Source organism: Kitasatospora sp. MBT66 (assembly GCF_000710405.2).
Classification (GTDB): domain Bacteria; phylum Actinomycetota; class Actinomycetes; order Streptomycetales; family Streptomycetaceae; genus Kitasatospora; species Kitasatospora purpeofusca.
In genome coordinates this window covers 108014-164970 of sequence record NZ_JAIY01000011.1, presented here as the reverse complement: position 1 = coordinate 164970, position 56957 = coordinate 108014, and the positions used below count along the sequence as shown (strand labels likewise).

The following is a 56957-nucleotide window of genomic DNA, read 5'->3' as shown; positions in this document are numbered from 1 at the left end:
GGTCATCGCCCGCCGCGGAGTACCGCACGGCTCCGGATCGGGCACCGTCCGCTGGGTGGTCGAGCGGACCAACGCCTGGATCCACGGCTTCCGACGCCTCCGCATCCGCTGGGACATCCGCGACGACATCCACGAGGCATTCCTCAAGCTCGCCTGCTGCCTGATCACCTACAGGCGCGTCCGCGCTTTGTGTTAGCTCCTCTAAGGGCGTCGAGTCCGCCCAGTCCCGCGGGCGAGCCGTGGATACGCCCCACGTCGTTGCGCTCGTCCGCGCCGGGGCCCGCTTCGAACGCGGGCAGCTCGTTGAACGGCCGCAGACGACCGCAGCGCGAACAGGGTGGCGGACCCGCCCCGAAGTCCGAGAACATTAGGTCATGTTGGACGGCACGGCAGGACAGGACCTCCCGGTCGGCTTCGGGTTCCGGCCGTACCGCGGCGACGAGGACCATGGCGCCATGGCCGCCGTGCGGCTGGGGTGTGTCGAACGGGACCGGGTCGATGTCCGTTCGGTCGTGGAAGGGCTGCCGACAGCGGCCGAGATCGCCGAAGCTTCTGCCGAGTCGGAGGAGCCGTCCAAGAACCAGATCCTGGTGGTGCTCGACGGGAGCGTCGTCGGCTACTCGACTATCCGGTGGTGGCAGGAGCGGGACGACACGTGGCTGTATCTGCATCGCGGCTACCTCTTGCCCGAGCATCGCGGCCAGGGCATCGGCTCAGCCATGCTGGGCTGGGCCGAAGAGCGGATCCGCCGGCTCGTCGAACAGCACGGAACGGCGCGGACGGCAGTGATCGGCGCCAACGCCACGGCCTCCGAGGAGGACGCCACGGCACTTCTGCGCGCAGCCGGCTACCGGCGTGTCTTCAGCCTGGTCGAACTGGAGCTGGGCGATCTGCAGCAGGTGCCCGGGCCGGGCAGCGACCTGCCGGCCGGGATACGGACAGGGCCGATCGGGACGAGCCACTACCGTGCAGCCTGGTGGACGGTCGTCGATTCGTACGCGGCCTCCGGTTTCACTCGGAGATGGCCTTTCCAGGACTTCGTCGACACCGCCGACCCGGCATGCTGGAGGGCTGCCTGGAACGGGCAGGACATGGTCGGTGTCGCCCTCTGCTCCATCCGCCGTCACGACCGCACCGTGGGCGAGGTGGAGGAGCTGAGTGTCCGGACGGACCGGCGACGCCTCGGAATCGGCCGGGCCCTGCTGCTGGACGGGCTGCGGAGCCTTCGCGAGCAGGGTGCAACGACCGCCCGGCTGTTCACGGGTACGGCAAATCCGCACCGGTCCTACGACCTCTACGAGAGTGTGGGGTTCCGGCGGCAGAACGAGTACGTCCGTTACCGCAAACCGCTCGCTCGATCGACCGGGCCTTCGGCGTTCTCACCGTTCGGCGTCCACAGGTCCGGGTCGTGACGCCGCCGGGCCGCGGACAGATGCGGCCCCTCACGCCAGGACCGGGGCACGCGCAGGGCAGCTCGCCGCAGCAGCCGGGCCTGAGCCGTCACCAGGGGGTCCGTGGCCGGGCAGCCGGGCAGGCCGTACAGCCGACGCGCCCACGGCGGCAGCATGCCTACCGCGCAGCCGACCAGGCCTTCCCAGGCCGGACGCAGCGGACCGGCGAGCTGAGCCCAGCCGTGCAAGGGCGGCAGCACGGCGAACCTCAGCGCCTCCCGGGCCGCCGGGGTCACCCGCAGCAGCGGGCGCACCGCCACCATGTAGGCGTCCAGCTCCCTCACGGTGGTCGGAACCGGGAATTCCCTCGGAACGCCGGTCGGCATCGATCTCCTGCTGAATCAGCGCCCGAAGTGCGGCTCCTGCCACCGGGTCGTCCGGCTGCTCATCGACGGCTCGAAATGCCGAACGTCCTTCCTCGCTGCGACCTAACCGTTCTCGTACGATGCCCGACACCGCCTGCCCTACCCCGGTACCCACTGCGGTTGCCGTCCCGCCCGCCATCTGGGCAATGATCTGGACCACCGTGTCGATCATCCCGCTGTCCCCCCTTGTTCGGCAGCCAGCAGTCCGCCGGCAACGGAGCCCATTGTCGCGTTGCGGGTGACGCAGGGGGCGGCAACCGACCAAACTTCCGAAGGTACTCGGGCAAGGCGTACGAGGCGCTGAGGGACCCAGCACCCTGACGGGTGATGCCAGAGCCGAATACCTTGATGCCCGGAACGGCACGGGCCGCCAGGCGGGCCTACAGTCCCAGGCCCCGCAATGGGCCCGCGTGTGGTGGGCGAGGGAGTGCCAGACGGCGGCGCCGGTGCGGTGTTCCTCGAGGTCGGCCAGGCGCGCCGCGCCGGCCTTCACGGTCATCGGCATCCCGCGGCGCGCACTTGTCGCCCACCGCGCAGGCACCGGTTTTGAAGGTGACGTGGGTGCGCACGACGGCCAGGACGTGGCGGACCCGCAGCCGCGCCGCGGTCCTGTCCTCGGGCAGCGGCGGGGAGGCGATGCCCTCCAGCTCGGGGAAGGTCGCGGCAATCCGCACCGCGTGCTCGGTCAGGAACCACGTCCGCTGCTCCCGGCCTGCGGCAGAACGACGCTGTCCACCAGGCCCTCCTTGGCCAGCCGCCGCAGCCGCTTGCGCATCCGCTACGAACCGGCCCCCGGTGTGCAGGCCGCGCAGCTGCTCGGCGGTGGCCATCCGGAACTGGAACAGCGTGGCGATCACGGCGTGGTCGATCTTGGGCGGCACAGCCATCACGGACTCCTCGAAGGTCGGTGCTCGCCGCCCTGGTGGCAGCGAGCACCGCATGGAAGCCCGCGCCTCCCACCGGATTTCTCACCAGCGACGGTCGCTGCGATCACGATCCGACAGCGGGTGGTACTGACCGGCCCGACAACCGGGGTTACGAACCCGTCCGCAGACCGGCGGACGACCCTACCGCCCGCTGCACTCCGGAAGGAGGCAAAGACGCAGGTCGGACGAGGTAGTGAGGTCCTGGAAAGGTTGAACTCATCACCCCGACAACCCTCTTCTCCTTCTTTTGGTCTTGGTGGTTGGCGGTTGTCGTTGGTCGGTAGGTTCGGCGCCTGCGGCGGGCCTCTCGTCTTCGAAGTCCGGCTGGGGCCGGCCGCGTGAGGTGGGGGCGGGAGTGACGGCGGCCGGCAGTGCGGAGTGTGTGGCGTGAAGGCCGCCAGGAGCACCGGGTGCCCCCTGCGCCGGGGCCGGGGCACGGGAGACGGCCCGTGAGGGCCCGTCACAGCCCCGTGCGGTCCAGCGGCAGCTGGTCGGCTGGCAGGTTCGGCCCCGGCGCTGTTGCCGTTCCAGGGAGGTTCGAGGTGTTCTCGTCGTCCCGGTGACCGCTTCATCGTCCGGGGTCTGAACCGCTGGACGTGTGCGGAGCGTTGTCAGGTACGGGGCCACTGAACGGGGCTCCGGACCATCGGCGGGGCGGGGGAGCGGTACCGCGCCGCCAAGAACCGCAGGCCCGGGAGCGTTCGGAAACGCTCCGGGGCGAGGAGGAACGCCATGACCATCCGCAGGACGTCCAAGCGGCTCGTCGCGCTCGCAACTGCCGCGACCGCCCTGGCCGGCGTCATCGGCCTCGGCACCGCCACCAGCGCGTCGGCCGACGTCGGCCAGGAGTGGGACTGCGCGCGCAACCCGCGCGGCTGGGACCACATGGACTGGCGCAACTGCCTGCTCCCCGGCGACTCGCTGGTCTCGGGCAACGGCGACGAGCGGCTCGTCTACCAGAACGACGGCAACCTCGTGCAGTACGACGAGGGCGGCCACGCGGTCTGGAACACCGCGACCGCCAACACCGCGCCAGGCCGGGTCATCATGCAGTCCGACGGCAACCTCGTCGTCTACGACCGCTCCATGCGCGCCCGGTGGGCCTCCGGGACCGCCCTCGGCTGCAACCCGCCCGCCAACTGGCTGCGCCTGCAGAACGACGGGAACCTGGTCATCTACCGCCCCCACAACGACGGTCCGTGGACCGCGGTCTGGTCCCGACTGAACGGCCGCGTCGGCACCTGCTGACCCGACCCGGACCGGACCTGCCGCACACCCGGCGCAGGCGGCTGAAGCCGCTGGCTCCCGCCGCCTGACGTCCGCTGTCCGCCTCCTACTCCTGACGGTGCGGCCTGGGGCGGCTGCTCTCTGTGTCCCGACCCTGACGTGACGCGGGGTGCAACACGGAGAGTCGTGTTGCACCCCTGGCCCGGCGCAGACCGGTGCCGCCGGGCCCGGCGGGCCGAGGTCCACTCCCTCGCCCCGGCCCGGGTGCCCGGCCGCCGCGAGGACGTGCGGGAGTGCGGCGTGACGCTGACCGTCCCGTTCCCGGCTCGCATCGGCCGGGACGCCGGCCGGACCCACCACGGCGGCCCGCGCCGCTGAGCGCCCCGGTCACCCCCGCGCGCGGGCCGTCGGACTCCCGGTCGGGGCTCGCGTCGGTCGGGGCGGGAGGCTCGCGGGGTCCGCGGGGGCGGGGAAGGCCTGCGGAGGCCAGGGCCCGTGGGCGAGGTCGCGGCGCAGGGCGTCGAGTCTGCCCAGGCAGGTGTCGAGGGTGGCGATGGCGGCGCTGCTCTGTTCGCGGACGCGGCGTTCGATGGCGGCGAGCCGGTCCTCGATGTGCTGCCAGCGCTCCTCGGCCGTGGCCGTGGTGCGGGGGTCAGGTGCGTCGTCGGTCGCTGTCATGGCGCAGGCGTTCGGTGCGGTGGGTGAGGTCGTCGAGGCGGGCGGCGAGGTCCGGATGGGCGGCGACGTGGGGTCGCATCGCCGCGAGGGGTGCTATCAGGGCGGCTGGGTCGGGCGCGCCGAGGGCGGTGGTGAGCGCGGTCAGCGCGGGCCGGGCCCGGGGTGTGAGGCCGGGCACGGCGGTGATCCGGGCGGCGAGCACGCGCAGGTCGGCGGCGTGGTCGCGGGCCCAGGCGCCGACCGCGCGCTCGGCGGCCCGCCGGTCGCGGACGGCCTTGACGCGGTCGGCACCGGTGCCGGCCTGCCTCGCGCCGGCTGCGGGCTTGAGACGCAGGTAGCGGTTCTCGGCGGCCTGGCGGCTGGCGACGCCCATGGGCCGGGCCAGGTCCGCCCAGGCGGCGCCGGCCTCCCGGGCCGTATCGACCAGGCCGGCTTCCCAGCCGGCGAGCCGGCCGCGTAGTTCGCGCAGCAGCACCAGGGCGGCCAGGGCCCGCTCGGGGCCTTCCTGCTCGCCGGGGGCGGCCGGAGGCTGGGACGCGGGGTTCTGGGCGGTGCGGACGGCGTTGTCGATGGCGGCCAGCGCCGCCGGGCCGCCAGGAACGAGGCGGGCTCGACCGGCGGGGAGGCGTCGGCGGCGGCTCTGCGGGACGTGTCGCTCATGACGTCACTCTACAGGCGACACCCCATCTTGTCATCGAACGGATGACGCGCTACAAAGGAGTCAGGTGAAGCGCACCGGCTCCCACGGCCCAACCACCTGGAGGTGTTTCGCGATGCTGCTGCGCACTGACCCGTTCCGCGAACTGGACCGGCTGACCCAGCAGTTCCTCAACACGACCGGCACCTGGTCGCGACCGACGCCGATGCCGCTGGACGCCTACCGGGCCGACGACGAGTACGTGATCTGCTTCGACCTACCGGGGGCGGACCCGGAGGCGATCGACATCGATGTCGAGCGGAACATGGTGACCGTCAAGGCCGAGCGCCGCCCGCGCCAGGAGGGCGAGGGCGGCGTGTGGGAGTTGTCCGAGCGCCCCCTCGGCATCCTCTCCCGCCAGGTCATGCTCTCCGACACGCTCGACCCCGCCGGGATCACCGCCGACTACGACGCCGGCGTACTGACCCTGAGGATCCCGGTCGCCGAGAAGGCCAGGCCCCGCAAGATCGAGATCAGCCGCAGCGGCGACCGCAAGCAGATCCAGGCCTGACCCCTTTCCCCGATACCGTTCCGCGCCGCCCCCGATCTCTCCCCCTCGATCAGAAGGGGGCGGCCGGAACACCCCCGCACCACAGGGCCCCGGACCGGCCCACTCATAGCACCGCCATGAGCAGCGAGAGCAACGAACCCTGCACCGTGAGGGTGAACGGCGAGATCGACCTGGACACCGCACCCTCGCTCGGTCGTGACCTGGCCACCGCACTCGATTCGCACCGCGAGGTGGTCCTCGATCTGTCGGAGGTGACGTTCATGGACTGCGCAGGCCTGGGCGCCCTGGTCCGCGCCCGCAACCAGGCCGACCGGTGCGGTGCCCGCCTCGTCCTGCGCGGGGCCGGCCGCCACGTGCTTCGACTGCTCGAGCTCACCGGTCTGCACCGGCGCCTGACCGTCGAACCCTGACCGGCGGCGGGCGGCAGACCCGGCAGGCCTGACGGAGGAAGGACCGCAATGACGCTTCGACGGGAGGTGTTCCTGGACAGGGTCCGGGAGCGCGGTGACCTCGCACGCCGCAGGAGGCCGAGCGCGTTGCCCGGGTCGTCCTGGCCCTGCTCGGCGCCCACTTGGTCGGCGAGGTGCGCGCGGACTTGGCCGCCCGCCTGCCCGAGACCATGGCCCTGATCCTGCTCAACCCCCTGCAGGCCGCCGAGCCCCTCACCGCCGAGCGCTTCGTGCGCGCGACCGCGGCCTGGGTCGAGGGCGCCACCGAGGCCACGGCCCTGTGGGACATCGGCGCCGTCCTGTCGCTGCCCTGACCACAGCGGCCGGCGCCTGCGCGTCGGCGGCGCAGGCGCTGTACCAGCCCGTCGCCGACGCCCCGCCCGGGCACAGTGCGGGCGATTGCCGCCGAGCCGGGTCGTAGCCCGTCCACGGTCAGCCGGGAGATCCGGCGCAACCACCACCCCGGCAGCGGACAGTACCGGCCGTATGCCGCCCAGGCCCGCGCGGCCGCCCGGCGGCCGCGTCCCAAGCCCGGCAATCCGGCCCCGACCCTGCCGATTGACGGGACGCCCGTTCACGCACGCCGCCCGGAGGGATCGAGGGCGCCCGGGGACAGCCCGGCGATGCTCCAACTCCGGTCCTGGTCAGTGGGATTCGGGTGCGCGCTTCGCCGGCGTCGATCGCAGCAGCCAGCGGCAGCCGAACATCGCCCCGCTGGTTCGCGCCAGTGCCGAGACGTCCTCGCTCGGTCCGTCTCCGGCGCGGGTCAATGCGACCAGTAGGTGTCCTCGGTGTCCGGTCGCAGGGGCGAGAGCGGGCGGGCGTGCTCCGGCGCGTAGGCGACGTGGGTGTCGCTGACGGACATGGTGAGGGTGAGCGTCCCGTCCGTTTCCGGGGAGAGCGCGACCCACACGCCGATGTCCTCCGACGTCTCGGCGCTGAGGATGTCCGGGCCCTGGTCCGGGCCGTTCGGGGTCCAGGCCGACGGTTCCTGCCAGTAGCTGTGCTGCCGCCACGCGGCCTGGACGCGGTCCTTGAGCTCCTGCCGGTGGGAGGCGCTGATCCTGGTCCGGGCGGTGAACCGCCGGTCGAAGGTGGCCAGTCTGCTGGCCGTGCCGTCCGAGCGCGGCCCGTGCCGCTCGACGGTACAACCCCTGTCGCTCAGTACCAGGCCCAGGCTCCCCAGCGTGTCCTGGGCGGTCCGCCCGCTGAGTTCTTCGAACTGCTCCGGCGAGTGGCGCACGACCTCCGGCACGGGTTTGGAGGAGTGGTCCTCGGACTCCAGGGACCACCACTCCACCATCAGCAGCACCAGCATCACCCCGACCGCGACAGCGACACTCGCCACCGCGACCAGAGCCGCCTTCACCCACTCCCTGCCGGACAACCTGCACCCCCCTGCTGCGCCTTGTGTCGCCACCGTACGCGCGCGACCCGGTGCGGCTCCTGAGCATCCGTACTCAGTTCGGTGCCGCAGGTTCGTGGTTCTTGTCCGGGACGGGCTGTCCGGCCCAGGGGTTCGGTCCCTGCTTGAGGACGTCGAGCTCGCGCGTCCGGGCGGCGGGCCATAGGTCGATCCGGTAGAGAAAGTGATCGCCGGGGCCGCCGTCGGTGTCGCCGGCCGGTGGGTCGCAGGGGAGGTAGGAGACCCGGACCCGCCACAGCCCCGGGGGGACGGTGATGCCTGGCCCGTCCTACGGGTGCGCCTCCCGGCGCCCGGGCGGCGTGTCCCGCTGTCACCGGCCGACCTGCCACTGTCGCACGGTCCCGTCCGAGGACCCCGAGAGCAGGAAGCGGTCGTCCGGGGTGAGCGCGATCGCCCGTACCTCGTCGGTGTGTCCCTCAAGGGTCTGTACGCAGCGGCCTGTTGACGTGGACCAGATCCGGATCCGGCCGTCGTTCTCGCCGGTGATCGCGAATTGTCCGTCGGAGGTCAGCCGGGCCACCAGGACGTCTGCGGACAGGTCTTCGGAGTGTCGGGGCGAACGCCCGCGAGCGTCCTCGAAGGCGCGAACCAGCGCACCGGTCGTGGCGTCCAGCAGCCACAGCGTGCGGCCCCCGTGATCGCCTGCGGCGAGCACCAGCCGGCCGTCGTCGCTCAGGCAGACAGAGGAGACCCACCCGTCGGGGTGTGGGATGGACAGGGCCGTGCCGCCCGCCACGTCCCACACCCGGATTTCACCGTCGGAGCCGGCGGAGACGGCCCGTTGCCCGTCCGCGGAGAGCCAGACGGCGGTGGGGTAGGCACCGTGGCCCTGCAGGGTTCGGACCGGGGGGATCCGCACGCCCGGCCCCCGGAGGGTCGGGACGAATGCGGGGCCGGCCAGGTCCCACATCCGCAGCGCGTTGTCGTCGCAGATGCCGAGTGCGAATCGCCCGTCGGCGCTGAACGTGATCGCTCCCCGGCGGTCGCTCGCACCGGTATGGAGCACTGGCTCGCCGCGCCGGCCCGCCGGCGGGCGGGTGTCGAGCCTGCCTTCCCAGCCGAGCGGCGAGGTGTTCCAGGCATTGAACCAGCCCCCGCCGCACGCCACCACCCGTCGCCCGCAGGTCCACAGCCCCGCGCCGCCCGCACCATCGGTGCCGAGTTCCCGCAGCAGGGTGCCGGTGGTCAGGTCCCACAGCCGGACCGGGTCGTCACCGCCGGCGCACAGGCCGTACCGCCCGTCCGCTGAGAGCGCGACCGTCCCTACGTCGAAGGAGCCGGGCAGCGACCGGACCGGCGTCACGGCGCCGAGGCCGCTCCCCTCGGTCTCCCCTCGCAGTCCGCGCCAGATCTTCCTCATCCGCAGCCCCCGTCGCGATGTCCTTCGTCCCAGTCTGCCCTCCGAATGCCCCCGGGACCATGACGCCGGCCCGGACGGGCCGGAGGGCCCCGAGTGCGTACAGGCTTGCGCGGCAGAGGAGTTGGGTCCGCTGGTGCTGCCGGTCCCGACCTGGCGCGAGTTGGTGGCCGCGCTGGCTTCTGCTCCGGACGGATCCGTGGTGGGAGTAGCGGGTGCTGCACGCGAGGCTCTGCCCGGCGAGGGGGCCGACTGGTGTGACGTGTTGTGCTCTGTGGGCGTGTTTTGGCCCTCATGGCATGTTGTCTGGACCCTTGCTTGGGCGTGTTGGGGGTGTTCGGCCCGCTGCGCGGGTGGCCAGCGTCCGCGACGGCTCCCGGATCCTGCCGCGCCTGATCGACGCGGGCCCCGCTGCCGAGTCCGGCCGCGGATGGCGCTGGTCCACCACCTCACCGGCGGCCACTGGGGTGTCACCCCGGAGCCCTATGGCAAGACCGTCCACGCCGACCTGCGCGCGTTCGACAGCAGCCGGCTGACTTCCGCCGCGCGCGTTCCAGGCCGCCTTCGCGCGCCTGCGCCCGGCCGAGCCCCTCGGCTCCTGCCTTCCTCGTTCCTGCCACGCCGGGGGAGTTGAGCTGTTCAAGCCTGCGTACTGTTCGGCTAGCACCGGTGGTAGTTGTAGGTATGGAGGAAGTCCGCCAGGGGTTCAGTGCGTTCGGCATTGCTGGAGTACGGGCGCACATACGCCCACTCGTCGAGCAGAGTGGGATTCAGGCGCTCAACCTTGCCGTTCGTCTGCGAGCGATACGGGAGCGTGTGCCTGTGGACGATCCCGGTGGCGTTGAGCGTCTGAGCGACCGGTGGGGCCGACGTCGTGGCCGCTGCCGGCGACCACGACCACGACCACGGTGCCGGTGAGGCGGGGGCGGTCATCGCTTCTGTCGGCCCTCCCAGTCCAGGCGCAGGACGGCGAGGTCGTCGGTGTGCCGTCCGGCGTTGAGGGTGTGGGTCTCCTTGATGAGGAGGTCGACGTGGGTGGCCGGGTCACAGGGCGGCAGACGGCCGATCAGTGTGAGCAGGCCGTCGACGCCGAGCCGTGTGCCGGTGCTGCCGTTGTGGCCCTCGGTGAGGCCGTCGGTGTAGATGGTCAGGGATCCGCTGGGCGGTAGCGGGACGGTGGTGCGGGGCCAGTTGCGCAGTCCGGGGAGGATGCCGAGGGCTATGCCGTGGGCGGCGGTGACCTCGCGAGTGCCCTCGGGGGTGGTCAGGAGCGGTTCGTGGTGCCCGGCGAGGTGGAGGGTGGCCGTCGCGGCGTTCTGGTCGAGGGTGAGGAGGGTGCAGGTGGCGAACATGGAGAGGTTGCCGCGTTCGGCGACCAGGATGCGTTCCATCAGGTGGAGGAGGTCCTCGCCGCGGTGGCCGCCGAGGATCAGCGAGCGCCACGCGATGCGCAGCAGGACGCCGAGGGCGGCGGCGTCGGGGCCGTGTCCGCTGACGTCGCCGACGACGGCGTGGAGGAGGCCGTCGTCGTCCACGACGTCGAGGAAGTCGCCGCCGAGCAGGGCTCGCGCGCCGCCGGGCAGGTAGCGGCTGGTGACGGTGACGGTGGAGGTGTCGAGGATCGGCGGGGGCAGCAGGCCGCGTTGCAGGCGCGCGTTCTCCTCGGCGCGCAGCTGGGTGGCCTGGGCCTCGATGCCGGCGCGTTCGGTGCGACTGCGGTAGACGGCGTAGCGCACGCTGCGGCGCAACAGGTCGGCTTCGACCTTGCCCTTGACGAGGTAGTCCTGGGCGCCGGCGGCCATGGCGTCGGCGCCGGCCCGTGCTTCGGACAGGCCGGTGAGGACGATCACGGCGGTGTGGGGGGCGACGGTGCGCACGGCGGTGACTGCGGCTGGTCCTGCGGCGTCGGGCAGGTGCAGGTCGAGCAGGATGCAGTCGACGGGTGCGGTGACGAGGGCGGTGCGGGCCTGCGCGAGGGTGGGGCGGACGGTCAGCTCGACGTGCAGGCCGGTGTCGTGGAGGAGTTCCTCCACGAGGAGGGCGTCGGCGGCGTCGTCCTCGATCAGGAGGATGCGGTAGAGCGACTCGTCGGCGGTGGCCGCGGGTACGGCGGCTGCGGTGACGGTCACGCCGTGGCCTCCCCGGTGTGCTCGGCGGGCGCGAGGACTTCCGGTGGGTGGGGAGCGAGGGTGAAGTGGATGCGCGCGCCGCCGTGGTGGTCGGGGTCGACATGGATGGTGCCGCCGTGGAACTCGACGATCTTCTTGCACATGGCCAGGCCGATGCCGCTGCCGGAATAGGCGTCCTTGGTGTGCAGGCGCTGGAAGATCACGAAGACCGTCTCGGCGTATTCCGGTGCGATGCCGATGCCGTTGTCGGTCACCGAGAACCGCCACGGCCCGTCGTCGTCGCCGTCGTTGTCGCGTTCGGCGGTGATGTGGATGCGGGGGGCCTGGTCGGGGCGGCGGAACTTGACGGCGTTGCCGATCAGGTTCTGCCAGAGCATGCCCATCTGGGTGGGGTCGGCGGCAAGGGTCGGCAGCGGGTCGTGGGTGATGTGCGCGTCCGCCTCCTCGATGGGGACGCTCAGCGCGGCCAGGGTCTGTTCGAGGACCTGCTCCAGGTCGACGTCCTGGTGGGTGTGGTGGAGGCGTCCTACGCGGGAGAAGTCCAGGAGGTCGTTGATGAGGGTCTGCATGCGGTTCGCGCCGTCGACCGCGAAGGCGATGTACTGGTCCGCCTTGGCGTCCAGTTGTCCGCCGTAGCGGCGTTGGAGGAGCTGGGTGAAACTGGAGACCTTGCGCAGCGGCTCCTGCAGGTCGTGGGAGGCCACGTAGGCGAACTGTTCCAGCTCGGTGTTGGACCGCTGGAGGTCCGCGGCCTGGGCGTCCAGGCGGGTGCGGGCCTCCTCGGTGAACGCCAGCTCACGCACCAGGCGCCGGCGCATGAGGTCGATCTCGGCGCCGAGCAGCCGCAGGTCGGCGGGGCCGGTAGGGGTGATGGGGTGGTCGAAGTCGCCGCCGGCGACGGTGCGGGCGTCGGCGCCGAGGCGTTCCAGGGGAGTGGTGATACCGCGGCGCAGCCCTTCGAAGACCAGGACGGTCAGGACGGCGACAAGTGCGGCGATCGCGGTGAACAGCCCGTTCCTGAGTCGCATGACGCCGGCCAGGTCCTCGCGTGCCCGCGCACGCTCCGCGGTCAGTCTGCCCTGCTGGTCGCGCAGGGCGGCACGCAGTTCGTCGAAGGCGGCTTTGCTCTCGGCCGCGCGTTCGGCGGCCAGCTGCACGGGCGCGCCGGGAGGCTGGGCGGCGATCGGCCGGGCGATCCGGTCCTGCCATCGCGATATCGCCGCCCGGACCGTCGAGAGGTCCGCGAGCGCGGCCTCGTCCCCCTCCAGCAGCTGCGAGAGCCGGTCGGTGTGGGTGGTCTGGTCGGTGAGGCCCTGCCTGTAGGGCTCCAGGAACTCCGGGTTGCCGGTGAGCCCGTAGCCGCGAATACCGGTCTCCTGGTTGAGGACGGCCGACTCCAGGCGGAACGAGGTGGTGACGGCGGGCGACTTCTTGTCCACGAGGCCGTCGCTGATCTCGGCGGTGCGGTCCAGCACCCACGCCCCGCTCACGCCGAGTACGCCCAGGACCGCCAGCGAGACACAGGCCCCGACACGCAGCCACAACCTGGTCGTCCACCCGGTGTGCCCGCCTGCACGGTGAGTCCCCTCATCGCCGGTCATCGTCTGAAACCCTCCACTGAGACAGCCGCCGCCCAAGAGGCGCAGCGCACACTGTAGAGGGTCGTTGACAATGTTTGTTGTCGCGGGGTCCTGCGGCGGCCTAAAGTGCGGGTGTGCCTGGCAAGAACTTCGTCCTGCGGACCACCCAGCACCAGACGGCGGCAGTCGCGGACGCGGCGGTGGGCCGGCTGGCGCGGAGGCTTGCACTGGAACTGCTGGAGGACCCCTCGCTGGCCGCTACCGGCGGGCCGGCGGGCGCACTGAGCCTGCTGCACGTCCTGGACCACCTCCAGCACGCCACCGAGCGCCTCAAGTACGAGGCTGCCCTGACGGCTGCGCGGGCCGGCGCGGGTTACCCGCAGCTGGGAGCCGCGTGCGGCATGACCCGTCAGGGCGCCCGGCGCCGCTGGCCGGGGCTCTTCGACCGATCCGACAAGAAACCTGCGGAGCAACCTGTGATGACCACCAGCCCTGGCCGGGCCGTCGACGTCCTGCTTGTCGAGGACGACGTGGCCGATGCCATGCTCATCGAGGAGGCCCTCAGCGAGCGGGGTACCCGCAACCTCGTTCAGGTCACGGACGGAGTCGCCGCGCTGGAGCACCTGCGCGACCCCGCGAGCGCGCGCCCGGACCTGATCGTCCTCGACCTCAACATGCCCCGCATGAACGGCCGTGACCTGCTGAAGGTCCTGAAGAGCGACGAGGACCTGCGCACCATCCCGGTGGTCGTCCTCACCACCTCCTCGGCGCCCGACGACGTCACCGGCGCGTACAGCAGCCACGCCAACGCCTACGTCACCAAGCCCGTCAACCTGGCGGACTTCGAACAGGCCGTCCAGAGCATCGACGCCTTCTACGTCGACACCGCCACCCGGCCGCCCCGACGCTGACCTCGCGGACGCACCCCTTCGGAGTCAGCCAGTTTGTCGGCAATTCGGCGAAGACGGCTGCCGGAGATGCAGTCACTGTTGAGCGCATCACGGACCGGTGTGTGCGGATCGGTGTCCGCGACGGCTCCCGCAGAGGGCGTCGAGGTGGGACAGAGCTTCCTGGGTACGGCCGTGCTCGGTGTACGGGGTGCGACTGCTTGTCCAGCCCCGTCGAACTTCGAGGGGACTGGTCACGAGGCGGCCTGGGACTGTTCACCGTGGTTCGCGAGGTGACCGGGCCCGGGCGAACGGCAGCGTGTACGGCGGCGGACACGCTGCCTGGAACGCTGATGAAAGTGTTGGGTTCTGGCCCCGCCGTGTGAGCGGTGGGGCCGGACTCGTGTGTGTGGCGAGGGGGGAATGGGCCGGGGAGGCGGTCGGGCCGGACGTGTGGGAGAGCTGCCGGGAGCTGATCCCGGCGGACAGTGTGTTCGCGTTCCTGGCCGAGCACCGGGGCCGGTTGTTCCCCGCAGCGATGTTCGCGGACATGTATCCGTCGACGAACGGCCGGCCGAGCAAGCCGCCGCAAATCCTGGCCGCGGCGATCACGCTGCAGGCCCTGCACGTGCTGTCCGACTTCGAGACCGTCCAGGAACTGCGCTGCGACCGGCGATGGAAGGCCGCTCCGGCGGTACCTACCCGGGGCGATCACGAAATTCTTTTCGGACCACAGGTGGATGGTCGACGCCGTCCGGCTCCAGTCCGACTGGGACCGGTCGTTCAGGTCGCAATCGTGCACGAGGCGATGCCGGTCCCGGCCTGGGCGAACGGCAGGGGAGAGCAGCCGGAGAGCTACTTCCGCCGGCCGATGTCGAACGCCGTGCGGGCCGTGATCGTGGGCGGTATCTCGGGGTGGACCGCCGGCTGCACCCCTCCGAGCTTGCCGGACTGCGCGAGCGGCGCGCCGGGATCGCGGCTGCCGACGGGCAGGTCGCGGCCGCGCGCAGGGGGACGTTCAGACTACGGCTGGGACGGCAGCCAGCCCCGCTGGACCGCCCTTACGCCGAACTCGAACAGCGCGCGGAGCGCGGTCAGGGTGCCCTGGCCGGCCAGCACCACCGCGCCGGCCGCGGTGTCATCGCTGTTCACGGGGATGACCGCGCAGTGCCGGTCGAAGATGATCATTCTGGTGGCCAGCTCGGGCGTGGTCCGGACCTCACCCCCGAGCGCCACCAGCCAGGCCACGTACTCCACCGTCGGCTGGTTGTCGCGCACGCTGCCCAGGCAGACCGTGCGCATCCGGATGCCGCGGGCCAGCAAGTCCTGGTCGTGCGGCTTCGCGGCGGCGATGCTCTCCGCCCGGTGGCCACCGCCGTGGGCGAAGGCCATCACCTCGTGGTCCAGACCGTGGGAGAGGGCCGCCAGCCGGTCCCGGATCTGGTCCAGCCTGAGCAACTGCTCGATCCCCGGACGGCTTGTGGCCGGGCCCAGCTCCGCGAACTCCGTGATGAGCTGGGCCGCCGCCACCCGCGAGGACTCGATCCGCGCCTGATGGGCCGCCAGCTCGGCCTTCTGGCGGCCCATCAGTAACTCCATGCCGATCTCCGCTGGAACGGAACGGAGTTCACCGTCCCGCTCGTACGAGGTCCGGATCAGTCCGAGCTCGCTGATCAGGTTCAGGTTCTGCCGGACCACCGGCTCCGCCACCCCCAGCCGCTCCGCCAGGGCCCTCACCCGGTGCGCGAGCATCGCCCGGTAGACGCTCTCGGCCCTGCGGTCGAGCCCGAGTATGGCGAGCAAGGCAATCCCCCCGTGAAGGTCCTGCGGACAACGCTCTCGGGACCATTACACGAACGACCGCGACCGGCCAGGGCCACGTCGGCGGACTGGACCGGCCACGGCCGGAATCGTCCAAGTTGGCCCCCTGTGCGCGAGTTGAACCGTTTGGGAGGGTCGCTGCATGTATCTCGTCCACATTCCACTCACCGCCCTCGGGCCGGGTGCCGAGCTTCCGGCCGAGCTCGCTGCACTGCTGCTCGCCGGGACGGCGCCGCCGAGGGAGCCGGAACACATTTCGGTGCACCGGCACGGCCACGCCGGCCCGGTAAGCCGGGCTGTACCTGGTCGCCCCCACCCTGGAGCACGCCGAGGCCGAGGCGGCTGCCTTCGTCCGGCGCGCCCTCGACGAACTGCCCGCACTGCCCGCACTGCGCGGCTGGACGGCCGGGCCGGCCGCGGCCCCGCTGGTCGCAGCGTTCTACGAGCGGCTGATGGCGTCCCCGACCGACCCTGGCCGATTCGGTCCAGGACCCCTTCCGTCCACCTGACAGGCCTTCCAGGCGGACTGGGCGGCGACGAAGCTTGTGCTTGCCGCCGGGGAACACCGACCCGGAGGACAGCACCGGTGAACGCGCCACCGCGGGGCGCGCAGCCGGTGAACCACCGCCATCCCTACACTCCCGAAGGACACCCCACATGCTGCGTATCCGTCTCGTCCGGGCCGCCGCGGTCGCCTCGCACGCCCTCGCCGCCGTGGCGGCCGTAGGCCCCCAGGTGGTCGACACCGACCGGCGCGCTTCCACCGGCACCACCGTCGCAGCCGCCGCTCCGGCGCCGCAGCTCGACAACATTATCTGGGAGTAGCCGCCCGGCGACTCCGCCGCGCCGCCCCGCGCCGCGCACCCTCAACTCCGCGCACCTCGTATCGCGTATCGCCCACCGTCAACGCCGCACCAACGGCCCGCGTCGACCCCTCCCGGGTCCGGGGCCCCTCTCTCCGGCCGCCCGGCGTTTCCGCACGCCTTGGAGCAGGCCTCCACCCCACGACCCAGCCATGGAGCACACGAATGTCCGTCGCGACCCGTCCCGCCGTCCGCGCCGCCTCCGTCCTGCTCGCCGCCGGCCTGTCCGCCCTCGCCCTGGGCGCCGCCCCGGTGCACGCCCAGCCGGCCACGAACGCGCCGTCGGACGCCCCGTCAGGCACCGCGTCGGGCGTCCCCATACCCGGCGCCGGCGACAAGGGCAGCCCGGGGCAGGGGTCACCCGACCCGGGCAAGGCGCAGGACGCACCCGCCGCCGGCCCGTTGGCCCGGGCGGTCGCCCCGCAGGTCAGCCGCTCCGAGGCGACCGCCCGGGCCAACTCGTGGGTGTCGCTGGGCCTCGACTACAGCTGGTCCACGTACCACAACGGCTATCGCCAGGACTGCTCCGGTTTTGTCTCGATGGCCTGGAAGCTGGGCACGCCCGGCCTGGACACCACCAGCTTCATCCCCGCGGGCGTCGCGTCGAAGATCTCCAAGGAGGAACTCAGGCCCGGCGACGCGCTCCTCAACGAAGCCGCCGGCGCCCTGGGCCATGTCGTCCTGTTCGACCGCTGGGCCGACACCGCCCACAGCGCTTACGTGGGCTACGAGTTCAGCGGGAGCGGCGTCCATCACCGGACGATTCCCTATCCCTATTTTCCCGGCTCCATCCCCGCAGGCACCAGCTACAAGCCGGTCCGCAACAACAGCATCGTCGACGACGTGACGGTCCCGGCCCCGACCCCCACCCCCTCGGGTACGTCGCCGGCTGCGGCGACCGTGTACAACCCGGAGACCGGGACGACGGAGGCCTTCGCCGTCGGGGCCGACGGGATCATGGCTCACACCTACAGCACCGGCGGCGGTGCGTGGGCGGCCTGGAGCACGCTGGACCCGTCGTTCCGGTTCACGGGTAGTGCGAGTGCGGTGTACAACCCGGTGAACAAGGTCTTGGAGGTGTTCGCGACCGGGACGGACGGTGTCATCTCCCACAATTACCTGTTCAACGGGGGGCAGTGGAGCGGCTGGGCGACTCTCGGCCCGGCCTTTCGCTCCGGCAGCAGTCCGACTGCGGTGTTCAACGCCGCCACCAACGCCATCGAGCTCTTCGGCATCGGTACGGACGGTGTGATCAACCATACGTACAACATGAACGCCGGGTCCTGGTCCGGTTGGCAGCCGATGAACAGGGACTACAAGTTCACCGGTCGCGCCTCGGCCACGTACAACCCCGACTCCAGGACCGCCGAGGTGTTCGCCACCGGTACGGACGGTGTCGTCTCGCACGCCTACAGCACCGGTGGCAGTGCGTGGTCCAACTGGTCCACCTTCGGCCCCGACTACCGCTTCGCCTCGAATCCCGCCGTGGTCTACAACCCCGTGAACAAGGTCACCGAGGTGTTCGCAACCGGGACGGACGGCGTGATCTCCCACAACTACCTGTTCAACGGCAGCCAGTGGAGCGGCTGGAGCACCCTCGGCCCGGCCTTCCACTTCAACGGGAGCCCGACTGCCACCTACAACGCCGCCACCAACGCCATCGAGTTGTTCGGCACCGGGGCCGACGGAGTGATCAACCACAACTACAACATCGACGCCGGCGAATGGGCAGGGTGGGAATCCCTGGACACCGCGGCCAAGTTCACCGGCACCCCGAACGCGGTCTACGAGTCCGGCACCAACGCGGCCGAAGTGTTCGCCATCGGCACCGACGGCGTCATCTCCCATGCCTACAACATCAACGGCAGCCGCTGGAGCCAGTGGGCCTCCCTCGGTGGCTGGAAGTTCAAGACCAGCTGAACAGGACTCACGCCCCCGGGGCCGGTCGCCGACAGTTTGTCAGGCGGCCGGCCTGGCCTGTTGCGTTCGGCGTGCGGCTTCCCCCGGCTCCCCGGTGAGTGGCACGCCCGCCCCGAGACCGTCGACGTCACCGAGGCCGTACACGGCGGGCCGTTCCCTGACGGCCCGTAGTGCTATGGCCGGGAGTGGGCCAGGGGTCACCGACGGCCGGTCGGCGCAGCGAGGCCGCCACGCACGGGAGGCCGGACTTGGGTGTCACCGACGGGTACAGTCCGATTATCGGGGGCCGTCCACGGGGCCGCACGACCTCGCCGAACGGCGACCGCGCCGAAGCCCGCCCGCAGCAGCGGCATGGCCCGGTCGAGGTCCGCTGCCGATCCGAACCTCGTCGACCGTCGAGATCCTTGTAGAGCTGCCGCACCTCGCCCGGTGCGACGGCCGGGCGCCGAGTGTCCGCCCGCCGACCGGTCGCCGGCGTGCCCTCATTTCGTCGAGTGCGTTCGTCACCGCGCTGCTGATGATTCATCAGATTGTGCGTACTCCCAATGGGCGCACGGTCGGGCCGGATTACTGCCCGTACGCTCATTTGCGTCGCCCGGGGAGAGGGCGGCACTCGTCGCGTGCCGCACGCGCGCCCCGCTCGTCCCAGCCGTAGTGCGCTGTTCGGAATGCGAGTGGGCTATTCAACTTGGAGTGGAAATGGCCTCTTTGGGTCGTAGGACCATCACCGTGATGGCAGCGGCTCTGGTGCCGCTGGGCGTGGGGAGCGGCGCCATCGCGTCGGCGGCGACCCCGCCGGCCTCGCCGTGTGCCGGCGCGGAATGCCCCAGCCTCCAGCCGGTCAACATCGCCGCGAGCCAGGGCTCGTTGAACATTACGCAGATGCAGCTGGAGAACATCAGCGCGACCGTCGTCGCCGCCGTCTCCGGAGAGCCCGTTCGCGGCGTCCAGGTCCAGTTCTACACCACCGGAGGTCGACTGCTGGGGGCGGCCTACACGAACCACAGCGGCATCGCCGCGATCTCCGCGCCGGAGAACCTCGGCCCCGGCACAGTCCAGGAATTGCTGGCAGGCTACGACGCCGTCCTGCTCGGTGACGGCGTTCATACACCGGCCAGCGCGCATGGAGCGATCACCGTCGGGGACGACGGCAGCCTTCTCTTCAGCGACCGTGGACTGAAGAAGGACGTCATCCCGGTCGACTGGAGCCGATAGAGGTGCGCGTCTTCCGCCGCCGCTCCCGGACGGCTGACCACAACACCCCGACTCGTCGTCCGGCCGGAGCGTGGGAGAGCGGCGCGGTGGCCCCGGTCGGTGCGGTCAACGGCTTCACGGTCCTGGAGACCGTGGCCGCGCTGCCCGTCAGCACCTGGAGCTACCTGTGGGAGCCCGAAGACGTGCGCCACCTCGGGCCGATGGCCCAGGACTGGCATGCCGCCTTCGGCTTCAACGGGGACGACACCACCATCCCCGTCGTCGACGGTCTCGGCGTCTCGCTGGTGTGCATCCAGGCCCTCAACCGCCGTATCGACGAACTGACCGCCGAAGTCGGGCGCCTCGGCGAGAGCGCCGAAGGCTGACCACAGGACAGTGCGCCCGCGGACACCGGCCCTGCGCATCCTTCGCCGATCCGCCCACGTTCGATCATCCCTCCGGAGACACCGTGAGGTTCCCCGCAGGCAGGGCCATTCTTGCTCTGAGTGTTGACGTGATCCACCCGGACCGAAGTCCGGGTGCGGGGCTTCGGGCGCTCCTGCGACGGCCTGCCCGCGTGAGCCTGGATCGCAGCGGTGGCACGGGAGAGACGTTCGCGCTGGAGAGGTACGGCAACTGGCGGGGCGTCTACAACCGGCTTCGGATGTGGGCCGTCGATGGGACCTGGGAACGGTGTTCGTCGCGCTGATGGCCCAGGCCGACGCCGACGAGGAGCTGTACCGGGCGGTCTCGGTGGACTCCACAATCGTGCGAGCACACCAGCATGCGGCCGGGGCCCGCAAAAGGGGGCCCCGGCCGAGAGCCGGGCGAGCGCGCGATCGGGCTGTCCCGCCGCGGGCTGACCTCGAAGATCCACCTGGCAGCGGACGGCCGGTGCCGCCCGCCGGCGTTCGTCCTCACCGCGGGCCAAGCCGGCGACGCACCCGCGTTCACCGCCGTGATGGCCCGCCTGCGTGTTCCCCGACCACGAGGGCGGCCCCTAACCCGGCCGGACGTCGTCCTGGCCGACAAGGCGTACTCCTCGCGTGCCATCCGCGACCATCTGCGCAGGCGGGGCATCCGGACGGTGATTCCCGTTCCGGTGGACCAACGGGCCCACCGGGTGCGACGCGGCAGCCGTGGAGGCCGCCCGCCCGCCTTCGACCGTGAGAGAGACCGCGACCATCTGCCTGGCCGGGCTCCACATCGCGGGAATCTTCCTCTGGTCCGCTCGATGATCTAAACGAAACTGTCTGGGTCAGAGGTGCCCGCCGTCGGTGTAGTAGTCGCTGACCTGCCGGCGGTACTCCGGGTCGTCGGTGTGCTTGTCCTTGTCGAACTCGGGTGAGTTCTTGATGTCCTCCTTGGTGCGGCCGACCCATACGGTCTTGTCGTCCGTGTCGATGCGGGTGATGGTGCCGGCCGGGAGGAGGACCTCGCGGCCGAAGATCCACGGGCCGGTGTCCACCACGATGTGGGCGGTGTCGACGTCCTCGGTGTGCTTGTCCACCTTGCCGATGTGGCCGTCGGTCGCCTCGACCCGGAAGCCGGTCAGGTCGCTGCCCGCCACGTAGCCCCCGGCACCTTCGTAGCCCCACAGTCCGCTGCTCACAACTGCCTCCTCGTCGGTTGTTCCTGCTGTGACGCAGGGGCGGCTACCCGGCAATCGGGGACGCATTCGTGCGACTTCTCCTGTTCCGGCGGTGTGCCGGCCGGGCGGGGTTCGGCCAGCAACCGTTCGAGTGGTCCGGGGTGTGGGTGCGGAGGAACGGGGCAGGCGGTGCGGCACCGGACACCTGTGGAGGCCCGCTCATGATGATCCTGCTGTTGCTCGCGTTACCGGCGCTCGTCGCCGTGGCGGCCGTCGTGATGTCCACGAGCCCGATCGGGCGTCACCGCGGAGCCCGCCGGCTCGTGACCGCCGGGCCCGGCCGCCGCGGCCCGGCCCGTCACCGCCGCTGACCCCCTGGCCAGGGGCCCTCCGACCCCGGCACCGTGAGTTTCCTCCCTGTCGGCGTACGGCCAGGTGCTGGTGATCGGTTGCTCCCGGGAACAGGCGGTGGTGAACCAGTAGGGCGGAATCCGTGCGCGGATTCGCCGACTACGACGAGCCTCGTGACCTGCGAGGCTCGGTGAGCACCTCTCCGACCGCGACGGACAGTCACAGCTGTGCCGAACCGCGCTGATTGTCAGCCGCGCGAGAACGAGAACAAGGTCAGTCCGGGGGACGAGCTCCGCGATCTCCCGGACCTGGCCCGCTGTGGTGAATTCGCCGAACTCGGACCGAAGATCGCGGATCGGCCGCCGTGGACTTCATCACCTCGAAGCCCTGGAAGCGAATCCCTCACCCTTGGTGACGAGTGCCCGTGCGGCGGCCCCGGCCCAGCCGCCTGTCCGGCGCCACCCGCCCGGCCGTCAGCCGTCCCCGGTCAGCCGTCGAGCACCGCGCGTGCCCGGTCGGCGACCCGCTGCGCGGCGGACCGTTCGGCCGACAGAGCGTCCTTGTTCCGCTTGATCATCTCGTCCTGGTACGCGGCCTCGACTGCGAACCACTCGCGGACGACGCCGGACGAACGGCTGCACCGTACTTCCGAGGCGGCCTGTGCACGCTCCGCCGCCTGGTCGGCGGGTTTCCTGTCGCTCGTGTCCACGGGTGAGGAGGCGTGGTAGCCGAGCGCACTCATGCATGACGACCATCTGGCCGTCGCCGCCACGACGCGGGAGTCCTTGGCCGACACGTCCCACGACTTCCGCTGCAGTTCCATGGCGACCGGTGTCTCCCGGACCCTGGCGGTGTCGCCGAGCTGCTGGACGGCCCAGTCCGCGCAGCCCTGCGGCGGCTGCTCGTCACCCGGAGTGCCCTCGAAGACGAGGCGTTGAGCGTCGGTGAGCTCCGGCGGGGTCGGTGGCGCGGCGGCGTCCCCGGACGGAGGGAGCCCGTAGCCGTACCGTTCGGCCTGTTCCAGATCGGTCAGGCCGTAGCGCCGTTCCAGGAAGTTCTTCAGGGGCGGGCGCACATGCACCAGCGGCTGGATCGGCGCGCCCCGTTCGCGCATGCAGCGCTCCACCAGCCGTTCGTAGGCGCTGTTCAGGTCGTCGCGCTGCTGATAGGTGAGCAGGTACGCCTGCACCGGGAGCTCGGCCCGGGTGCTCCCGGCACCGTCGGTGCCGCGCCCGGCGGTGGCCGTGTAGCCCACCGCTCCGCCGGCCGCGACGCATACGGCGACCGCGCATGTCGTCAGTACGGTCCGCCTGTTCACGGCCCGGACTGCACCGAGGCGTTTTCGTTGTACGTGTTGACGAGGTTGGCGAGAGTGTTGAGCTGGATGAAGTCGCTCGGGCCCAAGTAGTTGAACCGGTAGAAGACGGCAGCACCGTACCAATCGCTCGTGTTCCGCGCCGAGGCAGCGTTGTTCCAGACGCTCTCACCGAGGCCGTTGCAGTTGGTCCCGCAGGCGTTGAACCTGACGTCCGTCAGGTTGGGGATGTTCTGGTAGAGCCTGACGAACGCACCGCCTCCGTTGGAGTTGTAGTAGAGGCAGAACCACCCGTTGATGCAACTGTCCGCGCTCGCCGGTGAGGCCGCCGCCACGGTGCCCGCTGTGAGGCTCGCCGTGGCCAGTGCTGCCAGTAGCAGCCCTCGCGCGCGCTTCTTCGCTCCTCGCATGGTCTCTCCTCGGTCGATGGATGGGGCGTCGTGACCCCGCGCGAGAAGTCTCCGTCGGACCTTTGCCGGTGTCATTGTTCGTCGGCGCAGCCTTCCTTGACACCGCGCGCAAGGCGACCGGAGCCGGTGCGGGCGGCACGGGGAGCGGGAAGTGTCGATCGCCGGTGCTCGGCGGGGGTGATGCCGTAGGCGCTGCGGAAGGAGCGGCTGAAGGTGGCGGCGTCGGTAAAGCCCCAGCGCGCGCCGATGGCGTGAACGGGCAGCGCACGCAGGGCGGGGTCGCTCAGGGCCGCGTGGCAGCGCGCCAATCGGCGGCTGCGGATGGTCGCCGAGACGGTCTCCCGCTGTTGCCGGAAGAGATAATGGAGCGTCCTTACCGAGATACCGTGGTGGACTGCGACGGACGCGGGGGACAGGGCGGGCTCGGCCAGGTTGTCCTCGATGAAGGCGTTGATCCGGGCCAGCAGCATGCGGGTGCGGGCCTCCGGTGGCAGGCGGTCGTGTGCGTCGAGGTGGTGGGCGAGGAAGGCGGCGGTCAGTTCCCAGGCCGCGGTGCCCATCCGGTCCAGCGCCGGCCCCTCCAGCGACGGTGCCTGGTCGACGACGCTGCGCAGGAATGCGGCGAGCACGGCGCCGGCACCGCTGCGCCCCGGCAGCGCCCGGGCCAGGACGCGGTCCACCCTGCCGCTGGGCAGCGGGAACCCGGAACGCGGCAGATGCAGCACGATACCGCGCAGCAGCGGGCCGGCCGTCCCGCCCAGTCCTTGGCCCTCGTACGGCAGCGACGTGCTCCACAGAGCGAAGTCGCCCGTCGACAAGCGGCTGTCCTGCCGGGACTGCGATATCGACATCTCGCTGTCCAGGATGAGAGCCAGTTCATAGCCCTCGGGGTCGGAATTCCTGATCAGCGCGGGCGTGCGCAAGGAGTGGATCGGCGGAAACGACATCGTGGTCAACCGGACCGCCCCCAGGTCCAGCGCGCCGGCGTCGGCCAGGAAGTTGGAGGTGTGGCGGCTCCGGACTCGTACGGGGGCGACGGAACGGCCTATCAGGTCGCACCACAAGTCGAAACGCTGTTCGGCCGGCACACTGGTCGTGCTCAGGACGGTATATCCCACGAAACCTCCAGTTCCCGCTTCAAGATGAGGGGAGCACGGTCCGGTCCGCGTCCAGGAGGGACATCCAGCGTTGTACGGGTCGATCGAGGCCGCGCGGCGCCCATGGACAATTGCGAAGAGCCCCTTCGACAGTAGGCAGAGCGCACCTGCCGGGTCCCCGCGATTCAGTTGATCCGGCCCGAACCCATTCCCGTGTGGCCGGAACACGCGCGGATGCGGGGCATCGACAGATCCGTGGACAAGCGGTCGACCTCCGAATTCGGCCTCAGCGGCGGCTACGGTGGTCCGGGCCCGAACCGCGGTGGAGATGAGGTCCAACTCGCGCAGGCCTTTCGAGAAGCGTTCGAGGTCCACAACCATGGGCCCGGCGGCCGGGCGAGCGCCACCTCGACCGGCAGGCGGACGGCAGCGTCACCAGCTTCTACCTGTCGCCGTCCACCGGCGTGCCCGGTCCGATGCCGAGGAAGTAGGCGAATGCCTCGGGCGCGCACGCGCCCCGGCCCGCCCGTCACCGGAAGGGCACCAAACCCCGACGAACCGCTACAAACGGTTGAACGGCAAGCTCAGAGGAAGTGCCGGATCGGGGCGGTTGCCGCCTCCATCGCGCGCCGGGCCGGGCCGCGGCGGCGCCAGCGGGACGGTGTGAGGGCCTGGCTGCGCGTCAGGTCCCGGTCGAAGTCCTGGTCCAGCCGGGCGGTGAACTCCTCGTCCACCACGGCCAGCACCACCTCCTCGTCGTGGTCGAGCGAGCGGCGGTTGAAGTTCGCCGAACCGATCACCGACATCGTGCCGTCCAACGTGAGGACCTTGGCGTGCATCATCGTCGGCTCGTACTGCCAGACCGTCACCCCGCAGGCCATCATCCGCCCGAAATGGCGCTCGCCCGCCAGCTGGCAGACCCGCTTGTCGGTGTGGCGCCCCGGTACGAGGAGCTCGACGGTGACGCCGCGCCGCGCCGCCTGGCAGAGCAGGTCGACGAAGTAGTCGTCGGGGGCGAAGTACGCGGTGGCCACGCGGAGCCGGTGCTCCGCGGAGGAGATCACCACCCGCATCAGGGTCTGCAGGTCCTGCCACCCGACGGCGGCCGAGCCCCGGACGACCTGGACCACCGCGCCGCCCGGCTGCTCGTGCTCCTCGAACCGGTCGGCCCCGTCGTAGAGCGTTCCGGGGGCGCACTCGGCCCAGTTCTGCGCGAAGGCGGCGGCGATGCCGTCGACCGCGGGGCCGACCACCCGGACATGGGTGTCGCGCCACTCTCCCGGGTGGCGGGCGTCGCCGCACCACTCCTCGGCGATGCCGACTCCGCCGGTGAACGCGATCCGGCCGTCCACCACCATGACCTTGCGGTGGCAGCGGTGGTTCTGCTTGAACGGCGAGAGCCTGACCGGGCGCCGGAACCAGGAGATCCGGACGCCGGCCTTCTCCATCAGGTCGATCAGCTCGGGCTCGATCAGCCTGCTGCCGAACCCGTCCAGCAGCAGCCGTACCCGCAGCCCCTCGGAGGCCTTGCGGGCCAGCGCGTGGGCGAACCGGCGGGCGATGTCGCCGCGCCAGTAGACGAAGGTCATCAGGTCGACGGTCCGCCGGGCGGTGTTCACGGCCTCCAGCATCGCGGGGAAGATCTCGTCTCCGTTGCGCAACGGCGTCAGCAGGTTGCCCTCGGTGGCAGCGATTCCGATCAGGGCTTCCAGCCGACGGCGCAGAGTCGGGCCGCGGTCGGGTCCGGAGGCGGCGGCGGCCTGTTCGACGGAGCCGGGCCCGGAGGCGGCCGAAGCGTGTGCGACGGGACGGGGGCCGGGTGCGGTCTCGGTGGTCATCGGGGGTGTTCCGTCCGGAGGAGGGGCTGATGATGGCAGACGCTCCGCTACCCGTTCTCGGCGGGTCCACGCCAGGGGATGAAATCCGGAGATCGGGGGACACGGCGTCCGTGACGAGAACTCAGGCGCGCGCCGTGCGGATCGGCGTACCGGTGCTGGCGGCGACCACCCAGGGAGCGGTGCTGGTCGCGGTCGGGCTGCTGATCACCCACCCGCCGGCCGGCTGGTGGGATCCCGGCGAGCGGGGCTTGGTGGCCTGGCTGGCCGCGCACCGCACCCCCGCCTTGACCGGGGCGAGCGACTGGTTGTCCGCGCTCGCCTTCACTCCGGCCGTCGTGACGGTGACGGCGCTCGCGGCCGTCGCACTGCTGGTCGGGCGCCGTTGGCGGGGCGCGGCGCTGCTCTCGGGCGCGGTCGCCCTTCAGGCCGCCCTCTTCGTGACCGCCGCCCACCTGGTCGACCGGGCCCGGCCGGACGTGGTCCGGCTCGACGGGGCGCTGCCGACCTCCAGCTTCCCGTCGGGGCACGTCGGTGCGGCGACCGCCCTGTACGGAGGCCTCGGTCTGCTGCTGCTGCGCCCGGGGCACGGGTGGCGGCGGGTGGTGTGCGCGCTGCTCTGGGCCGTTCCGGTGCTGGTGGCAGCCAGCAGGCTGTACCGGGGCATGCACCACCCCACCGACGTGGTGGCGGGCGCGTTGAACGGCGCTGCGGCGCTGTGGGTGGTGTCCCGAACGCTTCCCGCCCGGCAGCGGCACCGCACCGGTCCCGTAGCTCCGGTGCGCGGATCCGTCGCCCTGGTCTACAACCCGGTGGGCGTGGACGACGCCCTGCTGCAACGGCTGTACGCGGTCGTCACCGCCCACGGTCACCAGCCTCCGCGGCTCCTGCCCGGGTCCGCGGAGGACTCCGGCCGGGCGGCGGCCGAGCGTGCCGTCGCCGGTGGGGCCGGCCTGGTGGCGGCCTGCGGCGGTGACGGCACGGTGACGGCCTGCGCCGACGCACTCGCCGGGACGGACGCGGCCCTCGCGGTCGTCCCGTGCGGCACCGGCAATCTGCTTGCCCGCAACCTCGGCCTGCCGGCCGACCCGGCCGACGCACTGGCCGCCGCCCTCGGGGGCCACGCCCGCCGGATCGACCTCATGCGGGCAGAGGGCGACGGTCTGCCCGCCCGGGCCGCCGCGACCATGGCCGGGATGGGCCTGGACGCCGCCGTCATGGCCTCCACCCACCGCGGCCTGAAGCGGCGCCTCGGCTGGCCCGCCTACCTGCTCGGCGCGATCCGGCACCTGGGTGACCGTCAGTTCGCGCTGACCGTGCGCGTCGACGGCGGCCCCCCGGTGCGGCGCCATGTCCGGATGGCGGTGGTCGGCAACGTCGGCACCCTCCAGGGCGGGGTGCGCCTGCTCCCCGGTGCCGTGCCCGACGACGGTCTGCTCGACCTCGTCCTGGTGCAGCCGCAGGGCCTGCGCGGCTGGGGCGCCGCTCTGGTCGGCCTGGTCACCGGCACCCACCGGCCCGGCCCGGCCGCCCCGCTGGAGCACTTCCGCGGCCACCGGATCGAACTCACCGCCGACCGGGCCCGCCCGCGGGAGTGCGACGGCGACCCGGTCGGGGACGGCCGGGTGCTCGCACTGAGCGTGCGCCCGGACGCCCTGCTGGTGCGACTGCCCGGCACCGCCCGGGACACGCCGCTCGAAGGGGCGGGGACAGCACGCACGCAAGAGGAACGGGAGACGGCATGACACGGACCGACCACGGCCGCCGGCACCGACGGACGGAGGACCTCTGATGGGAACCGCCAGCCGCGTCGGCGCCGGCCACGAGCACCTGTCCGCCGACGAGGCGGTGCTGACACTCCGCCGCAGCGCCTGGTGGCCCCTGGCCCGTGACGCCTTCCTGCGCTTCCGGTACGCCGACGGGTTCAGCCACGCCCGCGCCCTCGCCTTCCAGATGGTGCTCTCGCTGGTGCCGTTCGCGATCTCCGTGGTCGGTCTCGCGTCCTCGGTGCACGGAGGGCCCTTCGGCCAACTGGTCGCGGCCAGCATCGAGCGGATGGCCCCCGCATCCAGCGGCGACCTGGTCCATGACGTCCTCGACCGCAGCCGCAACCGCACCGGCGGCACCGTCGCCCTCTGGTTCGGTGCCCTGTTCGCGCTGGCCAACCTGGTGACCGCCATGTCCCAGATCGAACGCGGCGCCAACCGCATCTACGGCATCGAGCGCGACCGCCCCTTCGACCGGAAGTACAGCCGAAGCCTCATGATGGCCGCAGGTGCGGGCCTGCCCCTCGGCACCGGCTTCCTCGTCCTCGTCGCCGGCCCGCAGGTCGCCGCGGCGGCCGACCAGGTCTTCGGCCTGGGCACCGAAACCACCACCGCCTGGACGCTGCTGCGCTGGCCGATCGGCCTGCTGCTCACCCTCGCCTCCACCGCCCTGATCTTCCGTAGGGCCCCGCGCCGCCGCCAACCCGGCTACAGCTGGCTGGCCTTCGGCGCCGGTGTCCACCTGGTGCTCTGGCTCGCCGCGACCTGGCTGCTCACGCTGTACCTGCGCGTCAGCGGTTCCTTCGACGCCGTCTACGGACCGCTCAGCGTCGTCTTCTCCTTCCTCGTCTGGGCCTACCTGACCGCGATCGCCCTGTTCCTCGGTCTCGCCTTCGCCGCCCAACTGGAGGCCGACCGCACCGGGCGGCCCGGCCCGGTCCTGCCCGATCCGGAAGGGAGCGGATCGTGATCCCCCGGCCCGGACGCCACCGCACCCCGCTGCGCCCGTCGCTGCGTACCGCGGACCTCCGACTCGGGGAGCGCCTTCTCGCCGGCGTCGTCGCGTTCGGCGTCGCGGCGGTGCCGGTCGCGCTGCTGCTCGTGCTGATCGAGGCGAACTGGCCACCGCTGCAATGGCTCGACGCCGGAACCGCCGGGCACCTGCACGCCTCGGTCCGCGACCGCCCCGGTGTGCTCGCCGTGCTGCGCGTCCTCAGCGACGGCGTGTGGGACCCGCTGACGATGCGGTTGCTGATCGCGGCGACCGTCGGCTGGCTGTTGTGGCGCAGGGCCTGGCGGCTCGCGGTGTGGGCGGCTGCCACCGTCACCGCGTCCGGGCTCACCGGCCTGGCGGTGAAGGTCACCGTTGCCCGCGCCCGCCCCGCTCTGCCCGATCCCGTGGCGCACGCCCCCGGCTTCTCCTTCCCGTCCGGGCACGCGATGACGGCCGCCACCTGCTGGGCGGTGCTGCTGCTGGTGTTCACCCCGGTGCTGGGCCGCCGGTGGCTGCCGGCGGCGCGGACGGCGGCGGTGATCAGCGTCCTGGGGGTCGGGTGCACGCGGATCGCGCTCGGCGTGCACTGGGTCAGCGACGTCCTCGCCGGGTGGCTGCTCGGGCTGGCACTGGTCGCGGCGACGGCGTGGGCGTTCGAGGGATGGCGCCGCGACACCGGCCGGTCCGTGCCACCACCGCTCACGCAGGGACTGGAGCCCGAACTCGCCCGGCACGGGCCGGCGGAACCCGAGGCGACCGGCGGCCGGTGAGGCCTGCGGCCGACCCCGGCCGGGCCGGCCGCCGAGTGCGATGTCCTCGGCGTCCTCCCTCGCGTACGAGTAACAGAGCTGGCTAACGAGCTCGTGCACAGTAAGCGGTGAGACGTCGGGCCACGGATGGTCGATCATGGTGGGGTGGTGGGGACCGTGACTCGTGCAGCGATCGTCAGCAGTCGTCGGATCACGGGCCTGTCGGCCGGTGTGATCGCGGAACTCGTCGCGGAGCTGGGCCCGTTGTGGCATGAGTGTCATCAGGCAAAGCTGGCCTCCCGGCCGCGGCAGCGGCGTGTGGGAGCCGGCGCGAAGCACCGGCTGGTGTTCGTCGACCGGCTCCTGGCCACGCTCGTCCATCTCCGTCACGTCACCCATGACGTGCTGGCCTGCTGGTTCGGCGTGGATCGCTCCACCATCACCCGGGCCATCGGCGAGGTGCGGCCCCTGCTCGCCGAGCGGGGGTGCACGATCGGCCCCGGCGTCCGGCTGCGGACCCTGGCAGAGGTCGTCGACCACCTCGGCGCCGGCGAACAGACCGGAATCATCGACGGCACCGAGATCCGGGTCCGCCGTCCAGCCGCCGGACGCAAGAACCGGGGCACCTTCATCTCTGGGAAGAACAAGCAGAACGCCGTCAAGTTCATGGTGGTCACGGACGGCGAGGGCCGCGTGCTGTGGTGCAGCCCGACCGAGCCCGGGAGCTGTGCGGACATCACCCACGCCCGTCAATCAGGGCTGGTGAAGCTCCTGGCCGACGGCCCCGTGGTCGAGATTCTTGCCGATGCGGGCTACCAGGGTCTCGGCGCTCAGTCCGGCGGACGCGTGGTCACACCACCGCACCGCAAGTTCAAGAAGAACGCCCCGGACTGGTACGAGGAGATGCACGAGCGCCAGCGCAAGGCACACTCATCACGCCGTATCCGCGTCGAGCACGGCATCGCCCCTCTGAAGAACTGGCGGGCGCTGGCCCGCCACCTCGGCCGCCGCGAGCACATCAGTGACACCGTCGAGGCCGTCGCCGGCCTTCTGTCACATCAGCAGACCGCGGACCTGTACCCACGACGACAGAGGTGAGCACCAGGCCTGCCGGAGCCCTCGACGTCTCACCGCTTACCGTGCACGAGCTCGTAAGGGCTGTCCCGTAATCCCAGACCCTCTCTAGGATCCTCACACCCGGAGTCAGAGCTGCAGACGGCGGAATGTGCGCAGGATCTCGATGCTTCCGGACTGCCCCAGGGCGGCGAAGCGGCCCGGCCCCACCCGCGTGAACATCGCGGACGCGTCCAGATCTGCTTCCTCGGCCCCGACGGCCTTCGGGTCCGGCCGCAGGAATACCGACGCCGCGTCCGACTCCGTCAGGTGCAGGCCCGGCCGGAAGCGTGCCCGCCGCCCCTCGGCCCCGCGCCTGCTCTCGCGCTGGTCCTCGCCCTCGGTACGTCGCCTGTCGCGCCCCGCCGGACCGCGCTGACACAGGAAGTCGAAGTACCCGTCCCGTACCTGGCTCTCGGTCGGCTCCTCCTCGGCGGCCGGCAGCAGTTCGACATCGTCGACCGGCCGCCAGCACGGACCGAGCGAGGAAAGCGCGCCCAGCGGCATGCTCACCAAGTGCCCCTGCGGCAGGCGGGCGATCAGCCGGAGCCCTAGTCTGGCCACGGCGGAGAACTGCCCGGTGCTGATCTCGCCGACGGTCCGGAAGCGCTGGTTCGGACCCTGTTCAAGGACCGTGAGGCCGTCGGACCGGTGGACGAGGAGCAGGGTGCCGTCGGCGGTTCTCACCGGGTCGAGAGCCATCACGTCCCCGGCGACGTGATGCTCCTGCTCCCTGACCAGGAGTGTCTGCACGCCGCAGATCTCGGAGGCACCCAAGGCCGTGGCGTCCAACTCACTTCCATCGGCAGCTAGTTGCTCGATGCTCAGCTCAGGGACGTCCGCGAGCAGGGACACCCGGAACGGTCCGCCGGGCGTGGTGCGCAGACGCGCCCGTACGGCGTTCTCGTCCTGCTGTGCGCGGACGAGGACTCGCTCGGTGGCCCCGGAAACCCTGCCGGTGAACGCCCAGAGCCGACGCGTGCGTTGGGCGAGCACATCCGGCGGATCAACCTGCCACCTAATGTCCCACCGCTTCTGCTTCGCGTAACAGCGGCTGATGCGCTGCGCCTCCGCCTGGATTTCGAGGTTGCGCTGCTCGTCCTTCGACACCGGGGCACCGGCAGGTACCACCATCTGGCGTCCGCCGACGCTGGTGACGACCACGACGGGCACGTCCGAGAGCAGATAGTTGTTGTAGGGGATGTCCAGATAGATCCACGTATCGGTCGGGCAGGACGACGGCTGGATGGATGTCGTAGCGACCGGGGCGAGGTCACTGTCCAGCACGATGAGATCGCACACCTCGACATCGTGACTGCCGCCTCTGCGTTTGACGGTGATGTAGGCGCTGTACCCGGGTCCGTTCGCGGCGAAGGCTCCGCCCGAACAGGAGTGCACGGAGGGGTGATACTTCAGCGGTGTCACGTCGATGTCGAGGTCGGGGGTCGAGGCCAGGGGCAGATCGAGGGCGCCGCCGACGGCGAGTCCGTCCGCATGGCCCTGCACCGTTGCAGGGCGCATCACCCGTCTCCGCCCTCCGCAGCCGTCCGGGGCCGGGAGGTCGGGGATCGGGACTTCCATGAAGAGGTGGGCCGGGTCGTTCGGGTCCTGTTGCAGCTCGGCGGGCAGGCTCAGCGGCGCGGTAGGGACCATGCCGGAGATGCCGCCGGTGGCCATGTGAGCCATCTCTGGAAGCATGGCCGCAGCGACGACATGGTGCTCCCAGGAAAGCCTGTCGGCCGTCGCGGCCACGGTGCCGCCCACGGCCAGCGTGAGCACGAAGGTGACCGCGCAGCAGACCACTTCCAGGTCGTCCGTCACCTCGAAGGACCCCCGGGCGTCGAAGCGCAGCTTGTCCCCGGCCAGACTCGCGGTGACCGAAGCGCTGAGCGTCACGTCAAGGTCGATCTTGCCCCAGAGGCACTGGCAGGCGTCCACCACTTCGCCGTCCACGGACATTCCGTAGCCGGGAAGCGCGGCATTCCACGCCACCTGCGCCTCGCCCGCGCGCCGGAAGCGGCCCGTCGCGTCGAGGGCCGCGCCGACCTCGCGCCGCATGACTGCGCTTCCGATCCGCTGGTCGAGCAGTACCGACCAGTCCTTGTCCGGCAGCAGCGCCTCGATGCGGCCCGCGTAGAAGTCCGCCCACGATGCCTGCGAATCCCCCGACAGGGCATCCGCGAGAGCGAATTCGACCCGCAACTCGACCCGTTGGGCACCCGGGACGAACGCCATGTCCACGTGGTGCGGCGCCAGCCCGACCTCGGCCGCGGAGGTTTCCTTCGTGAGCCGCTCGACCATCCGCAGGGGAATGGGCTTGTTGCCGATGAAGTCGCTGATCCTGGAGGTGTCAGCCCCAAGCGCCGCGAACAGGGAGTCCTGGTCGGTGTTCAGGAACTCCGCCCTCACATGGTCCACACCGCCCAGAACCACCAGCTCCAGGGCGAACCTCGCCTTGACCGGCTGCGGCCCCGTGGGCACCGGCAACGTGGACGCTCCCACCTTCTCGACGCGTACCGCCAACGGCACCGTCATCCCGATACGCCTCTTGGAGAACGTACTCACCGGTGGTCCCGAGACGTTGGGGTAGATCACCGAGCGCGCGTCGGCCTCCTCGAAGACGGGCGGGCCCTCGAGGGTGACGTGGGTGATGAGGACGCGGGCCAGCGGATGGTCCGGTGGAATCCCGTAGAGAACCTGCGGGCAGGGCCCTTTCGCCGTGGCTGTCTGCTGAGAGATCAGCCGCCCGAACGCCTCGGACGAGAACTGGGTACGGGTCAGCATGACGGCGCTCCTGTGCTGCGTTGTCAGTCCGGGACCTGGGCGAATTCACCTGCTGCGGGCAAGTGCCCTGCGGCAGAGGCAGCCCAGGGCGAGACCGGTGAGCCCTCCGGTGAGCGCGAAGAACACGCAGCAGGTGCACCCGGTCTTTTCCGGCCCGGTCTGGCTCTCCGGTGTGGGCTCGACATCTTCTATGCGCCCACCGCCGGCCACGCACGCCTCGGCATCATCGCCGGTCTTGATGGGACGGCCGTCCTGCTTCCCGCCCCGGCAGACTTTGTCGACCATCAGTCCTCCCTCGATTGCCAAGGACCCCCTCTCTCCAGGATCCCCGTACCGGGCCGACCGGGCCAATCGGGAGCGCGGCACCGTTGGTGACCGGTGCGGCTAAAGGGCTGCCCCCCGTAAATGACCTCTGTCATGCTGGATGACTTGCTTGTTTCTCTGTCACCCGGCGAGGCTGAGGTTGTGCAGGCGGGCGATGCCGAGCATGGCGTGGTGGACGCCGCCGCCCCTGAGGCGGCAGTCCCGGAGGATCTTCCAACCCCTCAGGCGGGCGAAGACATGCTCCACGACGGAGCGAGGGACCGCACGTCCCCTCACATTTCTCGTGAGCATTCGCAGCACCCAAGATTGCCAACTGCCGCCCAACCTGCTGATCAAACAACGCCGCTGCTTCACATGAACGAACCCAGTGACGGCCGACTGGGTCCGTCGTCGGTCCGCGGCGGGGTTTCCCGAGAGCCGTCATCCCCGTCCCCGGAGACGCCCTGCCCGGCCAGTCAATGCGGCATGCCGGAGCGCCTCCCTACTTGGGGGCCGAGTAGGTGTAGGTGGCGGTTCCCTTGTGGGTGGTGCCGTCGTCGAGCTTGCCGAGTTCGAACTCGAAGGTTCCTCCGCGCAGCCCGTCGAAGGAAACCGTATTGCCTTCGGCGCACTTGATCCTCTCGTGACCGATATCCGTATTGATTCCGTCGGTGCTGCGCAGTGTGACGGTCATGTCGGACTTGGGGCGGTTGCAGCTCTTCACGGTGAGCTTGATGGTGCCGTCGCTGGTCTTGAACTCGGGCGTGATCCACAGGTGCTGGTACTCGAAGCTGACCGTGCGGCTGGCAGCGTAGGCGTGGGAGGCCTGGGTGACGACGAGAACGGCAGCGCAGCTCGCAGCCAGCGCGATGCGGGCCAGGTGTCGCATTCCGGAGCGGGTTCGGATCATGTGGCTCTCCCTGTAGATGCGGGCAGTACGTAGGCACATCGTCTCGAAGAGGAGCTCGCACCGGGTATCACACGGGCGAGTGGCAGCGACCATCCGGTGTTGACCGGCTTGGCCCGATCGGAGCACTGTTGTGCAGGTCCTTGGTAGCGCGGCCGTCCCGGGCGAAGTGACCCGCTCGCTGCCGGGCGCGGACGGCCTCCCTGGCGGCGTCGGAGCCCAGGCTCTGTGTTCGGCGGGTCCTGCGAGCGTGCCGAAGCTGTCGGCGGCCCAGTTCGCCGAACTGGAGGAGGAGTTGGCACAAGGCCCGGCCACCCACGGTTTCGAGGACCAGCGATGGACCCTGGCACTGGTCCAGACGGTCATCGATCGCCGGTTCGGATGCGACTGTCGATCGCGACGGAGTGGCGGTTGCTGAAGCGGCACGGCTGGTCCTGGCAGGCCCCGCCCGCCGGGCACTGGAGCGCGACGAGCGTGCGTGGAGCTGTGGAAGCAGGTGGGGGTACCCCCGCTTGCGGGGGAGTGTGGCCGCGGGTAAAAGCATCGCGGCGGCGCTCGGGGCCTGGCTCGTCTTCGACGACGAGCCAGGGTTCGCGATGACGCCGCCACGCGCCCGCACTGGGGCCGGCGCGGGCACACGCCCGTCGTCCGCGTCCGCGGCCGCTCCCGGCGCCGGATCTCGGTGGCCGCGCTGTGCTGCTACAAACCCGGCGAGAAGAGCCGGATGATCCACCGACCCCGCTTCCACCTCCCACTCAAAGGCGCCCGCAAGAGCTTCGCCCGGACCGACTACCGCGACCTCGCCGTCCGTGCACACATCCAACTCGGTGGCCCGATCGTCCTGGTCCGGGACAACCTCAACGTCCACCTCGCCGCAGGAATGAAGCGATACGCGGCCGATCACGACTGGCCCACCGTGTTCCAACTGCCCACCTACGCAGCGGACCTCAACCCGCAGGAGGGCATCTGGTCCCTGGTCAAGCGCGACATCGGTAATCTCGCCGCCGCCGACCTCGGGCAGATCACCAGAACCGTCAAGCGTCGACTGAAGAAGGTCCAGTACCGTCCGGACCTGGTCGACGGTTGCCTCACCGGCACCGGCCTGACCTTCGACCGATCGGCCGAGTCCACCCGACCCGGCGCAGGAGGTGCGGCAGTCATCCCCGCACGACGCCCACCTCTGACGTGGGCGGGTAGAGATCGAGAACGACATCGAGACCGAGCCCGCCGACTTCGGCGAGCAGGTGAGCCGGCAGGAAGCACCCTCCCTGACCGTTCTCACCGCCGAACCCGAGAAACAGCTCCAGCTCGCACTCGGCGGACAGACGCGTCAGCTCCTCGCGACAGTCTCGGACCAGTCGTACGAGCGCGGCGACGTGCTTCTCAAGCTCGCTGTGGTTTCCCAGACCGCTCCGCCGGATCCAGACACTGGACTCCCTCCGAGCGCTCCTCGGGTTCCGGGGACTCATCAGGCTCCCCAGCTCGAACAACTCGTCGGGAACGATCCCCAAGCGAGCAGAGATCTCATCGGCGCGGAGGGTCCGGCTCGTGATCCGGATCGATCCAGCCGCCCACTTCGTGTCCGGCAACGGCGGGCGCGTGGTCAGCTCTTCTGGCACGCCCTCACAATCGCAGGCGGATCAGCATTGGGCCAGTGCATTCCCATGAGAGGGCGGTACGTGAGTTGATGTCCGTTTCGGATCGCGGCTTGCATGAGGCATGGCGACAGCAAGACCGGTGGAAAGCTCCTTCTTGATGTGACCGGACCTCAGCGTCCCGCTGCCGGAGGCATAGCCGTTGAGCATAGGGTGTGCTTCATGGAATCGAACGTGCTTGTCGTTGCCGATGTGACATGCAGTCCGGAGAACGCCGTTGAGTTCAGCCGGCTCCTGCACGAGTTCGCTGCCGCGTGTCGCGAGGAACCGGGTTGCCTCTCCTATGACGTGTTCCGCTCCGAGGACACACCCGAGCGGTACGTGAGCATCGAGAAGTACGTCGACTCCGCGGCATTCGCGGCTCACCGCGACTCCGACCACTTCCGCGAGATCGGCCTTGCCCGGCTGATGCCGCTGGCGACTGCACGCGACGTGCGGATGTATGACGAGCCTCGCGAGGTCCCGCCCGCAGGACGTTAGAAGAACGGTACGTGGGCTGATGCCTGTCTTGCCGCTTTCGGTTGGGGTAGGCGGCATGGCTGCGGGGGTCTTGCTGGGCGGTTACGGCCGCGGCAGGGTGAACAGTCCCTGCTCGGTCTCGGTCAGGATCCTGCGTTCGGCGAGCCGCTTGAGCTTCAAGCGGACGTTGTTGACGTTGCTGGGCGCGATCTCCACGTCCATCGCCTGGCACACTGCCCGTGCCCGCAGCGGGGCGTCGGCCGAGGCGAACACCGCCAGGATTTGTTGGTAGGCCGGATGGTTTGGCAGCTTCGCGGCCGGCGGCACGGACGGTGGTGGACCGGGCGGTCAGCGAGCTGTGCCCGGTGACTGCCGCCCTGGTCTTGGTGCTCGGGCAGCCACCGTGCCTGCGTCAGCCGGTCACCCGGGCCAACGGAGGCACGGTGTCGGATCTGCTTGCAGGTTCTCCCCGGGTGCCGCCCCGGAGACGGGTCGGTCCCGCTGATCGATGCGGATTGAGTTCGGCGGGTTTGGCCGGGGTGGGCTCATTCATCTGGGCCACGACCGGCCCGGCCCGGGCTAACCTGGTTCGGGACTGGCGGAGTTGGGTCTCCCGCCACATCGGAGTCGGGAGGACGGATGTTGGCCGAGTCACTGACGGCGCTCGCCGGCGCGGGGGCCAGTGCGCTAATCGGAGCCATGGCCACCGACCTGTGGCAGGGCGCCCGCGGCGGAGTCGTCCGGCTCTTCGGGCGGGGCAGCGAGGCCCGCGGGGAGGTGATCGGCGCGCAGCTCGACGAGGACGCCGCCCTCGTCGGCCGCGCCGAGCCGGCTGGCGCGGCCGAGATCCGGGCCGAGCTGCTGCCCGTATGGCGTCGGCGGCTGCTCCTACTGTTGGAGGAACACCCCGATTCCGAGAGCGAGTTGCGGGAACTCGTCGCCCGAGTACAGGATGGCCTGCCCGCTGGACACCAGGTGTGGACGCAGTCGAACACCGCCCGCGACCATGGCACCCTCTTCGCCGTGCAGGGTGGCAACCTGCACTACCACCAGGCAGCCGAGGGGCTGGTGCCACCGCCAGCCGACGAAGACGGCAAGGACGGGACCGGCTGACCGTGGACGTCCCCGACGAGGTCCACCAGCAGGTCCGAGCCGTCGCTGGCTTCGCCTACGGCGCGGTCGGCGCCGACATCCACGTCTTCGGCGACGGCACCCCCGTGTACCTGCTGTACGCCCGCGACACCCACGGCGCCGCCGACAGCCTGCGGCGGGACTCCGCCTGGCTGCGCGCCCAGCCCAGCAGGATGCTCGACGCCCGCAGCGAGATCGTGGAGTTCACCGGCCGCGAGGCGGAGCTGAGCCGGCTCCGAGTGTGGCGCGACCAGCCCGCGCGGACGGCCGTGCGGTGGCTGCACGGACCCGGCGGCGCTGGCAAGTCCCGCCTCGCGGCCCGCTTCGCCGCCGAATGTGCCGACTCCGGCTGGCTCGTCGTCGACGCCGTGCACGGAACCGACACCCACCCGCCCGCCGAGGGAAGCCAGGACCTGCGCACCGACCAACGCGCTGGGGTGCTGATCCTTGTCGACTACGCCGACCGCTGGCCGGACGTCCACCTTGCCTGGCTCTTCCACAACGGCCTCCTGCGCGGCGAACTCCCCGCGCGGGTCCTGCTCATCGCTCGCTCCGTACGGCCCTGGCCAGCCCTGCGCGCCCAGCTCGCCCGCCAGCGGCGCCCCACCGAACTCTCCGACCAGCCGCTGGACCCGCTGGCCGACTCCGGCCGCCAGGGGGAGCGCACCCGGATGTTCGAGGCCGCCCGCCGGGGCTTCGCCGCCCACTACCCGGACCCCGCCGCCCTCGAAGCCCTCCGCCCGCCCCACGAGGACCTCGCCCGCCCCGACTTCGGGCTGACCCTCGCCGTCCACATGGCCGCGCTCACCGCCGTCGACGCCCGCGCCGCAGGCCGGGAACCACCCGAGGACCTCACCGGGATGACCGCCTACCTCCTCGACCGCGAGCACGAGAACTGGCGCCGCCCCGACGCGCGCGCCCCGGGCGCGGACGCCGCCGACCGCCGCGGCCTTGACCTCGCCCGTACCGTCTTCACCGCTGTCCTCACCGGCCCGATGCGCCGCGACGCCGCCCGCCCGCTGCTGGACCGCCTCCTGTTACGGACCACGGCCGACCACGCGCTGACCGCCCACGCCGTGCATTACCCGCCCACCGATCCGGCGGCCGCCCACGTACTCGAACCGCTGCTCCCTGACCGCCTCGCCGAGGACTACCTCGCCTTCACCCTCCCCGGGAGCCCCGTCACCGGATACCCAACCGACCTGTGGTCGGTCACCGGCACCACCCTCATCCTCCAGCGCGACGGACGAGCCGCACCCCCCTGGACCCCCCGCGCCCTCACCTTCCTCATCGCCGCCGCCGAACGCTGGCAGCACGTCGGCCCCGCCGTCCTCTTCCCGCTGCTGCGCCGCGACCCCGCCCTCGCGGTCCGGGGCGGCGGCGCCGTCCTGGCCGCGCTGGCCGCCCTCGACTCCGTGGACCTCGACATCCTGGAGGCCGTCGAGCCGCTGGTGTCCTTGCCCGACGTACGGGTGGAGACCGGCACCGCAGTCCTGGCCTCACGCCTCGCCACCCACCGCCTCGAAGGGGTCACCGACCCCATGGAACGGGCCCGGCTCTTACCGGACTTGGTCGCCGCCCACCTCAAGGCGCACCGCAGGAGCGACGCCCTGGTGCTCATGGAGGAGGTCGTACGGCTCACCCGGGAGGCCGCCCGGCAGGATCCGGCACACCGGCCCGACTACGCCGAAGCCCTCCTCAACCTGGGCGGCCTCTTCATCGGGGAGATCGACTCCGAGCGCCGGGTCGAACTCCTCCGCGAGGCCATCGGGCTGCTGAAGCAGGGGCCGGCGGACGACGAGCCCTTGGTCTCCCTGGCCCAGGCGCACACCCGGCTCGCCTTCGCGCTCTGGCAGACCGGGGCTGAAGCGGCCGCCCACGCGTCCGTGGCCGAGGCACGGCGGCTCTTCGGGGAGATCCTGGATCGCGACCCCATGCTGTATCTGGCCCTGACTAAGGACGTGAACTGCCTGGAGATGGTGAGCGGCTACCTGCTGGCCAAGTCCGGGCGATCGGCGGAGGCCGCCGAGGGGGCCGGCCAGATGGTGGAGTTCCTGACCCAGATGGCGGGCCTCCGTCCGGCCGACCACGGGGAGGGCCTAGCGGGCGGTCTGTACACCGAGAGCCTGCACCTGTGGGACGCCGGGCGGCACGCCGAATCCGTCGACGCGCTCCTGAAATCCATCCGCCTCTACCGCCAACTCGCCGAGGTGGTCCCCCGCTTCCAGGAACTCCTCGTCGCCCGTCTCTACGACGCTGCGGCCAAGCTCATCTCCCTGGAGCGGCACGCCGAGGCCACCGCGATCGTCGAGGAGAGCCTCTCCCTGCGCCGGGAGCGCCTTGCCCGCCTTCCGGACACCGCCGACGGCCGGGACGCCGCCGAAGCCGAACGCCGTGCCATCGGCACCGCGCTGCTCTATCTACGGGAGCGGCGCGGCGCCGACCGCCTGGCTTGGGGAGCGCCGGCCGAGATCGACTCGGTGGCCGAGCGGCTCGTACGGGCCGCCGACCCGGCGGGGCTCTGGAGCCTCATGCGAGCGGTCCCCGTCACCGACGCGTTGCGGATCGCCCACCGCCACCCGCCCGAGCGCTGGGCCCCGCCCGAGGACCCTCGTGGTCTGGTCGCCCGGCTCACCTCGCGGCGCCACAGGCCGCGGGCCGCCGAGCGCGCGGCCCGCGCCGCCGCCGAGTCGGCGGTGTGGCGGCTGCCCGACCGCGGGGGGCTGGGGACGGCCGGTCTGACGGGGGCCGGCCTGCTCTCCTTCGCCCCCGCAGGGTCGGCGCGGGCGCCGGTCATGGTCCGGGAGGCGTATCTGCCCGGCGGGGCGAGCCCCGCCGGCGTGTCCGCCACGCGCATCGATGTGTACGACCTCCGCTCCCGCTCCGTGCTCTGGTCCGCTGACCACCGCAGGACCGGCTCCGCCGCCGTGACCTGCCTCGGCGCGGACGCGGTCGTCGCCCTGCGCACGCAGCCGTACCGGGCGGAATCGGAACTCGTCCCCTACAGGCCATACGGGGCGGAGGTTCTCGCGCACGGCCGGGTCCTCAACGGGGCCCGGATCTTCGCCACTTCGCGCGTCTTCGTCGTCCTGCTGTGGGGCACGACGGTTGCCCTTATCGGCACGTACGACGGCCGGCTGGAGCAGGTCGACCTGTACGAAGACCTCGGTCTGGAGCACGTCACCGTCCACGCGGTCGACCCCTTCGGCGAGCGGCTCGTCTTGGCGGACCGGCGCCGCGTGCTCCTCACCGACGCCGCCCTGGAGCCGCTGTCGGCCGACGGCTTGTGGGGGGTGCCCGAGCAGCACGGTACGGTCGAGTCCGTGGTGTTCCTGTCCCCCGAGGAGTTCGTCACCGCCGCGTCGACCGGCGGCGTCTACCTGTTCCAGCAGGAGTCCGACCGGACCGTGGTGACCGCCTGGCACGTCGGGCCGACGCTGGAGGACCTGATCGCCGTCCCCGGATGGCGCGTCGTCGGCGGTCGGTCCCGCGGCGGAGCGAGGACGCACTTCCACGACTCGGTCACCCTCGCCCCGGTACCGCCGCCGCGCCTGCTCGCGGGGGCGTCGCACGAGGACCCGCCGCGCCTGCTGGCCACCCCGCCCGGAGGCCGTCATGTGGTTCACGGCACGGCCGTGCACGACCTCGGCGACCCGCTCTCCTTCGTGGGCAGGCCGCTCGCCTCGCTCACCCCGGCAGACCGGGAGCTCCTCGGCGCCTACCTCGACCGAGGGAGGGCGCCGTCGGCCGCGATCTGGGAACTGCTGGAGCTCGTACGGGACCTTGGGTCCCCCATGTGACCGCCACCGAGGCAGGGAGACCAACCGCGAATGTTCCGCAGGAAACGCGCCAAGGGCACCCCACCGGACCCCCGAAGGCCGACGCGCCCAGAGCGGCCACCGAGCCCGCCGCAGGAGTCCGACAGTCCGGAGGACCCCCTCGACCTCCGGCTGGGCGAGTACGACGACGGGTCGATTCCCCTCAGCATGGACACCATCCTGCGCATGCGCGACAACCTACTCAACGCGGAACGGAGGCTGGGCCCGGGCCACCCCGACGTCCTGGGGCTGCGCCACAACTACGCCTTCTTCCTGTGCGTCTGGTCGGCCGCCGCCCTGCCCGGAGACACGTACATGCTGGACCGGGCGGTCCCCCTGTTCCTGGTCAACCTGGATCACCAGACGGCGACCCTGGGCCCGTACGCCTGCGACACCCTGCTGACCCTGGACGGGATCGGAAGCGCCCACCTCTCGGCGGGACGCCCGACCGAGGCCCTCCCGTACCTGCAACGGGCCCTGGAGGGCAGCGAAATCGGCCCCGACCGCGACGAGGAGCGGATCCTCGACCGTCGCGAGAAGCTGTCGGACGCCTACGCGGCGGCGGGCGACACCGACCGGGCGACCGCCCTGCTGGAGGAGACCGTGGCCGGCAGCAGGCGCCTCCTGCCGCCGGGTGGCGAACTGCTGGACGCCCGCAAGCAGAAACTGTTCTCCGCCTACCACAAGGCGGGCCGGCCCGCGGCCACGGAGCTGTGCCGGGAGATCCTCTCCGACCGGGAGCGCTTCTACGGCCCGGACCACCTCAGCACCTACATCTGGGTGGACAACCTGGCCCACCTCCTCCACGACGCCCGTGACCTCGACGGGGCCATCGCCTGCTACGAACGGGTCGTCCGAGGCTTCGAGCAGATCCATGGAGCCGACAGCGACGCGATCTCCTACCGCTACCACAACCTCGCGATCGCCCACCTGGAAGCCGGCCGCCCGGAGGTGGCCCTGCCGTACCTGAAGGCGGCCCTCGCCGCGCGCGAACACAGCCGGGGCCTCGACGACCCGGGGACCCTGGAGGCCCTGGTCTCCCTGATCTCCGGCTACGACCAGGCCGGGCGGCTCGCCGAGGCGATCGCGGCGACCGAACGGCTGATCGCGGACCTGGTGCGCGTCGGCGGCCCGCAGCACCCCGACCTCCCCGAGGTGTATGCCTATCTGGCGGAACTCAGGCGCGCCGGTCGTGGCTAGATGAAGGATGACGGCGGCGAGCGCTGTGAGCATCTCGGCGTAGCGGTCGGTGACGAGGCACTTGAGGTCGAGGCCTGCGCCAGGACTTGTCACGCTACTGACTTCGGCGCCTCAGGGTGAACTGTCGCGAGGCCCCTCATGAGCCTCGGAGGCGGCACATCTGATGACGGTGCTTGGAGCGCCGACGGGGCCTTGGGGTGAATCTGGCGGGCGTTCGAGTGAGGGGCGTGATCACACAGACGGCCCAGCCACACGAGGTTTGCAGGTGACTGATTCGCTTACGTCCCACGGAGAAGCGGCTACCTCAGCCACCCTGCAAGAGGGCACCTGCGGGCACCGCGCCGGCTGGCTCCGGCGTGCTCAACTACCCCTCGGATGCAGGCAGAAAGCCCGTCGATCCCGTGGATCACCGTCAAGAGCAGCGAGCAAGCTACCGCCAAGGGCGGCGTGCCGAGGAGTTGGGCAACTCCTCGGCACGCGGGCGGCCTTCAACGATCAGTGCAACCCCGGGCACTGGCCGGTGCACGACCGGGGAGTTGAGGCCAGATGGTTCCCGTGTTCACTTCGTTTCGCTCGACGAAGTAGGAGCCCGACTGTGTCCCTGCGGCATCGCCACGAGTACGCCGTAGTCCTTCCTCGTGGCCTCCCGGCCGGCTTCGAAAGACCGACCAAGGAGTTCCCCGCCGTCCAACGACGAGTGCGCACCGCTTCCGGCCCAGATCCGCCAGGCTCGAGCCGATGACATCGTCAAGAGACGTAAGGACGCCGGTTCCTCGGGTACTCCTCTTCATCCCGCTCGCCGAACCCGCACCATCTGGCAGTACTGGCACGTCCCGGCTTTGTCAGGGCCGCTCCCGCCCTCCCCGGCATCACCCGGATCAGGCTGCCCCCACCTCCACCCCTCTGCTACGACAGAGAAGCGGCGAAAGTCTCTCACCTCCACACGAACCACAGCGCCTCACGGCGCAACTCGAAGCAGATGTAGCCCCGCAGGCCGCCCGCGCTCTTTTACCTCCGCCCAGATCACCTCCCTCCAGGCCGTGACGGCCTGCTCGTCCCGCTCGGCCACCCGATGCGCGGGAACCTGCGGGCTGAAACCGAGCCGGTGCATCAGCCTCGTCGCCCCGGACACGCTGTAGGAAACGTGGAACCTCCGGCCGATCAGCGTGGCCACCCGCGCGGCAGTCCACACCTGGTTCTCCACCCAGCGATGCGCGGCCAACCTCTCCTCCAGGAATGCGGCGAGTTTCTCCAGACACCGCGACGACAGACGGCACCGCGTCCCACCTGGACCATGGGAGGCCAAAGTGCCCACATCGCCATCGCGCCACAACTCGTGCCACCGGTAGGCCGACTTCCGGCTCACCCGCAAACGACGCGCCACTTCCGACGGCCTGGTCCCCTGCTCGAACAGCTCCGCCGCCTCAACCCGCACCGACTCCTGGCGCAGCCGACCCTCAGCAGTCAGTCCGCCACCATCCTCATACCTAACACACCATCAAATGCAGCCACCACCCCACACCCATCAGGAACGTGGAGGCAGTTCACCCTGACGGGCCGAAGCCAGTAATAGACCCTGACCCGCACGCCAATCCCATGACAGCGTCAGATACCAGGCAAGACCTCGCATGCCGCCCTCTCAGGCCCCCGGCGCTTGCGTTGTCACCGTGTACAGGCCCCGCCCGGGCCGCTGCGCCCGGCCGTCCTTGGCGAGGCGCTCCAGCCGAGTGCGGACCGCGTTGACGTTCGCCTGCAGTGGTTCCAGTCCGAGCTTCTCGCTCACTTCACGGGCACGCATCGGTTCTGCCGTTCCGGACAGGACCGCCAGGATGCTGTCCGCGTCCGTCACCGTTCGCCGCCCGGCGGTCGACGCCGCGGCCGATGCCGCGGCCGATGCCGTGGTCGGGGGCGTGGCGTCGACGGGGCGCGGGCGCGGCGCGGTCCGTCCGGTCCGGGCTGCCGGCTCCTGCTTCGCCGCCGTCCTGGCGCCGCCGCCCGTCTTCGCGCCACGGGCCGTGGCCCGCGTGCGCGCTGCCTTCTTCGGCTCGGGGGCCTTTCGGGCCGGGGCCTTCCTGGCGGGCGCCGCCTTCTTCGTGCCGGCCGCCACGGTGGCGGGCTCGGTGGCGGGCTCGGCAGGGACCGGTGCAGCGGGGGCGGACGCGGCCTGTTCGGTGTCCCGTGCGACCTCGGGCGGTACGGGCGGGGCATCGGCCGCAGGCGTCTTCCGGTCCCCGTCGGTGCGAGCGGGTCCACCGGACAGCAGCCGCAGTGCTTCGAGAGCCTGGTGGACGGCGTCCCGTTCGGTGGTCGCGGCGTCGAGTTCGGCCTGCGCCCGACGCAACCGTTCCTCCACGGCGGGCAGTTGCTCCTCCAGGACGAGGATGGTCGAGCCCACACTGGTGTCCGTACCGAACGTTGCCACGATCACTCCCGTTGCGTTGTCACCCATCCGTACCGGCGAATGTACGGCCCCCGCGGCGTGCCGTACGCGGAATGCGGAATTCACGCCGCGGGATCCGGGAAGGTGACGCAAACAGGCGGAGTGGAAAGGGCGATCCGTTCGGCACTGCCGCCCGCCAGGGTGGCTTGGGGAACTGACGAGCCCTGCGAGTCGCCCTTCCGCGCCCAGGGCGAAGAAGCCGGAGCACGTAGTGGGCTGATTCCGCCTCCCTCGTCGGGCGCCGCTACGCTCTCCCGTCCAGGGGGACTCGTCGGGTGGGGAGGGAACGAGGATGAACGGAAGCCTGCTGGGGCACTTGGCGCACCGGTTCGGGGTACGGCGCGAGCCGGTCGCCACGACGGCGGTGTGCCGCATCGTCGGGCAGCACGCCCGGGCCCGTGCCGCGCTTGTGCAACTGCTGGCCGACGGGACGGTGCCGGCGCAGGTCCGGGAGCGGGTGACCTTCGCGACGGAGGTGCACGACGCCAACGACGGCGGTATCACCGATCTGGAGGGCCGGGTCGACGGGCTGACCTGGTTCGTCGTCGAGGGCAAGTTCGGAGCCCCGCTGCAGCCGGTCCAGCCGGTCGGCTACGCCGAACGGCTCCAGAACGGCGGCTCGCTGCTGTTCGTCTGCCCGGACCAGCGCATCCCGGCGCTGGCCGCGCAGTTGACCGACCGGGTCGACGAGGCCGGCATCCGGGCCGACGCCGCGGCCTGGCACACGGACGAGGCAGGGACGCGGTGGTTGGGGCTGTCCCGGCAGCGGCGGCTCGGCATTACGTCCTGGGGTCGACTGCTCCACGCACTCAAGGGGCGGGACGCGGCCGACTCGGCCCAGTTCGCCCTGCTGTCGGACATACACCAACTGGAGGGCCTGGTGGCACAGTTCGAGCGAGAAGTCTCCCAGTGGACCGCGGCGGAGCTGACCACGGGCGGCACCGGGCTCACGTTCGCCAAGGCCGTGCACGCAGCCAACGACCTGTGCGCCCTGGTCTCCGACGAGCTGGGGATCCCCCTGCCGTCGCGCCACCCCCAGTGGTGGAAGTCGCCCTCCGGGACCCTGAGCCCCGCCGACTACCTCGACTGGTACGGCGCCCTGTTCGACCTCCCCGACGGCAAGCTGGCCGCCGCCTTCGAACCCGTGAAGTGGGGCACCGAAGGCTTCCCCTCGCCCCTGACCCTGAGCATCAACCCTCGCGGCCTCACCCACGACGCGGCCCAACGCGTCCGTTCGGCCTACCTGCGCATGGCCGACGCCGCCACCGACCGTCTGCGCGAGATGCTCGACCACCCACCGCTCGTCGCGCGCACCTCGGAGTACGGATGGTGGGAGCTTCCCGTCCCCCTGCGCCCCGACCTCACCGCCCAGGAGGCCCGCGACGACATGGCCGTCACGGTGAAGCAGTTGCTCGCCCCGCTGCGCGAGCTGTGATCACCGCAGCCCGCCCGGTGTACGGGAACCTCGAACTCCTATCCGGTACTTCAGTGGCACCCGGGGTGACCAGGCTGTCCACCTGAAGGAGGTGGCTTGTCAGGGGGTTCCTGGCAGGATGCTGCGTTGTGGGTGGGAGATCGGAAAGTGACGAGGCATACGTCCTTGACCTCTGCGACGAGTATCTCGGTGAGGTCGCGCAGTGGCAGCAATGAACGGGCCGTAGCTCTCGGCGGTGTCCAGCAAGGTGATGCCGAACTGGAGGGCGCGGCCGATGGTGGCCAGGGATTCGGTCTCGTCGGTGGTGCCGCAGAAGGCACTCATGCCCGGTTGCCCGGTTGCCCGGTTGCCCGGCCGCCCGGCGGACGGCATACGGCAGGAGCCCCCGCTTCCGGTGGCGCGGATGTCAGGGGTTGGAGGGGCGGGTGTCGGTCCAGTCGACCATCAGGAGGCGTTCGGCGAACAGCCAGGTGCCGTCGTGTCTGACCATGGTGTCGAGGTAGCGGATCGAGGCGACCATCAGCGTCCGGGTCCCGTCCTCGGCCTCGGTGACGTGGTGGGCGAGGCAGTGCGTCACTCCGGTCGCCCGGTCGCCGTCCAGGGTGACGGTGCTCTGGCCGTTGAAGTGGGTGGTGGCGGCGTACGCGTTGAGCGCGTCGAAGACCGGTGCCAGCGATTCGCGGCCGTGCAGTTCCTGGGAGGGGTTGGGGTCGCGGGCGTCCATGTACACCACGAAGCGGGTGTCCTCGGTGAACAGGGCCGTCTGGCCCTTGGCGTCGCGCCGGTCGGCGCGGTGCGCGTAGGCGTCGACGAGCTCGCGCAGGGCGAGCCGGTCTGCGGCCTCCGCCGGAGTGACGGGCGCGTGGGGGCTCATGATGCGGTTCCTCGCTCCTCGGCCCGCGGACGATGGCCGAGTCGGGTCCTCCGTCAAGCGATGCGACGAGCCGCACCAGCCCGGACCTCCTGTCTCCTGGGCTGCTTCGGCGTCGTCGGTTCCTGCTCTCGCGCACGCTGGGTACGGGCGCCGGCGGGCGGGACCGGCGCGGGGAGCGCGGCGGTGTGGGTGGACCGCACCAAGGACGAGATCAAGAATTCCCGCGCGTTCGACAAGGGCAGGCACAGCGGCGACCGCGAGTACCACGAACGGTTGGAGGGCCACTACGGCGGCAGCGGCACTGCCCGGTGACACCGTCGGCCCGGGCGGGCTCCGCACCACCACTTGGTGGTGCGGAGCCCGCCCGTCTGCACGCCGGGTTCTGCCGCGAAGCACCACCGGCGCACGCGCGGCCCGCCGGGCGTGCGCCGTGCCCTCCCCGTGCTGCAACGGGGCCCCGTCGTTGCTTCCCGCTGTGCGGGTGCGGGTGTACGTGCTTCTGATGCACGACGGCGTACTCTGCCTGCGCCACCTGTCGACAACCCGCAGGGCGGGCCTACGACGCCACCTGACGGAGCACTACTGGGCGATGTTCGGGTTGGCCGGCTGTTCCGAACCGGCTGCCACCCGGCGGCCCTTGCCGCGCTTGACGAGGACCACTGTCTTCATGGTGACCCCCGGGTGGTTCGGTGTGTAGTACGTGCCCGTCCAGTAGTCGTGGAAGGAGGCCACCGTGCCGATCGTGTACGTCATCGGGTTCGCGGCCGTCTGGCCGCTTCCGGCGAAGGCCTCCATCGTCACGGTGTCCTGGCCGTCCATGCCCACCACCGCTGCGGCGTGGTACTGCGACATGATCTGCTCCCCGGGGTTCATGGCGAGCATCAGGTAGGACTGTCCCACCACCGGGCTGGCGTTGCGGTCCGTCGCCCCCTGGAAGTCGCCTGCGCGGTCGCGGTTCTGCTCGTCCGACATGCCGAAGGCCTTGAGCCCGGCGCTGGTACGGACGTTGCTGTTCGCGCCGTCGGCCAGCTCTCCGACGGCGTTGTGCATGATCTCCTCCGCCGTGTGGAGGCAGTCGTCCAGGATGTTGCGTGCCAGCTCGTGCTCCTGGTAGAGCTCCGTGCCGCCGAAGAGGGCCTGCTGCGCCGTGCTTGTCGGGCGCAGTGCCGGGGAGTAGGACCCGCCGGGCGCGCTGACCCGGATCCAGATCGACGTGGCGTCGTCGTTCGGGACGGCGAAGACGCCGTTCGCCGAGACCGTCATGTTCTGCTGGTCCGGGCCGGCCTGTGCCGCCCAGCGCTGGACCGATTCCTGGGCCGCCCCCCGGTCTGCCCGGCCCGCCTCCTGTGCGTGCTGATCGGTCCTCGGTGCCGCCCCGCTCATGGCGCGGCGCGCGTTGCTCTCCGCCTCCCGTTCGAAGCGGTCGGAGGGATCGGAGAGCCGCAGGCCCGCTCCGTTGTCCGTACCCGCGACGGGGCCCCGGCGCTGCTGGATCACGTGGGTGAGTTCGTGGGCGAGCGTGTGCTTGTCGGTGCCGCCGTCCCCGATCACCACGTGGTTCCCGCTGGTGTACGCCCGAGCGCCCACCTCGGCCGCCGACGCCTTCGCCGCGCTGTCGTCGTGGATGCGGACGTCGGAGAAGTCGGCGCCCAGCCGCCGCTCCATGTCCGCGCGAGTGCCGCCGTCCAGCGGCCTGCCGCCGGCCCGCACCACGTCGTGGACGGCCGAGCGCTGGACCGGCGCCTCTTCCGCCTCGTGGCCGCACCCCGCACCGTGCCGGTGCTGCTGCTTCAGGCGCTGGACGACCACCGCGTTCCCCACCGTCGCCTGCAGCCCGAGGAGCCCGGAGGCCTGTGCGGGTGGTGCGGTGACCGGCCTGCGGACCGTGGACCGGGCGTCCTCGGTGGCGTTCGACCTGGCCTTCGCGTGGTTCTGCACCGGTGCTTCCTTCGTCGGCGGATCGGAGCCGTACGTGATGCCTGTGTCCTGCGTACGTCTCGCGCAGGTCCTTGTCCTGGATACGCCGGGCGACCCCGCGGACGCCAGGTACCCGAGGGCAGACTCGACCGGCGGTGAGGGCAGTCTCGGTTCCCTCCTGAAGAACTCGGCCTCGGCCGGCGCCACATGACGGCCTGGGGCGAGCCCTGCCGCCTCACGGATCACCAGCCGTGTGAGAGCGGACAGCGATGGGGCTTCGCATATGCTGAACCGATGTCGGACGACGGCGGGATTCCAAGTATCGCGGACACGGGTGTGGAACTGCCTGCAACGCTGCGTATCGCTGGGCTTGCGTTGGAACGGACGGAGAGCCCTCCGTCCTTGGCCTGCTGGACCGGCTGCTTCCCGGAGTCGGCGGGCGGTAACGCGGCGGTTGTGAGTCTGGTGGTCGAGCCGGCCGCGCCGCCTGAGGAGGTTGCCCTCCAACTTGCTCTCGATGTTGTGAGCAGTTTCGACGTCTTTGTCGACCGAGCCGTGCGGTACTGCCGGACCCGGCTCAGGGAGCGGCACTTCGAGCTCACAGCCGAGGAACTGAGCTGGCTGGATCTTCCGGAGTTGCCGTTGGCAGGTCCCGAAGCGGTGGTGTGGGCCGACCGGACCTGGGCGATCCGGTTCACGGAGAGCAGGTTCCGGCTGGCGGACCCGTTCGGGATCCTGGTGACCTTCAACGGCACGCAGCCTGTCGACGTTCAGGGCCTCGAGGACGAGGACGAGGACGGGCAATGAGCCGCTTGTCGTGGCATCGCGATCCTGGGGACTGTCGGATCGGTCAGCAGGCGGGGCCGGTCGGCGGACGGCCCGGGGGCCGGGTCGCTGCTCGGTGACCGTGGCCGCGCGGCGGAGGGTCGCCGGTAGTACCGGGTGCGGTGGGGAAGGGACTCTCCGGGTCAGAAGCGCCGTCGGTGTGCGGAGACGAACGAGAAGACGCCGAACAGCAGCAGTCCGACTGCCACGACGGCGAGCAGCCACGGGCCGGCCGGGGTGTCCGCGAAGGATCGGAGGGTGTCGTCGATGCCTCTCGCCCGCCCGGGGTCGAAGCGGGCCGCAGCCGTCATGACGAAGAGCCCCACGCCCGCGAACACCACGCCGCGCGCCGCGTTGCCGGCGAGCCCGATTCCGGTGACCGCGGCACGGGTGCGCGGGCCCATCGAGGCGGTGTCCAGTCGGCGCAGGAAGGTCCGCCGGGCGGCGCGGACGGTGATTCCCACACCCACGCCGACCAGTGCCAGGCCGGCTGCGCCCACCAGCAGGCGGCCGCCCGGCAGGGCGAGCGCGTCGGCCGTCCAGTCCTTGGAGGCGCGGTCGCTGTTCGACCCGCCTCCGGTACCGGAGGCGAAGGCGGCGGTACCCCAGCAGACCGACGCGTAGAACACCGCCCGCCCGGCGTCCAGCAACCGCTTGCCCGGCTTGCGCCGACCGCCGTCGTGACCGTCGTGCGAAAGTGCGGCGGCGGCGCGCCAGAGCGTCATGCACGCGAAGCCGAGGACGAGCAGCCACAGGAGAAGCGTGCCGCCGGGCCGGGCCGCGATCTGGCGCAGTGCCCCTTCACGGTCGGCCTCGTCCGGGCCCCGGCCGTCCATCGCGATCCGCAGGGCGAGGTAGCCGATCACGACGTAGACGACTCCGCGGGCCGTGAACCCGGCCCGCCCGGCGGCGCGCAGGAACGGACCGGCCGACACCGCCCCACTGGACCGGGACTCCCGTGCGGTGGCCACCATGACGCCTCCTCCGTAACCGGAGCGCGCGGCGCGCCCGGCAGCCGTGTGCCCCCTTTCCGGCCTGCCACGCACAGCACCCCCGGCACCCGGCTCCACCGTCCCTCGCCGTGGTCCGGCCGGGCCGTTCCTGCGGAACCGTCACTGTCACCGGCACCGACGCGGCCGCCGCCGCGAGCCGGAACACCGTTCTCGCACGTCCTGCTGTCGTCGCTTCCGGTCCGGTCTCATGACAGTCGTGCCGGACCGGAGGCCGGGCGCCCTGTTGCGGGGCCACGAAGAAGGAAGCGGGGGAGTCGGTCGGCGGGGGCTCTTCCGCGACCTTTCTCGAATTGAGGGCTCATCACACCGAGGCCGGTCGGCGCCGGGTCCCGTCGCCCGCTCGACGGCCGCCGGGCCGGCGACGCCTGCGGCCGGCCGTGCCGCGACCGCCTCCGGTGAGTCGTGGTCGGGTGCAGGTCGCGCCCCTGGCATGCTGCTGGGCGCGGCTCCGTTCGGCTCCACCCGGGCGGGCCGAGCGGGCCGGCCGATGGGCAGCGGCAGCGGGTTCCAGAAGTTCAGGAGCCCCAGGTACCCCCGGGAGCCCGGGACGGACGAGCGGGAACGGAAAGGGGTGCGTACATGGACCCGGTGACGAAGGCACTCGACGAACTGCACCGGCGGATCAGCGGGCTGAAGGGCGGCGAGGTCGCCTCCTACATCCCGAAGCTCGCCCAGGCCGACCCCGAGGACTTCGGCATCGCGATCACCAGCATGGGCGGCCGTCGCTACCAGGCGGGCAAGGCCGACACCGAGTTCACCATCCAGTCGGTCTCCAAGCCCTTCGTCTACGCCCTGGCCCTCACCGACCTCGGACCCGACGAGATGCTCAGACGGGTCGGCGCCGAGCCCAGCGGCGAGGCCTTCAACGCCATCAGTCTGGAACCGGGCACCGGTCGGCCGGCCAACCCGATGGTCAACGCCGGCGCGATCGCCACCACCGCCCTGGTCTCGGCGGCCGACACCGAGGCGCGGTCCGCCCGGATCCTGGACTGCCTGTCCGCGTTCGCCGGCCGTCGGCTGGGCTACGACGAGGAGGTCTACGCTTCCGAGGCCGCCACCGGCGACCGCAACCGTGCGCTGGCCTACCTGATGCGCTCGGCCGGCTCGTTGAGCGACGACCCGTACGCCGTGACGGCCACCTACTTCCGCCAGTGCTCGGTCCTGGTCACCGCGGCCGACCTGGCGGTGATGGCTGCGACCCTGGCGAACGGCGGCCGCAACCCGGTCACCGGCGAGCGGGTCGTGGAGCGGGGCGTGGCGGTGCGGACCCTGGCGGTCATGGCCACCTGCGGGATGTACGACGGCGCCGGGGAGTGGCTGCTGAACGTCGGCCTGCCGGCCAAGAGCGGGGTCTCCGGTGGGCTGATCGCGGTCGGCCCGGGCCGGTTCGGCGTCGCGGTCTACAGCCCGCCACTGGATTCGGCGGGCAACTCCGTGCGGGGCGTGGCCGCGCTCACCGCGATGTCCGAACGGCTCGCCCTCCACCTCATGCACGCACCGGTGCACCTGACGGCCACCGTCACCGACACCGGGCACGGCGCTCGGTCCTCCCGTGCCCGCAGTCCGGAGCAGACCGCGCTGCTCAACCGCAGCAGCCGGCGCATCATCGCCGTCGGCGCCCAGGGCGAGCTGGAGTTCACCGAGACCGAGCAACTGTTGGCTGCCGTCGAGGGGGCCGTCCCCTCGACGCCCGGCTGGCTGGTGCTGGACCTGATGGCCGTCACCGGCATCCGACCGGGCTCCGCCGCGATGCTCGCCGCCGGTCTGGCGGACATCGCCCGACGGGGCCACCGGATCGTCGTCGCCGCCCAGGAGCCGTTCCTGGCCGCCGGCGACGGGCACCCCGACGGGCACTCCGACTGGCACGCCTTCGGCAGCCGCGACGACGCGGTGGCGTGGTGCGAGGATCAGCTCCTCGCCGGCGAGCCGCCCGCCGGCCCGCCCGCTGCGGAGGGCGGGAGCTGACCGCCTGTCGGGGCCGGTTCTGGGCCTGGTGTGTTCGGTTTCTGGTGGTGTGCCGGTTTTCCGGCCGTTGTGCGGTGGGGGTGTCGGTCCTGTTCCGGCCTCCACGTTTCGGCCCCCCGTGTTCCGGCTCCCCGTGTTCCGGTCCTGTTCTGGTCTGGTCCGGTTCTGTTCTGGTGCCGGGTTCCGGTTTCTGTGTTGCGTGTTGTGTGCGGTTCCGGGGGTCGGTCCCGGTTGCCGTCCCCTGCGCTTGGTTCCGTTGCGGGGGGCGGCAGCCGGGGGGTGCTGGTGCTGGTGCTGGTGTCCGGGTTGGGGTTTGTTGGTTGGTGCTGGTGCTGGTGCTGGTGCTGGTGCTGGTGCTGGTGCTGGTGGTGGGGGCCGGGTGGTGGTGGTGTTAGTGGGTGGTGGTTGCGGTGATGGTGGTGGTGTTGTCGGCGCCGCCGGGGATTTCCTGCCAGGTGGTGGTCCATTGGCCGGTGGTGTAGTCGGCGTCTTTGGTGTAGACGTGGCCGGTGGAGCCGAGGACGTAGACGTGGACGGTGTTGCCGGTGACCGCGCTCGCCAGCGCTTTCCTGAGGGCGGTGCCGCCCTGGGGGGTCCAGGTGCCGGACCAGCCGGTGCCGGCGTAGTCGCCGTCGGTGGTGTGGAGCGCGCCGTCGGAGCCGATGATGTTGAGGTGGACGCGGTTGCCGGTCGCGGCGGCGGTGATGGCCTCGGCGCCCTCGGCGCCGCCGGGGATCTCCTGCCAGGTGGTGGTCCATTGGCCGGTGCCGTAGTCGGCGTCCATGGTGTAGACGTGGCCGGTGGAGCCGAGGGCGTAGACGTGCATGGTGTTGCCGGTGGCGGTGCTGGCGAGGGCCTTGAGGGCGGTGCCGCCCATGGCCACCCAGGTGCCGGACCAGCCGGTGCCGGCGTAGTCGGCGTCGGTGGTGTGCAGTGCGCCGTCGGAGCCGACGATGTTGAGGTGGACGCGGTTGCCGATGGTGGTGGCGCTGACGGCGGTGGCGCCCTCGGCGCCGCCGGGGACCTCCTGCCAGGTGGTGGTCCACTGGCCGGTGGTGTAGTCGGCGTCCTTGGTGTAGACGTGGCCGGTGGAGCCGAGGGCGTAGACGTGGACGGTGTTGCCGGTGACCGCGCTGGCGAGGGCCTTGAGGGCGGTGCCGCCCTGGGTGGCCCAGGTGCCGGACCAGCCGGTGCCGGCGTAGTCGCCGTCGGTGGCGTAGAGCGCTCCGTCGGAGCCGACCGTGCTGACACGTGCCTTGGAGGCGGGCGCGGGGGCGGGGGCGGGCGGCGCGCTCGCCATCGCGGCGACGATGCGCTGGGCGTCGGCGGCCTGGGGCTGGTAGGCGCCGGGGAGGGCGGAGCGCTGGACCTTCTGGCAGACGGTGCCCACCGGCTGGGTCTTCCAGGCGCCGTTGGGGTAGGCCTGCAGCATCCCGTCCAGGAAGGCGTTGGTGGAGTAGGCCGGGTTCAGGCGCTCCTCGGTGCTGCCCCACCACGTCTGCTGCTGGAAGAGACCGACGCTGGTCGCGTCGAGGACGTTGGGGTTGTTGCGCAGCTCGGACTCGACGATCGCGGTGGTGACGGCGATGACGGCGGCCTGGTCGGACAGGTCGTGGGCGCGGGTGGCGGCGACGATCGCCCGGGCGCAGGAGAACCGGTAGGCGGTCATGGCGTGGGCGAGCTTGCCGGTGAGGACGGTGTTCAGGCTCGCGGCGGCCGCCGAGTCGGCGTCGGTGACGGTCCCGCAGGAGCGGTCGGGCTGGGGTGCGGCGTCGGCGGGGCCGGCCGTGACCGCGAGGGGCGACAGCAGGGCGGCGACGGCGGCGGCGGGCAGGAGCTTGCGGAGCTGCTTGCTCATGAGGATGCGGTTCTTCCTGGTCCCGGGGCCGGGTACGGGGCACGGAACACGGGTGTGCGGGCGGCGGCAGCGGCCCGGGGGCGGGGTGCCCGGGAGCGGGGTGCCCGGGGGCAGCGGCCCGGGGGCTGGGTGTCCGGGGGCGGGGTGCCCGGCCCCGGGGCGGGACCGCGGGGCCGGGCCGAGGGGGGTGCGCACCGGCGGCCGGGCGGCCGGGCGCCGGTGCGCGCGATGCGGGGGTCAGAGGCCCGAGGTGGCGGCGATCTCCTGGATGCCGCTGTTGCCGGCCAGGGGCTGGAAGGTGCTCCAGGTGCCGTTCGTGTAGTTGCCGTTGGCGTTGTAGACCCGGTCGTCGGAGCCGACCGCGTACAGGTGGACGGTGTTGCCGACGGCGTTGGCGGTGATCTTCTTGATGCCGCTGTTGCCGGCCAGGGGCTGGAAGGTGCTCCAGGTGCCGGTGGCGTAGTTGCCGTCGGCGGTGTGGACGGTGCCGTTGGAGCCGGTGGCGAACAGGCGCACCGTGGTGCCGGTGGTGACGGCGGCGATCTCCTGGATGCCGCTGTTGCCCTGGAGCGGCTGGAAGGTGCTCCAGGAGCCCGTCGCGTAGTCGCCGTCGGCGGTGTAGATCCGCTCGTCGGAGCCGACGGCGAACAGGTGGACGGTGCTGCCGACGGCGGTGGCGGTGATCTTCCTGATGCCGCTGTTGCCCTGGAGGGGCTGGAAGGCGCTCCAGGAGCCGGTCGCGTAGTTGCCGTCGGCGGTGTACACGGTGTCGTCCGCCCCGACGGCGAACAGGTGGACGGTGCCCCCGACGGCGGTGGCGGTGATCTGCTTGATGCCGCTGTTGCCCTGCAGCGGCTGGAAGCTGCTCCACGAGCCGGTCGCGGTGTCGCCGTCGGCGGTGTACACGGTGCCGTCCGAGCCGATGACGAACAGGTGGACGACGGAGCCGATCTGCACGGCGGAGATCTGCTGGATCCCGCTGTTGCCGGGCACCTGCTGGAACGCGCTCCACGCCCCGGACGCGAAGTCGCCGCCGGCGTTGAAGACGGTCCCGCCCGAGCCGAGCGCGAACAGGTTGGTGACGTCCTTGGCCGCCGGCGCCGGTGCCGGGGCGGGGGCCGGGGTGGTGTCCGTGCCGCCGATCGGGGAGACGTAGCCGCTGATCGACTGGCCCATGTAGGAGCTGTAGCCGAGCGCCGAGTTGTACGGCCCGTCCAGGCGCACCCGCGACGTCGCGGCGAAGTTGCCGCGCTGGCCGCCCTCGTTGCCGCCGATCGTCTTGATCTGGCCGTTGCCGACCTCGGTGACGATGGCGACGTGGTCGGCGTAGCCCGCGCCGTTGTAGTTGAACACGACCGCGTCGCCGACGTGCGGGGTGCTGTGCAGACCGCCGTTGTACTGGCCGAAGCTGCCGGCCGCCGGGGTCAGGCCCGAGACGTTGACACCCGCCTTCGCCCACACCCACTTGGCGAAGTCCGCGCACCAGTGCTCGGGCTGGCCGCCGTTGCCGGTGCAGCTGGAGTAGAAGCCGGTGGTGCCGGCGCTGTTGGTCGCGCAGGCCGTCTTGTAGTTGTTGGCCAGGGCGATGCCCGTGATGTTCGAGCCGACACTGGCGTGGGCCGAGGAGGCACCGAAGGCCAGGCTGACCGGAACGATCGCGAGGGCGAGGGC

The 56957-nt window shown here is 71.4% G+C and carries 49 protein-coding genes and 9 pseudogenes (1 of these 58 cut by a window edge); 29 read left to right on the top strand and 29 right to left on the bottom strand.

Annotation, left to right across the window (positions count from 1 at the left end):
• Both BI06_RS46965 and BI06_RS31500 read left to right on the top strand, forming a co-directional pair.
• Window positions 1-196, top strand: a pseudogene (locus BI06_RS46965) (IS5 family transposase) (it extends 616 nt beyond the left edge of the window).
• 178 nt (window positions 197-374) lie between these two features.
• Entirely contained in the window at window positions 375-1412 is a 1038-nt protein-coding gene (locus BI06_RS31500; RefSeq protein WP_051742343.1) for a GNAT family N-acetyltransferase, read from the top strand.
• Here BI06_RS31500 and BI06_RS55615 read toward each other — a convergent pair.
• Window positions 1337-1714 carry an oxygenase MpaB family protein gene (locus tag BI06_RS55615; RefSeq protein WP_369826279.1) on the bottom strand — a complete coding sequence of 126 codons (378 nt, stop codon included), beginning with the start codon at window positions 1712-1714 and terminating at the stop codon, window positions 1337-1339. The genes BI06_RS31500 and BI06_RS55615 overlap by 76 nt on opposite strands.
• Before the next feature lie 482 nt (window positions 1715-2196).
• Window positions 2197-2703, bottom strand: a complete 507-nt coding sequence (locus BI06_RS31490) for a hypothetical protein (protein WP_051742341.1) — start codon at window positions 2701-2703, stop codon at window positions 2197-2199.
• A gap of 771 nt (window positions 2704-3474) precedes the next feature.
• Here BI06_RS31490 and BI06_RS31485 point away from each other — a divergent pair.
• Both BI06_RS31485 and BI06_RS31480 read left to right on the top strand, forming a co-directional pair.
• Entirely contained in the window at window positions 3475-3990 is a 516-nt protein-coding gene (locus BI06_RS31485; protein ID WP_051742339.1) for a hypothetical protein, read from the top strand.
• 165 nt (window positions 3991-4155) lie between these two features.
• Window positions 4156-4347: a hypothetical protein gene (locus BI06_RS31480; protein WP_149030541.1), complete on the top strand. Its 192-nt coding sequence runs from the start codon at window positions 4156-4158 to the stop codon at window positions 4345-4347.
• Between the two features lie 9 nt (window positions 4348-4356).
• Here the strand turns inward: BI06_RS31480 and BI06_RS31475 are convergent, their stop codons facing one another.
• Both BI06_RS31475 and BI06_RS31470 read right to left on the bottom strand, forming a co-directional pair.
• Entirely contained in the window at window positions 4357-4647 is a 291-nt protein-coding gene (locus tag BI06_RS31475; protein WP_043473911.1) for a hypothetical protein, read from the bottom strand.
• Window positions 4622-5122: a hypothetical protein gene (locus BI06_RS31470; RefSeq protein WP_369826268.1), complete on the bottom strand. Its 501-nt coding sequence runs from the start codon at window positions 5120-5122 to the stop codon at window positions 4622-4624. The genes BI06_RS31475 and BI06_RS31470 overlap by 26 nt, the downstream gene beginning before the upstream one ends.
• A 298-nt stretch (window positions 5123-5420) precedes the next feature.
• Here BI06_RS31470 and BI06_RS31465 point away from each other — a divergent pair, with 298 nt between their 5' ends.
• The 4 genes and pseudogenes from BI06_RS31465 to BI06_RS46960 all read left to right on the top strand — a co-directional run.
• Window positions 5421-5855: an Hsp20/alpha crystallin family protein gene (locus BI06_RS31465; RefSeq protein ID WP_043473908.1), complete on the top strand. Its 435-nt coding sequence runs from the start codon at window positions 5421-5423 to the stop codon at window positions 5853-5855.
• 116 nt (window positions 5856-5971) lie between these two features.
• Window positions 5972-6265, top strand: a complete 294-nt coding sequence (locus tag BI06_RS31460) for an STAS domain-containing protein (protein WP_043473905.1) — start codon at window positions 5972-5974, stop codon at window positions 6263-6265.
• Between the two features lie 48 nt (window positions 6266-6313).
• Window positions 6314-6609 (top strand): annotated as a pseudogene (locus BI06_RS31455) (DUF2267 domain-containing protein); the annotation flags it as partial.
• Between the two features lie 87 nt (window positions 6610-6696).
• A pseudogene (locus BI06_RS46960) lies at window positions 6697-6834 on the top strand (helix-turn-helix domain-containing protein); the annotation flags it as partial.
• A 236-nt stretch (window positions 6835-7070) separates the two neighbouring features.
• On the opposite strand, the gene BI06_RS31450 reads toward BI06_RS46960, so the two are convergent.
• From BI06_RS31450 to BI06_RS31435, 5 genes and pseudogenes are all read right to left on the bottom strand, one after another.
• Window positions 7071-7691: a hypothetical protein gene (locus BI06_RS31450; RefSeq protein ID WP_158516487.1), complete on the bottom strand. Its 621-nt coding sequence runs from the start codon at window positions 7689-7691 to the stop codon at window positions 7071-7073.
• Between the two features lie 349 nt (window positions 7692-8040).
• Complete coding sequence (locus BI06_RS31445) at window positions 8041-9090, bottom strand: WD40 repeat domain-containing protein (RefSeq protein ID WP_043473899.1); 1050 nt, start codon at window positions 9088-9090, stop codon at window positions 8041-8043.
• Between the two features lie 660 nt (window positions 9091-9750).
• Window positions 9751-9939, bottom strand: a pseudogene (locus tag BI06_RS46955) (integrase core domain-containing protein); the annotation flags it as partial.
• A 77-nt stretch (window positions 9940-10016) separates the two neighbouring features.
• Window positions 10017-11216: a PP2C family protein-serine/threonine phosphatase gene (locus tag BI06_RS31440; protein ID WP_043473897.1), complete on the bottom strand. Its 1200-nt coding sequence runs from the start codon at window positions 11214-11216 to the stop codon at window positions 10017-10019.
• Window positions 11213-12817 (bottom strand): CHASE3 domain-containing protein, encoded by a 1605-nt coding sequence (locus tag BI06_RS31435; RefSeq protein ID WP_043473894.1) that lies wholly within the window; start codon window positions 12815-12817, stop codon window positions 11213-11215. Before BI06_RS31435 ends, BI06_RS31440 begins: the two co-directional genes overlap by 4 nt.
• A 113-nt stretch (window positions 12818-12930) precedes the next feature.
• Here BI06_RS31435 and BI06_RS31430 point away from each other — a divergent pair, with 113 nt between their 5' ends.
• Both BI06_RS31430 and BI06_RS54005 read left to right on the top strand, forming a co-directional pair.
• Window positions 12931-13707 carry a response regulator gene (locus BI06_RS31430; protein WP_082558810.1) on the top strand — a complete coding sequence of 259 codons (777 nt, stop codon included), beginning with the start codon at window positions 12931-12933 and terminating at the stop codon, window positions 13705-13707.
• Between the two features lie 427 nt (window positions 13708-14134).
• Window positions 14135-14383: pseudogene (locus BI06_RS54005) on the top strand (transposase); the annotation flags it as partial.
• Between the two features lie 323 nt (window positions 14384-14706).
• Here BI06_RS54005 and BI06_RS51425 read toward each other — a convergent pair.
• Window positions 14707-15486, bottom strand: coding sequence for a TrmB family transcriptional regulator (locus BI06_RS51425; RefSeq protein ID WP_051742336.1), 780 nt, complete (start codon window positions 15484-15486; stop codon window positions 14707-14709).
• Between the two features lie 675 nt (window positions 15487-16161).
• Here BI06_RS51425 and BI06_RS51420 point away from each other — a divergent pair.
• From BI06_RS51420 to BI06_RS46940, 5 genes and pseudogenes are all read left to right on the top strand, one after another.
• Window positions 16162-16329, top strand: coding sequence for a hypothetical protein (locus tag BI06_RS51420; RefSeq protein ID WP_158516486.1), 168 nt, complete (start codon window positions 16162-16164; stop codon window positions 16327-16329).
• Window positions 16330-16532: 203 nt separating this feature from the next.
• Window positions 16533-18287, top strand: coding sequence for a hypothetical protein (locus BI06_RS31420; protein WP_051742333.1), 1755 nt, complete (start codon window positions 16533-16535; stop codon window positions 18285-18287).
• A 732-nt stretch (window positions 18288-19019) separates the two neighbouring features.
• A complete protein-coding gene (locus BI06_RS31415) occupies window positions 19020-19502 on the top strand; it encodes a hypothetical protein (protein WP_233290366.1) in 483 nt (160 codons plus the stop codon).
• A gap of 2 nt (window positions 19503-19504) precedes the next feature.
• Window positions 19505-19867 (top strand): tail fiber domain-containing protein, encoded by a 363-nt coding sequence (locus BI06_RS31410; protein ID WP_043473889.1) that lies wholly within the window; start codon window positions 19505-19507, stop codon window positions 19865-19867.
• Window positions 19868-20109: 242 nt separating this feature from the next.
• Window positions 20110-20652: pseudogene (locus tag BI06_RS46940) on the top strand (IS5 family transposase); the annotation flags it as partial.
• Window positions 20653-20739: 87 nt separating this feature from the next.
• Here BI06_RS46940 and BI06_RS31405 read toward each other — a convergent pair.
• Window positions 20740-21093 carry a hypothetical protein gene (locus tag BI06_RS31405; protein WP_043473886.1) on the bottom strand — a complete coding sequence of 118 codons (354 nt, stop codon included), beginning with the start codon at window positions 21091-21093 and terminating at the stop codon, window positions 20740-20742.
• A gap of 200 nt (window positions 21094-21293) precedes the next feature.
• On the opposite strand from BI06_RS31405, the gene BI06_RS51415 reads away from it, so the two are divergent.
• The gene (locus BI06_RS51415; protein ID WP_157855459.1) at window positions 21294-21443 is read left to right on the top strand and encodes a hypothetical protein; all 150 of its coding nucleotides are present in this window, start codon (window positions 21294-21296) and stop codon (window positions 21441-21443) included.
• 467 nt (window positions 21444-21910) lie between these two features.
• On the opposite strand, the gene BI06_RS31400 is transcribed toward BI06_RS51415, so the two are convergent.
• The 4 genes from BI06_RS31400 to BI06_RS31385 form a co-directional block, all read right to left on the bottom strand.
• Window positions 21911-22741: a hypothetical protein gene (locus BI06_RS31400; protein WP_149030540.1), complete on the bottom strand. Its 831-nt coding sequence runs from the start codon at window positions 22739-22741 to the stop codon at window positions 21911-21913.
• Window positions 22738-23148, bottom strand: a complete 411-nt coding sequence (locus tag BI06_RS31395; protein WP_043473881.1) for a peptidase inhibitor family I36 protein — start codon at window positions 23146-23148, stop codon at window positions 22738-22740. The genes BI06_RS31400 and BI06_RS31395 overlap by 4 nt, the downstream gene beginning before the upstream one ends.
• A gap of 71 nt (window positions 23149-23219) precedes the next feature.
• Window positions 23220-24266 carry a helix-turn-helix domain-containing protein gene (locus BI06_RS31390; protein ID WP_043473878.1) on the bottom strand — a complete coding sequence of 349 codons (1047 nt, stop codon included), beginning with the start codon at window positions 24264-24266 and terminating at the stop codon, window positions 23220-23222.
• Between the two features lie 563 nt (window positions 24267-24829).
• Window positions 24830-26083 carry a phosphatidylserine/phosphatidylglycerophosphate/cardiolipin synthase family protein gene (locus tag BI06_RS31385; RefSeq protein ID WP_043473875.1) on the bottom strand — a complete coding sequence of 418 codons (1254 nt, stop codon included), beginning with the start codon at window positions 26081-26083 and terminating at the stop codon, window positions 24830-24832.
• Window positions 26084-26193: 110 nt separating this feature from the next.
• Between BI06_RS31385 and BI06_RS31380 the strand changes: the two genes are divergently transcribed.
• The 4 genes from BI06_RS31380 to BI06_RS31365 all read left to right on the top strand — a co-directional run bounded on the left by BI06_RS31380 (window position 26194) and on the right by BI06_RS31365 (window position 30687).
• Window positions 26194-27825 (top strand): diacylglycerol kinase family protein, encoded by a 1632-nt coding sequence (locus tag BI06_RS31380; RefSeq protein ID WP_233290365.1) that lies wholly within the window; start codon window positions 26194-26196, stop codon window positions 27823-27825.
• Between the two features lie 46 nt (window positions 27826-27871).
• Window positions 27872-28816 (top strand): YihY/virulence factor BrkB family protein, encoded by a 945-nt coding sequence (locus BI06_RS31375; RefSeq protein ID WP_043473872.1) that lies wholly within the window; start codon window positions 27872-27874, stop codon window positions 28814-28816.
• Window positions 28816-29610, top strand: coding sequence for a phosphatase PAP2 family protein (locus BI06_RS31370; RefSeq protein WP_082558832.1), 795 nt, complete (start codon window positions 28816-28818; stop codon window positions 29608-29610). The genes BI06_RS31375 and BI06_RS31370 overlap by 1 nt, the downstream gene beginning before the upstream one ends.
• Window positions 29611-29754: 144 nt before the next feature.
• The gene (locus BI06_RS31365; RefSeq protein ID WP_199523376.1) at window positions 29755-30687 is read left to right on the top strand and encodes a transposase family protein; all 933 of its coding nucleotides are present in this window, start codon (window positions 29755-29757) and stop codon (window positions 30685-30687) included.
• Window positions 30688-30792: 105 nt separating this feature from the next.
• On the opposite strand, the gene BI06_RS31360 is transcribed toward BI06_RS31365, so the two are convergent.
• From BI06_RS31360 to BI06_RS31350, 4 genes and pseudogenes are all read right to left on the bottom strand, one after another.
• The gene (locus BI06_RS31360; RefSeq protein WP_043473870.1) at window positions 30793-33486 is read right to left on the bottom strand and encodes a hypothetical protein; all 2694 of its coding nucleotides are present in this window, start codon (window positions 33484-33486) and stop codon (window positions 30793-30795) included.
• Window positions 33487-33531: 45 nt separating this feature from the next.
• Window positions 33532-33771: a hypothetical protein gene (locus BI06_RS31355; RefSeq protein ID WP_043473867.1), complete on the bottom strand. Its 240-nt coding sequence runs from the start codon at window positions 33769-33771 to the stop codon at window positions 33532-33534.
• A 159-nt stretch (window positions 33772-33930) separates the two neighbouring features.
• Window positions 33931-34065: pseudogene (locus tag BI06_RS48585) on the bottom strand (IS5/IS1182 family transposase); the annotation flags it as partial.
• Between the two features lie 226 nt (window positions 34066-34291).
• Window positions 34292-34699 carry a hypothetical protein gene (locus BI06_RS31350; RefSeq protein WP_043473864.1) on the bottom strand — a complete coding sequence of 136 codons (408 nt, stop codon included), beginning with the start codon at window positions 34697-34699 and terminating at the stop codon, window positions 34292-34294.
• 593 nt (window positions 34700-35292) lie between these two features.
• On the opposite strand from BI06_RS31350, the pseudogene BI06_RS46935 reads away from it, so the two are divergent.
• Window positions 35293-35801, top strand: a pseudogene (locus BI06_RS46935) (transposase); the annotation flags it as partial.
• A 52-nt stretch (window positions 35802-35853) separates the two neighbouring features.
• On the opposite strand, the gene BI06_RS31345 reads toward BI06_RS46935, so the two are convergent.
• Window positions 35854-36315, bottom strand: coding sequence for a DUF4279 domain-containing protein (locus tag BI06_RS31345; RefSeq protein ID WP_043473861.1), 462 nt, complete (start codon window positions 36313-36315; stop codon window positions 35854-35856).
• Between the two features lie 198 nt (window positions 36316-36513).
• Here BI06_RS31345 and BI06_RS31340 point away from each other — a divergent pair, with 198 nt between their 5' ends.
• Window positions 36514-36831, top strand: coding sequence for a putative quinol monooxygenase (locus tag BI06_RS31340; protein ID WP_063795061.1), 318 nt, complete (start codon window positions 36514-36516; stop codon window positions 36829-36831).
• 81 nt (window positions 36832-36912) lie between these two features.
• Here BI06_RS31340 and BI06_RS46930 read toward each other — a convergent pair whose 3' ends face one another.
• Window positions 36913-37083 carry a hypothetical protein gene (locus BI06_RS46930; RefSeq protein ID WP_199523387.1) on the bottom strand — a complete coding sequence of 57 codons (171 nt, stop codon included), beginning with the start codon at window positions 37081-37083 and terminating at the stop codon, window positions 36913-36915.
• A 426-nt stretch (window positions 37084-37509) separates the two neighbouring features.
• Here BI06_RS46930 and BI06_RS31335 point away from each other — a divergent pair, with 426 nt between their 5' ends.
• The 3 genes from BI06_RS31335 (at window position 37510) to BI06_RS31325 (ending at window position 42959) form a co-directional block, all read left to right on the top strand.
• Entirely contained in the window at window positions 37510-37923 is a 414-nt protein-coding gene (locus BI06_RS31335) for a hypothetical protein (protein ID WP_149030539.1), read from the top strand.
• A gap of 2 nt (window positions 37924-37925) precedes the next feature.
• The gene (locus tag BI06_RS55205) at window positions 37926-41741 is read left to right on the top strand and encodes an ATP-binding protein (protein ID WP_043473858.1); all 3816 of its coding nucleotides are present in this window, start codon (window positions 37926-37928) and stop codon (window positions 41739-41741) included.
• A gap of 204 nt (window positions 41742-41945) precedes the next feature.
• Complete coding sequence (locus BI06_RS31325) at window positions 41946-42959, top strand: tetratricopeptide repeat protein (protein WP_158516485.1); 1014 nt, start codon at window positions 41946-41948, stop codon at window positions 42957-42959.
• Window positions 42960-43917: 958 nt separating this feature from the next.
• On the opposite strand, the gene BI06_RS53995 is transcribed toward BI06_RS31325, so the two are convergent.
• The 3 genes and pseudogenes from BI06_RS53995 to BI06_RS31315 form a co-directional block, all read right to left on the bottom strand.
• The gene (locus BI06_RS53995) at window positions 43918-44163 is read right to left on the bottom strand and encodes a winged helix-turn-helix domain-containing protein (RefSeq protein WP_233290378.1); all 246 of its coding nucleotides are present in this window, start codon (window positions 44161-44163) and stop codon (window positions 43918-43920) included.
• A gap of 42 nt (window positions 44164-44205) precedes the next feature.
• Window positions 44206-44427: pseudogene (locus BI06_RS55610) on the bottom strand (helix-turn-helix domain-containing protein); the annotation flags it as partial.
• A 171-nt stretch (window positions 44428-44598) separates the two neighbouring features.
• Window positions 44599-45381, bottom strand: a complete 783-nt coding sequence (locus BI06_RS31315) for a hypothetical protein (RefSeq protein WP_149030538.1) — start codon at window positions 45379-45381, stop codon at window positions 44599-44601.
• 310 nt (window positions 45382-45691) lie between these two features.
• Between BI06_RS31315 and BI06_RS31310 the strand changes: the two genes are divergently transcribed.
• On the top strand, window positions 45692-46834 hold the full coding sequence (locus BI06_RS31310) for a hypothetical protein (RefSeq protein ID WP_043473850.1): 1143 nt from the start codon (window positions 45692-45694) through the stop codon (window positions 46832-46834).
• Between the two features lie 406 nt (window positions 46835-47240).
• Here BI06_RS31310 and BI06_RS31305 read toward each other — a convergent pair whose 3' ends face one another.
• Window positions 47241-47708: a nuclear transport factor 2 family protein gene (locus BI06_RS31305; RefSeq protein WP_043473847.1), complete on the bottom strand. Its 468-nt coding sequence runs from the start codon at window positions 47706-47708 to the stop codon at window positions 47241-47243.
• A 189-nt stretch (window positions 47709-47897) separates the two neighbouring features.
• On the opposite strand from BI06_RS31305, the gene BI06_RS54825 reads away from it, so the two are divergent.
• On the top strand, window positions 47898-48020 hold the full coding sequence (locus BI06_RS54825) for a hypothetical protein (protein WP_255360274.1): 123 nt from the start codon (window positions 47898-47900) through the stop codon (window positions 48018-48020).
• A 267-nt stretch (window positions 48021-48287) separates the two neighbouring features.
• Here BI06_RS54825 and BI06_RS49795 read toward each other — a convergent pair whose 3' ends face one another.
• A complete protein-coding gene (locus BI06_RS49795; RefSeq protein ID WP_051742322.1) occupies window positions 48288-49646 on the bottom strand; it encodes a DUF4157 domain-containing protein in 1359 nt (452 codons plus the stop codon).
• A gap of 273 nt (window positions 49647-49919) precedes the next feature.
• On the opposite strand from BI06_RS49795, the gene BI06_RS31295 reads away from it, so the two are divergent.
• On the top strand, window positions 49920-50432 hold the full coding sequence (locus BI06_RS31295; protein ID WP_051742321.1) for a hypothetical protein: 513 nt from the start codon (window positions 49920-49922) through the stop codon (window positions 50430-50432).
• 161 nt (window positions 50433-50593) lie between these two features.
• Here the strand turns inward: BI06_RS31295 and BI06_RS31290 are convergent, their stop codons facing one another.
• A complete protein-coding gene (locus BI06_RS31290; RefSeq protein WP_082558804.1) occupies window positions 50594-51424 on the bottom strand; it encodes a DUF1206 domain-containing protein in 831 nt (276 codons plus the stop codon).
• Window positions 51425-52042: 618 nt separating this feature from the next.
• On the opposite strand from BI06_RS31290, the gene glsA reads away from it, so the two are divergent.
• The gene (gene glsA, locus BI06_RS31285; RefSeq protein ID WP_051742318.1) at window positions 52043-53428 is read left to right on the top strand and encodes a glutaminase A; all 1386 of its coding nucleotides are present in this window, start codon (window positions 52043-52045) and stop codon (window positions 53426-53428) included.
• A gap of 391 nt (window positions 53429-53819) precedes the next feature.
• On the opposite strand, the gene BI06_RS31280 is transcribed toward glsA, so the two are convergent.
• Together BI06_RS31280 and BI06_RS55200 are read right to left on the bottom strand one after the other, a co-directional pair.
• Window positions 53820-55286: a hypothetical protein gene (locus BI06_RS31280; RefSeq protein ID WP_051742316.1), complete on the bottom strand. Its 1467-nt coding sequence runs from the start codon at window positions 55284-55286 to the stop codon at window positions 53820-53822.
• A gap of 237 nt (window positions 55287-55523) precedes the next feature.
• Window positions 55524-56957: CHAP domain-containing protein (locus BI06_RS55200; protein ID WP_051742313.1), on the bottom strand; the 1434-nt coding region annotated here is incomplete at its 5' end.

Bases quoted from the DNA above. Each gene is read 5' to 3' on its own strand.
- BI06_RS31460 (WP_043473905.1), top strand. From the start codon at position 5,972: ATGAGCAGCGAGAGCAACGAACCCTGCACCGTGAGGGTGAACGGCGAG.
- BI06_RS31305 (WP_043473847.1), bottom strand. From the start codon at position 47,708: ATGAGCCCCCACGCGCCCGTCACTCCGGCGGAGGCCGCAGACCGGCTC.
- BI06_RS31325 (WP_158516485.1), top strand. From the start codon at position 41,946: ATGCGCGACAACCTACTCAACGCGGAACGGAGGCTGGGCCCGGGCCAC.
- BI06_RS31395 (WP_043473881.1), bottom strand. From the start codon at position 23,148: ATGCGAGGAGCGAAGAAGCGCGCGCGAGGGCTGCTACTGGCAGCACTG.
- BI06_RS31415 (WP_233290366.1), top strand. From the start codon at position 19,020: ATGGCAGCGGCTCTGGTGCCGCTGGGCGTGGGGAGCGGCGCCATCGCG.
- BI06_RS31435 (WP_043473894.1), bottom strand. From the start codon at position 12,817: ATGACCGGCGATGAGGGGACTCACCGTGCAGGCGGGCACACCGGGTGG.
- BI06_RS31350 (WP_043473864.1), bottom strand. From the start codon at position 34,699: ATGATCCGAACCCGCTCCGGAATGCGACACCTGGCCCGCATCGCGCTG.
- BI06_RS31420 (WP_051742333.1), top strand. From the start codon at position 16,533: ATGTCCGTCGCGACCCGTCCCGCCGTCCGCGCCGCCTCCGTCCTGCTC.
- BI06_RS31445 (WP_043473899.1), bottom strand. From the start codon at position 9,090: ATGAGGAAGATCTGGCGCGGACTGCGAGGGGAGACCGAGGGGAGCGGC.
- BI06_RS31485 (WP_051742339.1), top strand. From the start codon at position 3,475: ATGACCATCCGCAGGACGTCCAAGCGGCTCGTCGCGCTCGCAACTGCC.
- BI06_RS31360 (WP_043473870.1), bottom strand. From the start codon at position 33,486: ATGCTGACCCGTACCCAGTTCTCGTCCGAGGCGTTCGGGCGGCTGATC.
- BI06_RS31340 (WP_063795061.1), top strand. From the start codon at position 36,514: ATGGAATCGAACGTGCTTGTCGTTGCCGATGTGACATGCAGTCCGGAG.
- BI06_RS51415 (WP_157855459.1), top strand. From the start codon at position 21,294: ATGATGATCCTGCTGTTGCTCGCGTTACCGGCGCTCGTCGCCGTGGCG.
- BI06_RS31295 (WP_051742321.1), top strand. From the start codon at position 49,920: ATGTCGGACGACGGCGGGATTCCAAGTATCGCGGACACGGGTGTGGAA.
- BI06_RS31335 (WP_149030539.1), top strand. From the start codon at position 37,510: ATGGCCACCGACCTGTGGCAGGGCGCCCGCGGCGGAGTCGTCCGGCTC.
- BI06_RS31290 (WP_082558804.1), bottom strand. From the start codon at position 51,424: ATGGTGGCCACCGCACGGGAGTCCCGGTCCAGTGGGGCGGTGTCGGCC.
- BI06_RS31465 (WP_043473908.1), top strand. From the start codon at position 5,421: ATGCTGCTGCGCACTGACCCGTTCCGCGAACTGGACCGGCTGACCCAG.
- BI06_RS31385 (WP_043473875.1), bottom strand. From the start codon at position 26,083: ATGACCACCGAGACCGCACCCGGCCCCCGTCCCGTCGCACACGCTTCG.
- BI06_RS31500 (WP_051742343.1), top strand. From the start codon at position 375: ATGTTGGACGGCACGGCAGGACAGGACCTCCCGGTCGGCTTCGGGTTC.
- BI06_RS31355 (WP_043473867.1), bottom strand. From the start codon at position 33,771: ATGGTCGACAAAGTCTGCCGGGGCGGGAAGCAGGACGGCCGTCCCATC.
- BI06_RS31375 (WP_043473872.1), top strand. From the start codon at position 27,872: ATGGGAACCGCCAGCCGCGTCGGCGCCGGCCACGAGCACCTGTCCGCC.
- glsA (WP_051742318.1), top strand. From the start codon at position 52,043: ATGGACCCGGTGACGAAGGCACTCGACGAACTGCACCGGCGGATCAGC.
- BI06_RS31475 (WP_043473911.1), bottom strand. From the start codon at position 4,647: ATGACAGCGACCGACGACGCACCTGACCCCCGCACCACGGCCACGGCC.
- BI06_RS51420 (WP_158516486.1), top strand. From the start codon at position 16,162: ATGCTGCGTATCCGTCTCGTCCGGGCCGCCGCGGTCGCCTCGCACGCC.
- BI06_RS31490 (WP_051742341.1), bottom strand. From the start codon at position 2,703: ATGGCTGTGCCGCCCAAGATCGACCACGCCGTGATCGCCACGCTGTTC.
- BI06_RS55615 (WP_369826279.1), bottom strand. From the start codon at position 1,714: ATGGTGGCGGTGCGCCCGCTGCTGCGGGTGACCCCGGCGGCCCGGGAG.
- BI06_RS31280 (WP_051742316.1), bottom strand. From the start codon at position 55,286: ATGAGCAAGCAGCTCCGCAAGCTCCTGCCCGCCGCCGCCGTCGCCGCC.
- BI06_RS31310 (WP_043473850.1), top strand. From the start codon at position 45,692: ATGAACGGAAGCCTGCTGGGGCACTTGGCGCACCGGTTCGGGGTACGG.